This window comes from Pantoea sp. AS-PWVM4 (assembly GCF_000468095.1).
In the GTDB taxonomy this organism is placed as follows: Bacteria; Pseudomonadota; Gammaproteobacteria; order Enterobacterales; family Enterobacteriaceae; genus Pantoea; species Pantoea phytobeneficialis.
Map to the genome: position 1 here is coordinate 1 of NZ_ASZC01000013.1, position 57,671 is coordinate 57,671.

Here is a 57,671-nt window from a genome sequence, read left to right on the forward strand (position 1 = left end):
CAGACAGTACGGGGACCGTTGGCCGACTGATAAAGACCACCATTTTCACCTCGTCCGGAACATTCACCCCACAGGCGACTACGAAGAAAATACGCGTGCGTGGCGTCGGTACAGGTGGCAACGGTGCCGGGAGTCCGGCAACCAGCGCTAACACCTGTGCAGCCTGCGGCGGCGGTGCGGGTGCCGGTTATGCGGAAGCCTGGTTCAGCACCTTCCCGGCCAGCATTCCGGTAACAATCGGCGCTCCCGGTGCCCTGACTTATGGCACCGGCAACCAGGGCGGAACGTGCTCATTTGGAAGCCTGGTCACCATCCCCGGCGGGCTTGGCGGAGCAGTGGCAACCAACAGCACTACAGCGGCTTTTTCCGAGGCATCAGGCGGTGGCCGTACCTCGCCCACGCTTTTGGGGCAGGACTCAGGCATTGTCACTCCGGGACAGATTGGCGAATTCGGTAAAGTCTATTCCGGCTACTCATCCAGCGGGCGCGGCGGGCATTCTCTGCTCGGTTCTGGCGGTCCTATTGCCGTGGCCGGGTCAGGCTCTGCCGCATCGGGTAACGGCGGAAGCGGTAGCGGCGCTGGCGGCGGTGGCGCGGCATTATCCTACAGCGCGGCGGCTGTCCTTGGCGGCCTGGCATCGACAGGGGTATTTATTATTGAGGAGTTTGCATAATGGATGAACAAACCTACACCTATGCAGTCATTGATGATGCAACAAAATCAGTGGTTAACCGGGTCAGCTGGGACGGTGTCAGCGAATGGTCGCCGGGGACGGGTCTCACCGCTGTTCGTGTCGATGATCCGGCAGAAGCCGGGATTGGCGATATTTACCGGGACGGTATTTTCATCCCGGCAGACGCAGTAACATCAGCAGAATAGAAAACCCGAAACCGGGGGCGCATACCGCCCCGCCATTCCCGTGATACGTCTCTGGCCGCTGTCGGTTGTGCCATCCCCCACACAACACCAGGTAAGTGCGTCAGACCCGCGAAGCGCCGACCATAACGGAACCCCTTAACCGGAGATTCGTTTTATGGCTCAGGATTACCACCACGGCGTGCGCGTTGAGGAAATCAACGAAGGCACCCGAACCATTACCACCGTCAGCACGGCGATTGTGGGACTGGTCTGCACCGGCGATGACGCCGACGCGGCCACGTTCCCCCTTAACCGTCCGGTGCTGTTAACTGATGTGCTGACCGCCAGCGGCAAAGCCGGGGAATCTGGCACGCTGGCCCGTTCGCTGGATGCGATCGGCGACCAGTCAAAACCCGTCACCGTTGTTGTGCGCGTTCCCCAGGGTGAAACCGAAGCGGAAACCACCTCCAACATCATCGGCGGCGTGGTCAACGGCCAGCGCACCGGCATGAAAGCGCTGCTGGCCGCACAATCTGTCTGTGGCGTCAAACCGCGCATTCTCGGCGTGCCGGGACATGATACGCAGGCTGTTGCCACAGAACTGCTGAGCGTGGCGCAGAGCCTGCGCGCCTTTTCCTACCTGTCGGCCTACGGCTGCGAAACCGTGGAAGAGGCCATCGCCTACCGTGCCAATTTCAGCCAGCGCGAAGGGATGCTTATCTGGCCGGACTTTATCAGCTTTGACACCGTACTGAACGCAGACGCGGCAGCTTACGCCACCGCCCGCGCGCTCGGCCTGCGCGCCAAAATCGACGAACAGACAGGCTGGCATAAGTCGCTCTCTAACGTCGGCGTGAACGGCGTCTCCGGCATTTCAAAAGATGTGTTCTGGGATTTACAGGACCCGGCCACCGATTCGGGGCTGCTGAACCAGAACGACATCACCACGCTTATCCGCAAGGACGGCTACCGCTTCTGGGGTTCGCGCTGCCTGAGTGATGATCCGCTGTTTGCGTTTGAGAACTACACCCGCACCGCGCAGGTGCTGATGGACACGATGGCCGAAGCGCAGATGTGGTCAGTGGATGGCACGCTGAACCCGTCGCTGGCCCGCGACATCATCGAAAGCATCCGCGCGAAGCTGCGCAGCCTGGTGACTCAGGGCTATCTCATCGGCGCGGACTGCTGGCTGGATGAGAGCGTGAACGACAAGGACACGCTGAAGGCCGGGAAGCTGCTGATCGATTACGACTACACGCCGGTGCCGCCGCTGGAAAACCTGCTGCTACGCCAGCGCATCACTGACCAGTACCTGGTGAATTTCGCCAGCCGCGTCAGCGCATAAGGAGACAGAGCAATGGCATTACCCCGCAAACTCAAACACCTGAACCTGTTCAATGCCGGTAACAACTGGCAGGGGCTGGTCGAATCCCTGACGCTGCCGAAAGTCACCCGCAAGTTTGAAAAGTATCGCGGTGGCGGCATGGCCGGTGCGGTGGATATCGATATGGGGCTGGATGACGGCGCGCTGGATACGGAATTCACCATCGGCGGCACCGAGTCCCTGCTGTTCAAACAGCTGGGCACGGCCACCGTGGACGGCATTCAGCTGCGCTTTACCGGCTCTATCCAGCGAGATGACACCGCCGAAATTCAGGCGGTGGAACTGGTGGTGCGTGGACGTCACAAGGAGCTGGATTCCGGCGAGTGGAAGACCGGCGAATCCAGCACCACCAAGGTGTCCGGCACCAACAGTTACGCGAAGCTGACCATCAACGGCGAAGTGCTCTATGAGATTGATCTCGTGAACATGATCCACATCGTGGACGGCACCGACCTGATGGAAGAACACCGTAACGCGCTTGGCCTCTGATAACCCCGGCAGGGGAACCCCTGCCGCTCTTAACCTTTTTAGCGGACAAAATCATGACTGACAAAATCACCGAAAAAACCGTCGAGCTGGATACGCCGATTCAGCGCGGCAAGGAAATCATCACTCAGGTGCTGCTGCGCAAGCCGCAGTCCGGTTCCCTGCGCGGCACCCGCCTTCAGGCGCTGATGGACATGGATGTGAACGCCATGATGGTGGTGCTGCCGCGCATCAGCGTACCGGCACTGCAACCGCATGAAATTGTGGAAATGGACCCGGCGGACCTGCTTTCCCTGTCGGTGGAGGTGGTCACTTTTTTGTTGCCGAAGTCGGCGCTGTCGGCTTTCCCGACGGCCTGACGGTAGACGATTTAGTGGCGGACATCGCCACGGTGTTTCACTGGCCGCCTTCCGTTACGGACGATATGCCACTGCCCGAAGTGCTGGAGTGGCGGCACAGGGCAATTCTTCGCAGCGGAGCCGGTGACGATGAGTGACAAAAACCTGCGTATGCAGGTGGTATTAAGCGCGGTGGATAAAATCACCCGCCCCTTTCGTAACGCGCGCGACGGCTCCAAAGAGCTGTCCGCCGCCCTGAAGGCCAGCAAAGACAGCCTTAAATCCCTCAACGAGCAGGCAGGCCGCATTGACGGCTTTCGTAAAACCCGCTCCCAGCTTGCCATCACGGAAAAGAATCTGGCAACGGCCCGGCAGGAAGCTGCCGAGCTGGCAACACAGTTTGCCGCAACGAACCGGCCCACGGCACAACAGGCCAGAGTGCTGGAGCAGGCAAAGAACCGCGCCAGTGAGTTACAGCAGACCTTTAACGGGCTGCGCCTGTCCGTACAGCGTCAGCGCGAGGCGCTGAACGCCGCCGGGATCGATACAAAGCAGCTGAGTGCCGCACAACGTCGTCTCAAGACGGATGCACAGGCAACCAGCGGAGCCATTGAACGCCAGCAGGGAGAGCTGCGTAAGCTGGGCGAACGCCAGCAGAAGCTGGCCGCCATCCGGGCACGCCATGAAAAAACTACCGCGATGCGTAACAGCCTGGCCGGTAACGGTGCGGGCATGGTGGCAACCGGCGTCACCACCGGCATGACCATGCTGGCCCCGGTGCGGGCTTATGCCGAGTCGGAAGACGCCGCCACGCAGCTGGCCGCCTCACTGATGGGACCGGGGGCAAAGGTCGCGCCGGAGTTTGAGAAAATCAACCGGCTGGCCGTCAGCCTGGGCGACAAGCTGCCCGGCACCACGGCGGACTTTCAGAACATGATGACCATGCTGCGCCGACAGGGCATGAGCGCGCAGGTGATTTTAGGCGGGCTGGGTGAGGCAACCGCGTATCTCGGCGTGCAGCTGAAAATGGCCCCCACGGATGCGGCAGAGTTTGCGGCGAAGTTGCAGGATGCGACGCAGACCAGTGAAAAGGACATGATGGCGCTGACTGACATCATTCAGAAGGGATTTTATGCGGGCGTTGATTCGGAAAACATGCTCCAGGGTTACGCCAAAATCGGCAGCGCGATGGACATCATCAAGATGAAGGGACTGGAGGCGGCGAAGACCTTCGCGCCGTTACTAGTGATGGCGGACCAGTCGAGCATGGCCGGTGAGGCGACAGGCAACGCCTACCGCAAAGTTTTTCAGGGCATGATGGACGCGAATAAAGTCGCGAAGACCAATGCGGCCCTGAAAGGGACGGGGGTGAAATTCGATTTCACCAACGGCAAGGGGGAGTTTGGCGGCATCGATAAGATGTACGGACAGCTGGCGCAACTGCAAAAACTCAGCACGCAGCAGCGTCTCACCACGCTGAAAACGATGTTTGGCGACGATGCGGAGACGTTGCAGGTGCTGAACATCATGATAACCAAAGGCGTGGATGGCTATCGGGAAACCGCCGCAAAGCTGGAGAATCAGGCATCACTGCGCGAGCGCGTGGACGCCTCGCTTAATACCCTGGGTAACAAGTGGGAAGCCGCCACCGGTTCGTTTACCAACTCAATGGCCGCCATCGGGGAAACCGTTGCACCTGCGCTGAAACAACTGGCGGACTGGCTGGGTAATCTTGCCGGTGCATTGGGCGAGTTCGTTAAACAACACCCGCAGCTGACGGCGGGGCTGTTCAAGCTGGCTGCCGGGTTTGCCATTGCCGCTACGGCGGTGGGGGCGCTGTCGCTGGCTGCGGCGGCAATCCTCGGCCCGATGGCGATGCTGCGTCTCAGCTGCGGCGTGCTGGGTATCAAAGCTGTCAGCGCGTTCAGTCTTATCCGGGGCGCAATGGGTATTGTCGGGAATGGCGTGCTGTGGCTGGGGCGGCTGATGATGGCAAACCCGATTCTGGCCGTTATCGGGCTGATTGCCGCCGGTGCGCTGTATATCTGGCAGCACTGGGACACGCTGGGGCCAAAATTCCTCGCACTGTGGGAAGGCATTAAAAACTTTACTGCGGCGGCGTGGGAAGGAATTAAAGGGGCAGTTTCGGGGGCGTGGGAGTTTATAAAGTCAGTCTTTATGAACTACACCCTGCCGGGCCTGATTTATAAAAACTGGGATGCTATTCGCGCAGGCATCGCCGGGGCGTGGGACAGCATCAAAGCGGCAATCGCCGGTAAATGGGAAGAGATTGTCGATACTGCTAAGGCGTTGCCGGAACGCTTTCAGGAGGCCGGTTCACAGATGATAGATGGCCTGCTGGCAGGTATCAGTCAGAAGTGGGAGGCGCTGAAAAGTAAGCTGTCTTCCCTCACCGACTACCTGCCGGACTTTCTGAAGCCGGGCGGGGATAAAACCGCCGTGCCGGTTGTGCCAGGCCGCAGCGAGAAATCTGCCACCGGCTTTGCCGGGCTGTATGACAGCGGCGGATTTATCCCGTCCGGGCAGTTCGGCATCGTGGGCGAGAACGGGCCGGAAATTGTGAACGGTCCGGCCAGCATCACCAGCCGCCGCCGCACCGCTTCGCTGGCCGCCTCTGCCGCGCTGGCAATGGGCGTTGCCGCCACGCCAGCCGCCGCACGCCCGGTGCACCCGATGGCCCTGCCCGCGAAAGCGCAGACCGCAGCGGCAGGCGCGGTCGGTGCCGGGCAGTCCGGGCCGCCGATCATCATGCAGGGTAAATACGATATTCACGTTGTGCAGCAGCCGGGGCAGAGCACGGGCGACCTGCTGGATGAGCTGATGCGCAGGCTGGAAGAAAAAGAGCGCCACGCACAGGCACGGGCGCGCAGTTCCTACAGTGACCGGGGAGGGTTTGATTCATGATGATGACGCTGGGTTTATTCGTTTTTATGCTGAAGACGGTCCCTTACCAGCAGCTGCAACTCCAGCGCAGCTGGCGGTTTCCGACCAACAACCGGGTTGGCTTTCGCCCCTCGGTGCAGTTCCTCGGACCGGATAACGACACCGTGACGCTGTCCGGCGTGCTGCTGCCGGAAATCACCGGCGGGCGGCTGTCACTGTTTGCGCTGGAGCAGATAGCCGAGCTGGGGCGTGCGTGGCCGCTGATTGAGGGCAGCGGAACGATTTACGGCATGTTCGTGATTGAGAGTCTGAGCCAGACCAAAGCGGAGTTTTTCAGTAACGGCGTCTGCCGCCGTATTGAGTTCACGCTCACGCTGAAGCGCACCGATGAATCGCTGGGCGAGATGTTCGGCAGCCTCAGCGACCAGCTGACGGCAATCAAAAGCGCGGCCACCAGTGCCGCCGGGAAATTAACCTCTGCCGTGGGTGGGCTGCTGTCATGACCGGTGCTGAATGGGTAACAGGGGCAGCGAACGCGCCCGCGTTCCGGCTGACGCTGGAAGGAGCTGACATCACGCAGAAGATTGAGAAGCGGCTTATGAGCCTCACGCTCACGGATAACCGGGGCTTTGAAGCGGACCAGCTCGATATTGAGCTGGACGACGCCGACGGCCAGTTACAGCTGCCGCGCCGGGGCGTGGTGCTCACGCTTGCGCTGGGCTGGCAGGGGCAGCTGCTGACACCAAAGGGAAGTTACACAGTTGACGAAATCGAGCACACCGGCAGCCCTGACCGGCTTGTACTCCGTGCCCGCAGCGCGGATTTTCGTGAAACCCTGAACACCCGGCGGGAAAAGTCATGGCATGACACCACCGTGGGCGACATGGTGAAAGAGATTGCGGGCAGATACAAGCTGGAGATGGCGCTGGGTGATGATGTGGCAAAGATGGCAATTGAACATTTGGACCAGACCAACGAATCTGACGCCAGCTTTCTGATGCGGCTGGCCCGGCAGTGTGGCGCGATTGCCTGCATCAAAAACGGCAACCTGCTGTTTATCCGTCAGGGCCAGGGCAAAACGGCCAGCGGTAAAGTGCTGCCGGTGATGACGTTGCAGCGCAAAGACGGCGACAGCCACCGCTTTACCCTGGCTGACCGTGACGCCTACACCGGCGTGATTGCCAGCTGGCTGCATACCCGCGAACCGGAAAAGAAAGAAGTCACAAAGGTGAAGCGTCGCCGCAAAATCAGCACGGCAACGAAGAAGGAGTCGGAAGCTAAACAGGGCGACTACCTGATCGGGACGGATGAAAACGTGCTGGTACTGAGCCGGACCTATGCCACCAGGGCAAATGCCGAACGTGCCGCCACAATGCAGTGGGAGCGTCTGCAACGTGGTGTGGCGACGTTTTCCATTCAGCTGGCGCGAGGGCGGGCCGATCTCTATACGGAAATGCCGGTAAAGGTAAGCGGGTTTAAACAGCAGATTGATGGCGGGGAATGGATTATCACCACGCTGACGCACAGCCTGAGTGACAGCGGATTTACGACCAGTCTGGAACTGGAAGTGAAAATCGACAACGAAAGCATGCAATAGTAAAATAAACTACCCAATTGAATGGTTAGTGGTTAGAATTTGATAAAAATTTCAACAGGACGATCCCGAAATGATGAACTGCCCTAAGTGTAAGCACGCTGCACATACACGCAGCAGCGTTCAACTTTCAGAGAACACAAAGGAACGTTACAACCAGTGCCAGAACATCAATTGCGGCTGTACGTTCAAATCACTGGAAACAGTGACCGACATAATCATGTGTCCTGGAAAGGTAACTCCTGTTCCCCCTCACCCGTCCCGGACCGGAGACAGGGCCTTGCAAGGGCAATTATGGTTATGACCCGCTTCGGCGGGTTTTTTATTGCCTACAAATGACCACAAATAACATCTGCGTAGGCAATCCGTGGACACGGCTAATAAAAAAGGGGTTAGCGTCACGCTAACCCCTTGTTTGCTATTAACTATTTTGGACGGCGCGAGCCGTGTATTAGTTAAGACGCTCTTTGATACGAGCAGACTTACCAGTACGCTCACGCAGGTAGTACAGTTTGGCTTGACGCACAGCACCACGACGTTTAACAGCGATGCTGTCAATTACCGGAGAGTGAGTCTGGAAGACACGCTCAACGCCTTCGCCGTTAGAAATCTTGCGAACAGTGAATGCAGAGTGCAGACCGCGGTTACGAATAGCGATAACCACGCCCTCGAATGCCTGCAGACGTTTCTTAGAACCTTCAACGACCCATACTTTCACTTCCACGGTATCACCCGGACGGAAGGAAGGTACGTCCTGTTTCATCTGCTCTTGTTCAAGTTGCTTGATAATGTTGCTCATAATTAAATCTCTTATCCTGGGTAAACTGATAGTCAGGGAAGATTACTCTTCCGCCTCATCGTTTTGTTGCTGCTGATGTTCACGCTTGAACTCAGTAAGCAACCTTGCTTGCTCTTCAGTCAGAGCCAGGTTTTCCAGAAGTTCAGGTCTTCTCAGCCAGGTACGGCCTAGCGACTGTTTCAGGCGCCAACGGCGAATATCGGCATGGTTCCCCGACAGTAAAACTGCCGGTACATCCATTCCTTCTAACACTTCAGGTCGGGTATAGTGCGGGCAATCCAGCAAACCATCCGAGAACGAATCCTCATCGGCTGACGCCTGTTTTCCCAGCACGCCAGGAATAAACCGGGCGACCGAGTCAATTAACGTCATGGCTGGCAGCTCACCGCCACTGAGTACGTAATCACCGATTGACCATTCTTCATCAATTTCGGTTTGAATAACGCGCTCATCTATTCCTTCATAGCGACCGCAGACCAGAATCAACTTCTGATGTGTCGCCAGTTCGCAAACGCCCTGTTGGTCGAGTTTGCGTCCCTGAGGTGAAAGATAAATCACCTTAGCACCTTCCCCCGCCGCTGCTTTCGCTGCGTGGATGGCGTCCCGCAAGGGTTGCACCATCATCAACATCCCCGGTCCGCCGCCGTAAGGACGATCGTCTACGGTACGGTGCCGGTCGTGCGCGAAGTCACGAGGACTCCAGCTCTCAATGTTGAGCAGGCCATTTTTTACTGCCCGGCCAGTTACCCCGTAATCGGTAATAGCGCGAAACATCTCTGGAAACAGGCTAATAACACCAATCCACATCGCGTTCGCCGTTGCGTTACCGGTTTGTCCGGAGATCAAAAACCAGGATCCCAATCTACTTCAATAGTGCCAGTAGCGAGATCGACTTTCTTGATAACCTGTTCATCAAGAAACGGTATTAACCGTTCCTGTGCACCGAATGCATCTTTCAGGTTTGCCTTAACGACGAGAACGTCGTTCGAGCCGGTCTCCATCAAATCAATGACTTTGCCCATTTCGTAGCCTTCGAGGTTTACTACTTTGCAACCCATCAGGTCTTTCCAGTAGTAATCACCCTCTTCCAGCGGTGGCAGCTGCGCGGAATCAACCGTAATTTCGCAATTGGTTAATTGAGCCGCGGCATCCCGATCGTCAACGCCTTTGACTTTGATGATCAGGTCCTGATTGTGGTGCTTCCAGCCTTCCAGTTCGACCAGCTGCCATTGACCGGCGTGCTGAATAAACCAGGGCTGATAGTCGAAGATACTTTCGGCTTCTTCGGTGGAAGAAAACACTTTGAGCCAGCCCCGAATGCCGTAAGCGGCACCCATCTTCCCCAGTACAACCGGGTTAGCGGGAGGCTGTGCGGCAGGTTTTCTGCTCATGCTCACCACCGTGACAGATTAAGCTGCTTTTTTTGCTTCTTTGATCAGCGCGTTAACGCGATCAGAAAGCGTTGCGCCCTGGCCAACCCAGTGCTCAATACGGTCCAGATCCAGACGCAGACCTTCAGCCTGACCAGCAGCGATCGGGTTGAAGAAACCTACGCGCTCGATGAAGCGACCGTTACGAGCATTGCGGCTGTCAGTAACGACGACCTGATAGAACGGACGCTTTTTAGCGCCGTGACGTGCCAAACGAATGGTTACCATAACATCCTCATTAGTTAATAAAACAACCGGGCCCCATCGAGGAACGGGGCCCGGGTGCAATATAAAAAGCCCGAAAATTTTACTCATTTTGGCGCAAAAAGCAACCTGAGCATCTCACTTTTCCGGCATTTAGCCGGTCACCTTAGCGACCGGGGAATCCTGGCGGCATCATGCCCTTCATACTGCGCATCATTTTCGCCATGCCGCCCTTCTTCATTTTCTTCATCATGCGCTGCATATCATCGAACTGCTTCAGCAGTCGGTTAACATCCTGCACCTGCATGCCTGAACCCAGAGCGATACGGCGTTTGCGGGAACCTTTGATGATTTCCGGCTTCTCGCGCTCTTTGCGCGTCATCGAGTTGATGATCGCCTCCATACGCACCAGCAGCTTATCGTCCATCTGCGATTTCACGTTATCCGGCAACTGTCCCATGCCCGGCAGCTTGCTCATCAAACTTGTCATGCCGCCCATGTTGCGCATCTGCTTCAGCTGATCAAGGAAGTCATTGAGGTCAAAGCCATCGCCGGTTTTCAGTTTCTTCGCCAGCTTCTCCGCCTGATCGCGGTCAACCTTGCTTTCGATATCTTCAATCAGCGACAGCACATCGCCCATGCCGAGGATACGTGAGGCGATACGATCCGGATAGAACGGCTCAAGCGCTTCAGTTTTTTCACCGACACCCATGAATTTGATGGGCTTCCCGGTAATGTGGCGAATCGACAGCGCCGCACCACCGCGCGCATCACCATCGACTTTGGTCAGGATCACACCGGTTAACGGCAGCGCTTCGTTGAACGCTTTCGCGGTGTTGGCAGCATCCTGGCCGGTCATCGCATCCACAACAAACAGGGTTTCTACCGGATTGATCGCGGCATGAACCTGCTTGATTTCGTCCATCATCGCTTCGTCAACGTGCAGACGACCGGCGGTATCCACTAACAGGACGTCGTAGAATTGCAGGCGCGCTTCTTTCAACGCGTTGTTGACGATATCAACAGGCTTCTGGCTCAGGTCCGACGGACAAAAATCCACGCCAACCTGCTGCGCCAATGTTTCCAGCTGACGGATCGCCGCCGGGCGATAGACGTCAGCGGAGACAACCAGCACTTTTTTCTTATGCTTCTCACGCAGGAATTTACCCAGCTTGGCGACACTGGTAGTTTTACCCGCACCTTGCAGGCCAGCCATCAGCACCACAGCCGGCGGCTGCGCGGCCAGGTTGAGTGCATTATTTTCTGCACCCATCGCCTCGACCAGTTCATTGCGAACAATTTTGATGAACTCCTGACCTGGCGTCAGGCTTTTGTTCACATCATGGCCGACCGCGCGCTCTTTAACGCGGTTGATAAATTCACGGACTACCGGCAGCGCAACATCCGCCTCCAGCAACGCCATACGTACTTCACGCAGCGTGTCCTTGATGTTGTCTTCGGTCAGCCTTCCGCGGCCGCTGATATTGCGCAGGGTTTGCGACAAACGATCGGTTAAATTATCAAACATGCTCTCTCACTTAGAAACATAGCGAGGCCGCCTGGGCGACACAATGCGGCGGATTATAACACGAAGCCAGGCCGATCTCTGCAATTGACCTTCAGATCGTTTGGAGCCTGCTGCGGCTGACGTTATACTGCTTTTTTCCTTATCTGACTGACACCTGAAAGGATCTATGTTCGTTTTCGCGATCGTGGCGTTGTTCGCCTACTCTCTCAGCCTTGCTTTGATCATCCCCAGCCTGCTGAAACGCAATGGTGGCTGGCGGCGTTTTGCTGTGCTTTCCGCCTGTGTGGCGTTAATAGCCCACGCCGTGGCGTTACAACAACGCATTTTTGCCGTCGATAACGGGCAAAATCTCAGCCTGTTAAATATTGGCTCGCTGGTCAGCCTGCTGATTTGCGCCATTATGACTATCGTCGCCTCGCGCAATCGCGGTTGGCTGCTGCTGCCGGTTGTCTATAGCTTTGCATTGATCAATCTGGCGTTTGCCACTTTCGTGCCTAACGCTTTTATTACCCATCTGGAAACCACGCCAGGCATGATGATCCACATCGGTCTGTCGCTATTTGCCTACGCGACCCTGATTATTGCCGCGCTGTATGCGCTGCAACTGGCGTGGATCGATTATCAGCTGAAAAATAAAAAGCTGGCCTTCACTCAGGATATGCCGCCGCTGCTCAGCATTGAGCGCAAAATGTTTCACATCACCCAGATTGGCGTCGTGCTGCTGACACTGGTGCTGGTGACCGGCCTGTTCTATATGCACAATCTGTTCAGCGCCGAGAATGTAGATAAAGCGGTGCTGTCGATCATTGCCTGGTTTGTTTATATCGTTTTGCTCTGGGGACACTACCACGAGGGCTGGCGCGGTCGCCGCGTCGTCTGGTTCAATTGCAGCGGTGCAATTTTGCTGACAATGGCCTACTTTGGCAGCCGCGTACTGCAACACCTGCTCACCCAATCTTCTCACTAAAGGAATTTTTGCGTTGGAACATGTTTCAACCACCACGCTGATCATCACGCTGGTCATCATGGTGCTGGTCTCGGCCTATTTCTCCGGTTCAGAGACCGGCATGATGACGCTCAATCGCTACAAACTGCGCCATCAGGCGAAAAACGGTCAGCGCAGCGCGCGCCGCGTCGAGAAGCTGCTGCGTCGCCCTGATCGTTTGATCAGTCTGGTGTTGATCGGCAACAACCTGGTCAACATCCTGGCATCAGCGTTAGGCACCATCGTGGGTATGCGTTTATACGGCGACGCCGGAGTAGCGATTGCCACCGGTATCCTGACTTTTGTGGTGTTGGTTTTCGCCGAGGTTCTGCCTAAAACTATTGCTGCGCTCTACCCGGAGAAGGTCGCTTATCCCAGCAGTTTCCTCCTCGCCCCCCTGCAATACGTCATGCTACCGCTGGTCTGGCTGTTGAATACCATTACGCGAGTTCTGATGCGGATGGTCGGCATTAAAACCGATGGTTCAATTAGCTCGGCGTTGAGTAAAGAAGAACTACGTACCATTGTGTATGAATCGCGTAGCCTTATGTCGCGTCGCAATCAGGATATGCTGCTGTCCGTGCTGGATCTGGAAAAGGTTGGCGTTGAAGACATCATGGTGCCGCGCAACGAGATTGTCGGCATTAACGTTAACGACGACTGGAAATCGGTGGTGCGTCAGCTCAGCCATTCGCCGCATGGCCGTATTGTTTTGTTTCGCGACTCACTGGACGACTGTGTTGGCATGCTGCGTGTGCGCGAAGCCTGGCGCATGATGACCGAGAAAAAAGAGTTTAACAAAGAGACGCTGCTGCGTGCTGCCGATGAAATCTACTATGTGCCTGAAGGGACCCCGCTGAACGTTCAACTGGTGAAGTTTCAGCGCAACAAGAAGAAGGTTGGCCTGGTCGTTGATGAGTACGGCGATATCAAAGGTCTGGTAACCATCGAAGATATCCTTGAAGAAATCGTCGGTGATTTCACCACCTCAATGTCTCCCACGCTGGCAGAAGAAGTGATGCCGCAGAATGACGGTTCGGTGCTGATTGAGGGGGGTGCTAACGTGCGCGAAATTAACAAAGCGTTCAACTGGTCACTGCCGGAAGAGGAAGCCCGCACCATCAACGGTATGCTGCTGGAAGTGCTGGAAGAGATTCCGCAGGTGAATACTCAGGTTCAGGTCGGCAAGTATGATATCGATATTCTCGATGTGCAGGACAATATGGTGAAGCAGGTGCGCATTACACCGCACACGCCGCTCAAATCATCAATTGGTTCCTGACATAAAAATGCCGCGATTAACGCGGCATTTTTCTTTCTGCATCAGTAGCAACTAGATGTGCAGTTCGTGCAATTTTTCTTCCGGCAGTTTCAGCTCGTCGTTATAGTTAACGCCAATCTCATGTGCCAGCACGTTGCGCGCAATCTGCTGCGCTTCGTCCAGTGAGTGCAGCTTGTAGCTACCACATTGATACTCGTTCAATTCCGGGATCTGGTTCTGCTCTTTAACTTTCAGAACGTCTTCCATCGCACCTTTCCACGCTTTTGCCACACGCTGCTCGTCCGGCGCGCCAATCAGGCTCATGTAAAAACCCGTGCGGCAACCCATCGGTGAAATATCGACGATTTCCACGCCTTCACCATTCAGGTGGTTACGCATAAATCCGGCGAAAAGATGCTCCAGCGTATGAATACCGCGCTCGGTCAGAATCTCTTTGTTTGGTCGGCAGAAGCGCAGGTCAAAAACGGTGATGGTATCGCCATGAGGAGTTTTCATGGTTTTCGCAACACGCACTGCGGGCGCCGCCATGATGGTGTGATCTACAGTAAAACTATCCAGCAGTGGCATATTGTCACCTCCTGTTTTGAGAATTTTTTTTAAAACGATGAAACTTTTCTGTTCGCCCAACGTCTGAATATATGAAAGACGCGCATTTGTTATCATCATCCCTGACAACAGAGATGTTAATTCGGCCACAGTGATGTGGCCTTTTCTTTTTTACCCTTCCCGGCTGGCGAGATAGCTGGCGAAATCCAGCGTATCACTCTGTTCCAGCGTCTCCTGCGCGAGCACGGAAGCCTGTGCCTGGCGCGTAAAATCATCCTCGCTCAGAACATCAAGCGGCTCCTCACACAGCAGATGACGATACTGTTCAGCCAGCGCCACACCGGTTCCGGTCAAACCATTTTCCTTCATCGCATGAAGGATACGCGCCGAATAGGTTAGCTCAGGATCATCAAACGATGCCACCAGTTGATCGCAAACCTGTTGATATTGCGTGCTGCCCTCGTTGCTGTCGAGCACTTCTGCCACCCGACGCAGATCCGCAAACAACGCCTTGCCCACTTCAACCAGGGTATGCTGCGTCGCGCTGCATCCCACGGCAATCATCTGGCCCGGCTTACGACCTTCCAGCACCACACGATTCCAGTTTTTGCGGCTACAGAGCAACTCATCCGCGCTCATTTCCGGCGCATCCGCCAGCGTACACCAAATCAGGAACAAGTCGAGGAAACGCACCTGATTGGCATCGACACCAATCGCGGAGAACGGATTGATGTCCAGCGAGCGAACTTCAATATATTCAATGCCGCCGCGTTGTAGCGCATCTGAAGGTGCTTCACCGCTACGTGTCACGCGTTTCGGACGAATCGGCGCATACAACTCGTTCTCAATTTGCAGCACATTCGTGTTCAGCTGCAACCAGTTACCATCGGCATCTTTGGTGCCAATGGCAGCGTATTCTTCAGAAGGTGTTTTGATCGCCGCTTTTAATGCCGCCACATAGCCTTCCAACGAGTTAAAGGTGATACCCAGTCCACTTTGCGATTTGTTGGTATAGCCAAGATCGCTCAAACGCAATGAGGTGGCATACGGCAGCCACAACGTACCTTTATCGTTCGTTTCAAACGGCAGATTGCTTTCCCGACCTTGCAGGAAGCTGGAGCAAATGGCTGGTGATGCGCCAAACAAATACGGGATCACCCAGCCGAAACGGTAGTAGTTACGAATAAGGCGCAGATACCCGGCGGAGATGGTCTCCTTACCGCTTTCCGCGTCTTTGACATCCGCCCACTCACGCCAGAATGACAGCGGCAGTGAGAAATTGTAATGGATGCCTGAAATGGTCTGCATCAGCGCGCCATAACGGTTTTTCAAACCCTGACGATACAACGTCTTCATTTTGCCGATATTGGAGCTGCCATATTGCGCCAGCTCGATTTTATCCGCATCGTCGATGATACAGGGCATGCTAAACGGCCACATGCGCTCCTGACCCAGCTCACGCGCCACATGGCGGTGAATATCGCGCAGGAAACTGAGCATGTGATCAATGTTCTGATCAACAGGCGTGATGAACTCGAGCAGCGTTTCAGCGAAATCGGTGGTAATCCAATCATGCTTCAGCGCTGACCCCAGGGACTCAGGGTGCCCGGTGGTTGCCAGGTGACCATCCGGCTCGACACGCAACGTTTCGCGTTCAATGCCACGGCCGATACCCTTTAACGCGTCGGGATGCGCTTCCAGCCAGGAAAGCGCTTTTGATACGTCCGGGATCACATTAACCTCCCGCTGTGCGAATAATTTATTTTTGTTCAGCATAATGTTAACCGTAGCCTCGAATCTGTGCGAATCAATGCCACCATTGCAAACCTTGCAAAGTGACCGTCGCGATAACGATGTAACGCAGTGTTTTACCGATGGCGAGAAACAACAACGCCGGAAGCCAGCCAACGCGCAACCAGCCTGCGAAGACGCAGAGCAGATCGCCCACCACGGGTAGCCAGCTAAACAACAGGGCTGCAGGTCCGAATCGGTGTAACCACGTCATTGCTGTGTTATGCCATCTCCCCTGCCCTTTTGGTGGCATCAGGCGACCAAGAAAAATGTTCGTCAAGCCGCCCAGCGTGTTTCCCACTGATGCAGCCAATAGCAACCCATAGACCGACCCTTTTTGGGCGATCAGTAGGGCAACCAGCATCGCTTCTGAGCTTCCCGGAAGGAGAGTCGCACTCAGAAAGCTACTGCCAAATAACGAGCCATAAGTCAGAAAGTCATTCACAGTAAACGGACATCAACCACATCCATACCTGCCGCTTTAGCTGCCTGCACGCCAAAATCAGCATCTTCAAATACCACACATCGTGCGGGAGCAACGCCCATCAGCTCGGCACAGCGCAAAAAGGTATCAGGTTGCGGTTTATGGCGCAGGACATCATCGGCGCCGACGACTGCGGTAAAAAGATGATAAACCCCTAACTGCTTCAGCAACGCTTCCGCCAGGCTGTGTTCACTGCCGGTCCCCACCGCCATCGGGCGACGGCCATGATAAGCCTTGACCACTTCCATCAACGGCAACGGACGAATGCTATCCAGCAACATCGCTTTGAAGGCCACGGTCTTTTCCGCCGCCAGCTGATGTGGATCATGCGTAGCGTTATTTTGCTCGATGATAAATTGCGCCAGCTGCCAGGTAGGCGCACCGTTAAAGCTCACCATTTTTTCGTCATCAATGGTGAAACCATAGCGGCTGAGAACCTGATGCCAGGCTTTTCGATGTGTCGGCTCGGAATCGAGAATCGTGCCGTCCATATCGAAAATCAAGGCGTCATATTGGTCGTACATTGTCACTCCGGACATCCTGCAAAGGTGCCCTTACTTTAACGTAATGCGCTCAGGTTGTCGCCAGGTGTGCTTAACAGCAAATGCTTTGAAAGCATTAGCAATTTTGGATTTAAGAAAAAGGTGAGAAAACGGTACCGCGCATAAATGACGGTTAATTCAGTGTTTTTATTTGAACGGCGAGTAAAGACGAGAGAATGGTGCATCCAGGAGGATTCGAACCTCCGACCGCTCGGTTCGTAGCCGAGTACTCTATCCAGCTGAGCTATGGATGCATTGAGAGTTTTTCTTGCGACGGACTGACTGAAGTTGATGATGAGACAAAGAATGGTGCATCCAGGAGGATTCGAACCTCCGACCGCTCGGTTCGTAGCCGAGTACTCTATCCAGCTGAGCTATGGATGCATTGCGAGATTTTCTTGCGATGGACTTACTGAAATCAACCTGGGAATGATACGAAGAATGGTGCATCCAGGAGGATTCGAACCTCCGACCGCTCGGTTCGTAGCCGAGTACTCTATCCAGCTGAGCTATGGATGCATTTCTGAAAATTCTTGTACAACGCAGGGTGCTAACAACTCACCACGAAAGGAACTGCTCGTTCACTCTTTACGACATCTTTTTCGATGGTGCATCCAGGAGGATTCGAACCTCCGACCGCTCGGTTCGTAGCCGAGTACTCTATCCAGCTGAGCTATGGATGCATCGAAAAATGGCGGTGAGGCGGGGATTCGAACCCCGGATGCAGCTTTTGACCGCATACTCCCTTAGCAGGGGAGCGCCTTCAGCCTCTCGGCCACCTCACCTTACGCGTTCTTACGAACTGTGCTGCTGAACTTTGTTTCCGCTCATCGGCACTGCGTGGCGCACATATTACTTTCCCGCACTTATAAGTCAAACAATTTTTCCCACTACAAGTTTGTTTGCACAAATGACAAACAATCCGCGCAATTTGCCGACAAAAAGAGTGATTAATCAACAGTAAAAGGTCGATACGGATAACAAAATGAGAAAGAAGAAAATAACAGGAGAAGCAGAAAAGCAGGGGAAAAGCGGTAGCGCCTCGCCGCAAAGCGAGGCGCTGAATCCGTTAGTAACTCGTAGGCTGAGCTTTTTCTGCCTGGATGCGCTGATAGATCTCTTCGCGATGCACTGAAACCTCTTTAGGTGCATTGACGCCAATACGGACCTGGTTACCTTTAACTCCCAGCACCGTTACAGTCACCTCATCGCCAATCATGAGGGTTTCACCAACTCGACGAGTTAGAATAAGCATTCTTTGCTCCTTGAAAGATTAAAAGAGTCGGGCCTGTTCGGGTTCCCGGCCATATCCATCATATACTGCCGAACAATGTCTATGACAAATACACCATTGTGGTTTGTCACGCCAATACATTCTGCTGATAGTTAGTTTAGCCGAAATACACTGCCTCAACCTGACTTTGTCATTACCTGGTGCACATCGCGTTAAAAAGCGCCGGAACATCTGTTCCTGGCGCTCCTCACGATGCTTAGTTTTATTTCGTTACAGTCGATTGCTAACCCAGTCCTGCACACCTGCAAGCGCACCGGCCAGCGCCTGCGGATTAGTACCACCCGCCTGTGCCATATCCGGACGGCCACCGCCTTTACCACCGACCTGTGCGGCCAGCTCACCGACCAGTTCACCCGCTTTGACACGGTCAGTCAGGTCTTTGGTTACCCCGGCAATCAGTGACACTTTGCCTTCAGCAACGGTTGCCAGCACGATAATCGCGGAACCAAGCTGGTTTTTCAGATCATCCATCATAGTACGCAACATCTTAGGCTCAACGTTGCTCAGTTCGCTCACCAGCAGCTTGGTGCCTTTCACATCCACGGCTTTACTACTGAGGGATGCGCTCTCTTGCGCAGCCTGCTGGTCACGCAGTTGCTGCAACTCTTTTTCCAGAGCACGTACGTGATCCACCAGACCACGCACTTTTTCGTTCAGATTGCTGCTGTTGGCTTTCACCAGATGCGCGATATCCTGCAACTGATGGCTTTGCGCATTGACTTGCGCCAGAGCGCCTTCACCGGTAACGGCTTCAATACGACGCACGCCGGCTGCGGTACCTGACTCAGACTGAATGCGGAACAGGCCAATATCACCGGTACGTGCTGCGTGCGTACCACCACAAAGCTCGGTGGAGAAATCACCCATGCTCAGCACGCGTACGCGCTGGTCGTATTTCTCGCCAAACAACGCCATTGCGCCCTTCGCTTTGGCTGCTTCCAGGTCCATGATATTGGTTTCAACTGCCAGGTTACGACGAATCTGGGCGTTGACGATATCTTCAACCTGACGGATTTCCTGCGGTTTCATCGCTTCAAAATGGGAGAAGTCGAAACGCAGGTATTTGTCGTTTACCAGCGAACCTTTCTGCGCTACATGGTCACCGAGAACCTGACGCAACGCGGCATGCAGCAGGTGTGTCGCCGAGTGGTTCAGGCGAATACGTGCGCGACGCTCTTCATCAACCTGTGCATTCAGGCGATCGCCGACACGCAGTTGACCTTGGGTAAGCTTACCGATATGACCAATCGCCTGACCATACTTCTGTGTATCCTGGACGCTAAATTCAGCATTATTCCCAGCCAGTACACCGGTATCACCCACCTGCCCGCCTGACTCACCGTAAAACGGCGTTTCATCCAGTACTACTACCGCGTCCTGGCCTGCGCTGACCTGCTCAACCGCTTGGCCGTCAACAAACAGCGCCTGCACCGTGGAAGCCAATGCCAACTGGTCGTAGCCTTTAAACGCTGAGGCCGAGTCAATACGAATTACGCTGTTATAATCGGCACCAAAACCACTGGCTTCGCGTGCGCGCTGGCGTTGCTGCTCCATCGCCACTTCGAAACCAGCTTCATCGATCTTCAGATTACGCTCACGGCAGACGTCTGCTGTCAGGTCTACCGGGAAGCCGAAGGTGTCATAGAGACGGAAGACGGTTTCACCATCAAGGGTATCACCTTGCAGTTTTGCCAGCTCTTCATCCAGCAATGCCAGACCACGCTCCAGCGTTTTCGCGAACTGCTCTTCTTCTGCTTTCAGGACATTCTCTACCTGAGCCTGCTGGCGTTGCAGATCTTCACCCGCTGAACCCATCACTTCAATCAGCGGTGCAACCAGTTTGTAGAAGAAGGCATCTTTTGCGCCAAGCATATTACCGTGACGTACTGCACGACGAATGATGCGACGCAGCACATAACCACGGTTTTCATTCGAAGGGATCACACCATCAGCAATCAGGAAAGCACAGGAACGGATATGGTCAGCAATAACGCGCAGTGATTTGTTGCTGAGGTCAGTCGCACCCGTCACTTCAGCCACTGATTTAATCAGTTTGGCGAACAGGTCGATTTCGTAGTTGGAGTTTACGTGCTGCAATACCGCGGCAATACGCTCCAGGCCCATGCCGGTATCCACCGAAGGTTTTGGCAGCGGCAGCATGGTACCGTCGGCCTGACGGTTGAACTGCATGAACACGATATTCCAGATTTCAATGTAACGGTCGCCATCTTCTTCCGGGCTTCCCGGCGGGCCACCCCAAATATGATCGCCATGATCGAAGAAGATTTCACTGCACGGGCCGCACGGGCCGGTATCACCCATCTGCCAGAAGTTATCAGAAGCGTAAGCGCTACCTTTGTTATCACCGATGCGAATAATACGTTCGCGCGGAATACCAATGTCATTCGCCCAGATGTCATAGGCTTCATCGTCCGTTTCATAGACGGTGACCCAAAGACGTTCTTTCGGCAGCTTAAACCACTGCTCACCCGTCAGCAGTTCCCAGGCGTATGCAATCGCGTCTTTTTTGAAATAGTCGCCAAAGCTGAAGTTGCCCAACATTTCAAAGAAGGTGTGATGGCGTGCAGTGTAGCCCACGTTTTCGAGATCGTTGTGCTTACCACCGGCACGCACACAACGCTGCGCCGTGGTCGCACGCGAGTAATCGCGCTTATCCTGACCGAGGAAAACGTCTTTAAACTGGTTCATCCCGGCGTTGGTAAACAGCAGCGTCGGGTCGTTGTTCGGTACGAGGGAGCTGCTGGCTACAACCTGATGTCCCTTGCTATGAAAAAAGTCGAGAAACGCTTGACGGATCTCAGCAGTGCTCTTGCTCATAAATTTCCTGGAATCACGCTAACGAACGTTCCCTTTCGTCTGGCAAGCCGCATGCGCCCGACCCACCGCTGACTGAGGAACAAAAAGTGGGAATAAGATAAATTTTCTTCAGTGGGAAGTAAAATCCCATCGCCTTTCAGTCATCAAAATTTCTGAAAATGGCCTGAATATCTTCCATCAAAAAGCCTTTTGTCATCAAAAAACGCTGGACCTTGCTCTTCCCTGCCCAGTCTTTTGGTAACGGATCGCCAAACTTGCGCGTTGCCAGGTTAGCGGCGCACGCCACCCAGTTGACCTCAGTATCAAACAGCGCTTGGTCAATTTCATCGCGCGCGATGCCCTTTTGTTGCAGCTCCATACGGATACGTTGTGGGCCATAACCTTTGCGACTGCGGCTCAGGATAAAACGCTCCGTGAAACGTTGATCGTTTAACCAACCGTTTTGCTGACACCAATCAACCACCTGATCCAGCAGTTCATCCGGGATCGGTTCGACCGCTTCCTGCTTCATCCAGGCTGAGCGCTGATTGGAAAGTTGTAGTTTTCCCTTCAGCTCTTCACGGCTGTGATCACGCTGAGACAGGATACGCATCGCACGATCCAGTAAGCGGGAAAACGTTGGCGCGGGTGTCGGTGATGATGACATATGATCTACCTTGTTCAGACAGTGGCGCAGGGTAAAGCAAGAATTCAAAGAGGGAAAGTGCTGGCGGGGAAAAACAAAACGGGAGCAGAACGCTCCCGTTGAGGTATCAAAAATCTTCGTTGGTTTCGCTGGCTTCTTCGTAGTCGTCAGCGGAAACATCCGCAGCAGCACCAGTGGCGGTTGCACCGGTCAGCAGCATATCGCGCAGCTTCTGATCGATTTCATTGGCAATCGCCGGGTTCTCTTTCAGGAAGTTGGTCGCGTTGGCTTTACCCTGACCAATCTTGTCGCCGTTATAGCTATACCAGGCACCCGCTTTTTCAACCAGCTTGTGCTTCACGCCCAGATCGACCAGTTCACCGAAGGTATTGATGCCTTCACCGTACATAATCTGGAACTCAGCCTGTTTGAACGGTGCCGCAACTTTGTTTTTCACCACTTTCACGCGCGTTTCGCTACCCACGACCTCGTCACCTTCTTTAATGGCACCGATGCGGCGAATATCGAGACGTACGGAAGCATAGAATTTCAGTGCGTTACCACCGGTGGTGGTTTCCGGGTTACCGAACATCACACCAATTTTCATACGAATCTGGTTAATGAAAATCAGCAGCGTGTTGGACTGCTTCAGGTTACCGGCCAGCTTACGCATCGCCTGGCTCATCATTCGTGCAGCCAGACCCATATGGGAGTCACCAATCTCGCCTTCAATTTCGGCTTTCGGCGTCAGCGCAGCAACGGAGTCAACAATGATGACATCGACCGCACCGGAACGCGCCAGCGCGTCACAAATTTCCAGCGCCTGCTCACCGGTATCCGGCTGAGAACACAGCAGGTTATCGATATCAACACCCAGTTTTTTCGCGTAAACCGGATCCAGCGCATGTTCAGCGTCGATAAAGGCACAGGTTTTACCCTTGCGCTGTGCTGCGGCAATCACCTGCAAGGTCAGCGTGGTTTTACCTGAAGATTCCGGGCCATAAATCTCAACGATACGGCCCATTGGCAAGCCACCTGCACCCAGTGCGATATCCAGTGACAGAGAACCGGTGGAGATGGTTTCAACGTCCATCGAGCGGTCTTCACCCAGGCGCATGATGGAGCCTTTACCAAATTGTTTCTCAATCTGGCCCAGCGCGGCAGCTAAAGCCTTCTGTTTGTTTTCGTCAATCGCCATTTCCACTCCTAATCATGCCGGGTAAGCAGGCATTTCTGTATGCCAGCTCGCGTTCTGTTGCCGGTAATTATACTGTACAGTCATACAGTATCAAGTTTAATTTGTCAGAAATTCATCATGCAGCGTTTGCAACGCCCAGGCGACGGATTGACGCCGCACTTCATCACGGTCGCCATCAAAGCGTTGGCACTGCGCCACTACGCGCCCTTCCGGTCCGGCAAAGCCAAACCAGACGGTGCCAACCGGCTTATCCGGCGTGCCGCCATCCGGCCCCGCAATACCGCTGACGGCAATGGCATACTCCGCCACTGCTTCTTTCGCGGCCCCTGCGGCCATCTCGCGCACCGTTTGCTCACTCACCGCACCAAACTGCGCCAGCGTGCTGGCCTGCACGCCAACCATCTGCTGTTTAGCCTCGTTGCTGTAGGTAACGAAACTGCGTTCAAACCAGGCAGAACTGCCGCTGATATCGGTAAATACTTTCGCAATCCAGCCGCCAGTACAGGACTCCGCCGCAGTAATGGTTGCCTTGCGCATTTTCAGCTGTTCGCCAATGTGACGACTCAACTGTTGTAACTGTGCATCGTTCATCGCCTTCTCCTTATCTGGCGCTCACGTTAACAGGAAATGGTGCAGCGAAGGACCCTTTTCAACCCTGATGTTGCGTTTTGCGCGCGGGCTTCCACAAGTTTCAGCGGGTTTTCATCGCCACCATAAAAAGACGCGGGAAAGCCAGCAAAACCTTGCCATTGCTACGGCTCGGATAAGCAGGAATTAATCGCTGATGATATTCCGCTAAAAAGGCCTTTTGCTGGCTTTCATCCAAACCAGCGAGGAAAGGACGCAATCCCGTTGCACGCAACCAGGTAATGATGGCCTGCGCATCGGACATAACGTGGTAATAAGTGGTGCGCCAGATATCAACCTCACAGCCAGCATCGTTCAGCAAATCATAATACTGTTCGGTGGTAAGTAAGCGTTTACGATCGGCAGCCTGAGGCGAAATATGAGTTCGCCAACGCTCAGTCGCCGCCACTTCACGCATCAGGCGATGTGAGGGTTCCTCAAGGTTATCAGGCATCTGAATCGCCAGAGATCCACCGATATCGAGCTGACTGACCAGGTGCGGCAGCAACGTCTGGTGATCGCCCAACCATTGCAATGAGGCGTTGGCGTAAATCACCTGCTGCGGTTGCTCCGCCAGCCAATGACGAATATCAGCCTGCGCAAAACGGCAATCCGGAAGGCGCTCGCGTGCCTGCTCCAACATGGCCTCTGAACTGTCGATGCCGGTGACGATCGCTTCCGGCCAGGCCTGTGCCAACAATTCAGTACTGTTACCCGGCCCACACCCCAAATCCGTAGCATAGCGCACATCAGGGGTTGCAATCCGTGTCAGCAATTCGCGGGCTGGCCGAGTCCTTTCTGATTCAAACTGCCGATACAGCTGTGGATTCCAGTCTTGCATTTGAACGCTCCTGTTTTACCCGAAGAACCAAACACTACCCGCTTTTTCCACTTTGCAGGGAGGAAAAGTGCGGTATCTCACCTTTTTTAACATCAGGGTCTGGTCAGTCATGACAATGGGCATTAAGTTAAAACGACGTTTCATTTTTTCATAACAAGGAGTTTGCTATGGCTACACAACCTGCACTGGCTGGTGTCTGGTGTCCGTCGGTAACCCCTTTTGATAGCCACGGTAACGTGGATGTTGATGCCCTGGGTCGCCACTTTTCCCGGCTCAATGATTCAGGAATTGATACAATTTTGTTAATGGGCAGCATTGGCGAATTTGCTTCGCTCACCCAACCGGAAAGGCTGCGTTTGCTGCGCGAAGCCCGCCAGCTCTCGCCATTAACGATGGTCGCGAACGTGTCCAGTACCTGCGTGCCAGATATGCTGCAACTGGCTGAAAGCGCATGGCAAAACGGTTTTGATGCGGTGATGGTGCTACCGCCTTATTACTATGGTCAGACGCAAAAACAATTGCTGAGCTACTTTAAAGCTCTCGACCGACAATTGGGTGGCAAATGGTTCGCCTATAATTTCCCGGCGCGCACTGGTTGCGATCTGACACCGACCCTGGTGGCTGAGCTGGCGGCAGAATTGCCCAATTTTATCGGGATTAAAGATACCGTCGATTGCCTGTCACACAATCGTGCGCTGATTGAAGAAACACGAAAAGTCCGTAGCGATTTTGCCGTGCTGTCGGGGTATGACGAATACTTGCTGCCTAATCTGCTGGCAGGGGGAGCTGGCGTGATTTCAGGTCTGAATAATATCGTGCCGGAATTGTTTGCGCAGGCAATGCAGGCGTGGCGCGCAGGTGATTTGCGCCAGTTAACCACCATTCAACAACGCATCGGTCAATTAATGGCGATCTATACCATTGGTGATGATTTTGTCACTACTATCAAAACTGCCGTCGCCCGCCGTTTTGAGTCAATGGCCAGCCATTCGCGCAACTACGGCGGTGAATTGAGTGCAGCGCAGTGCGCGGAAATCGATCGCCTGCTGGCATAAAAAGGAATACGGGCGGCGCTAAGCCGTCCGATCATCAGTTCTTTTTCACGAACTCAGATTTGAGCTTCATCGGCCCAAAACCATCGATTTTACAATCGATATTGTGATCGCCTTCAACCAGACGAATGCTTTTAACTTTCGTGCCGATTTTCAGGGTCGAAGAGCTACCTTTGACTTTCAGATCTTTGATAACGGTGACGCTATCACCATCCACCAGCAGGTTGCCATTCGCATCGCGCACCACCAGACCATCAGTTGCTGCATCTTCAGCACCCAGAGACCAGATATGGCCGCAAGATGGACAGTTCAGCTTCTCGCCATCCTGCCAGGTATAGTCAGCGTGACATTCAGGACAGGCCGGTAAGGTATTCATAAGCGCTCCTCAGAGAAAAAGTCGCGGCAAAGATGGCGCCGCAAAAGGGGCGCCATCTTATCTCCTTACTAACTGTAAGGACAGCATTAAAATATCGCACCCTGCCGCGCTTTGCTGACAGCTTCACCCAGTTGCCACACCGCCATAGCATAATGCGTGCTGTGATTGTAGCGAGTTATGACATAGAAATTGGGCAGCCCGTACCAGTATTGATAACTGGTGCCGAGATCGAGGCGCAACAAACTGGCCTGCTGGTTACCGTCAAGTGAACCTTGAGGCGTCAAACCACTCGCTGCCAGCATGCTGACCGGGTACATGGTTTTAAAACCATTTTCCAGTGCAGGTGCCTGGCCACTGGCGGGGACGGCAACCGTCTCGCCAGCCCGCCAGCCATGCGCTTTGAAGTAATTAGCGACGCTGCCGATGGCATCAACCGGATCCCACAAATTGATATGTCCGTCGCCGTTGAAGTCGACCGCATACTGCTTATACGAAGAAGGCATAAACTGGCCGTACCCCATCGCCCCGGCAAAAGAACCACGGAGATCCAGCGGGTCATCCTGTTCGGTACGCGCCATCAGCAGGAAGGTTTCCAGCTCACTGCTAAAGTAGGCTGCACGGCGTGGATAGCTGAACGAAAGGGTTGCCAGCGCATCCAGCAAACGGGTTTTACCCATTACCCGGCCCCAGCGCGTCTCTACGCCAATAATGCCGACAATAATTTCCGGCGGCACGCCATATACCTGCTGGGCACGTTGCAGCGCATCCTGGTATTGATTCCAGAAGGCAACGCCGTTTTGCACATTATCAGGGGTGATAAATTTATTGCGATAACGAATCCAGGCACCGTTAGGCCCAGTGGGTGGTGTGTAGCTCGGTGCCTGTTGGTCCATCAAACGCAGCACGTAATCCAACCGCTTTGCCTGACCAATTACCGCATGCAATTGTTGGCGGTCAAAACCATGCTTCGCCACCATCTCGTCAATAAATTTTTCAGCAGCGGGATTACCGGCAAAATCGCCAAACATGGGCTGATTTGCATGGGATGCATCCAGTAAAAAGCCCCCCTGCGGGGCAGAAACAACAGCGGGCTGCTGAGAGGTATGAGGCTTACTGCTACAGGCAGCAAGCAGAGCAATAAGCGGGAGAAAAGCAACCTTAAAACGCATCGGATATCCATAAACCAGACGAAACTAAAGCACACATATTAATCGTTCAGATACCCGACTTACAGGGCAATATCTTAAATTTACGTCAGTTATCTCTGCCATCGTGCTGACAGACAAAATTTGCGACCCATCTCCATACTTTACTCTTTTCCCGTTTTTTTATTTTTTCCTGACACAGCAATTTGTTATGGTCGGCAACCGAAAAACCCGTGGGCGGATGAAGGAGATGCCGTAAAAATGGTAACATCCCCTCTTTCGTTGTTGCCCCATCGTGATGACGACATCTTCCCCTGTGGCAACCATGCGCCGCAGGTCATCAAAGAGTAAATATAAAGTGAGAAAGAGATGAAAGGAGCAGAGCAAATGGACTTCAGCGCCCATACGCCCATGATGCAGCAATACCTGCGTCTGAAGGCCGATCATCCTAACATTCTGTTGTTCTATCGCATGGGCGATTTTTATGAGCTTTTTTACGATGACGCAAAACGCGCCTCGCAGCTGCTGGAAATCTCTCTCACCAAACGTGGTGCGTCAGCAGGCGAACCCATTCCGATGGCAGGTGTCCCCTATCACGCCGTTGAAGGTTATCTGGCGAAACTGGTCCAGTTAGGAGAATCGGTCGCAATTTGCGAGCAAATTGGCGATCCCGCGTTGAGCAAAGGTCCGGTCGAACGCAAAGTCGTACGTATTGTCACCCCAGGAACCATCAGCGATGAAGCTCTGCTACAGGAGCGTCAGGACAACCTGCTGGCCGCCATTTTCCAGAGCCAGCGTGGTTTTGGCTACGCCACGCTGGATATCAGTTCAGGACGTTTTCGCCTGAGCGAACCCGGTGATCAGGAAACGATGGCTGCCGAGTTGCAGCGTACTAACCCGGCCGAATTACTCTATCCCGAAGATTTTCAGGCGATGTCGCTTATCGACCAACGACGCGGCCTGCGTCGTCGCCCACTTTGGGAATATGAAATCGATACTGCACGCCAGCAGTTAAACCTGCAATTTGGCACGCGCGACCTCAACGGTTTTGGCGTTGAACAGGCGCATCTGGCGCTGCGCGCGGCGGGATGTCTGCTGCAATATGTCAAAGATACCCAACGCACCTCACTGCCGCATATCCGCTCGCTCAGTATGGAACGCCAGCAGGATAGCGTGATCATGGATGCTGCCACGCGTCGCAATCTGGAAATCACGCAAAATCTCGCCGGTGGCACCGACAATACCCTGGCCGCCGTGCTGGATAAAACCGTCACGCCGATGGGCAGTCGTATGCTGAAACGCTGGTTACATATGCCATTGCGTGATGTCGACACCATCGCACGCCGTCAGGAAGCGATTGCGGAATTACAGGCGCACAGCGAAGAGCTACAACCGGTTTTACGTCAGATTGGTGATCTGGAACGTATCCTTGCCCGTCTGGCGTTGCGCACCGCACGCCCGCGCGACCTGGCGCGTATGCGCCATGCCTTCCAGCAGTTGCCGGAGCTGAATACCCTACTGCAAACGGTGAACGCGCCACAACTCACGCAGTTGCGTAGCCAGATGGGCGAGTTCAGCGAACTGCGCGAATTGCTGGAAAATGCCATTATTGAATCACCGCCAGTTCTGGTGCGTGATGGCGGGGTGATTGCGCCAGGTTATAACGCCGAACTGGATGAGTGGCGCGCGCTGGCCGACGGTGCCAGCGATTACCTTGACCGCCTGGAAATTCGTGAGCGGGAAAAACTGGGGTTGGATACGCTTAAAGTTGGCTTTAACGCAATTCATGGTTACTACATTCAGGTTAGCCGTGGTCAAAGCCATCTGGTGCCCATCCATTATGTGCGCCGCCAGACGCTTAAGAATGCCGAGCGCTATATCATTCCTGAGCTGAAAGAGTACGAAGACAAGGTGCTGACCTCAAAAGGGAAAGCGCTGGCTCTGGAAAAAGGCCTGTACGACGAGCTGTTTGACCGCCTGCTGCCACATCTTGAAGCCCTGCAATTAAGCGCGGCGGCGCTGGCCGAACTCGATGTACTGAGTAACCTGGCGGAGCGCGCCTGGACCCTCAACTATTGCCGTCCGGTGCTTCAGGAGAAAGCGGGGATCCGCATCACGGGAGGTCGACACCCGGTGGTGGAGCAGGTTCTGAAAGAACCCTTTATCGCCAACCCGCTTTCGCTCTCGACACAGCGACGTATGCTGATTATTACCGGCCCCAACATGGGCGGTAAAAGTACTTACATGCGTCAGGCGGCATTGATTGCGCTGATGGCCTGGATCGGCAGCTTCGTGCCTGCTGAAGAGACGGTGATCGGCCCAATCGATCGCATCTTTACCCGCGTAGGGGCGGCTGACGATTTGGCGTCCGGGCGTTCTACCTTTATGGTGGAAATGACCGAAACGGCCAATATTCTGCATAACGCCACCGAGCATAGCCTGGTGTTGATGGATGAAATCGGTCGCGGCACTTCAACCTATGATGGTCTGTCGCTGGCGTGGGCCTGCGCCGAAAGCCTGGCTAACCGTATCAAAGCCATGACGCTATTCGCCACCCACTATTTCGAGCTGACAACGCTACCGGAAAAAATGGAAGGCGTGGTCAACGTACACCTGGATGCCGTGGAACACGGTGACACCATCGCGTTTATGCACAGCGTGCAGGATGGCGCGGCCAGCAAAAGTTATGGCCTTGCCGTAGCGGCGCTGGCGGGTGTACCGAAAGAGGTGATCAAACGAGCCCGTCACAAGTTGAAGGAGCTGGAAGCGCTGTCGGGGAGCACTGCCGCCTCGACGGTGGAAGGTTCTCAGTTACCATTACTGGTAGCGGACACCTCACCGGCAGTGGAAGCGCTGGAAGCATTGGATCCCGACACCCTGACGCCACGTCAGGCGCTGGAGTGGATCTATCGCCTAAAAACACTTGTATAACAATGAGTTATCAGTAGCAGTGCGATTTATCGCGCAATTCTGTGCAGAGTGCAAGAAAAAGGCGCGCGATAAATCGCGCCGCTACGGAATGTATGTCAGCACCAGGGTCTACAACCCTGCTTAAGGGATCCCGTGTCAATCACCATCCTGAATCGCAGGCATAAAAAAACGGTGACCAGATGGTCACCGTTTTTATGTAGCGATTACGGTTTATTCACGAAACAGCGCTTCTATATTCAGGCCCTGAGTCTGCAGAATTTCACGCAGACGACGCAGCCCTTCCACCTGAATCTGACGAACACGCTCACGGGTCAAACCGATTTCGCGGCCCACATCTTCAAGCGTTGCCGCTTCATAGCCCAACAGGCCGAAACGACGCGCCAGCACTTCACGCTGCTTGGCATTCAGTTCAAACAACCACTTAACGATGCTTTGTTTCATATCATCGTCCTGCGTGGTGTCTTCCGGGCCGTTATCTTTTTCATCGGCCAGGATATCCAGCAGCGCTTTTTCGGAATCACCACCCAACGGTGTGTCAACCGAGGTAATACGCTCGTTGAGACGTAGCATACGGCTTACATCATCAACCGGTTTGTCCAGCTGTTCGGCAATCTCTTCGGCACTCGGCTCATGATCGAGTTTGTGCGAAAGTTCACGCGCGGTACGCAGATAGACATTTAACTCTTTAACAATGTGGATAGGCAGACGAATAGTACGGGTTTGGTTCATGATTGCCCGTTCAATGGTCTGACGAATCCACCATGTGGCGTAAGTCGAGAAGCGGAATCCACGTTCCGGATCAAACTTCTCTACAGCACGAATGAGGCCGAGATTACCCTCTTCAATCAGATCCAGCAGCGCCAGACCACGATTGCTGTAACGACGGGCAATTTTCACCACCAGACGTAAGTTACTTTCAATCATGCGGCGACGAGAAGGAATGTCGCCTCGTAATGCGCGGCGGGCAAAGAACACCTCTTCTTCCGCCGTTAACAATGGAGAATAACCAATCTCTCCGAGGTAGAGCTGCGTCGCATCCAAAACGCGTTGCGTCGCACCCTGTGACAACAACTCTTCTTCCGCTACATCGTTATCACCAGGTTCGTTCTCAACGAGAGCCTTCTCATCAAAAACCTCAGCTCCGTTCTCCTCGAATTCCGCATCTTCGTGTAACTCGTTAACTTTCAGCGTATTCTGGCTCATAAGCGGCTCCTACCCGTGATCCAAGGGCAGAACACCTGGGTTCTGCCGGATTATCGTTGCGGTAAGTAACGCAACGGATTTACGGATTTCCCCTTGTAACGAATTTCAAAATGCAATCGTACTGAACTGGTTCCGGTGCTACCCATCGTAGCTATTTTTTGCCCAGCTTTAACTTCCTGTTGTTCCCGGACCAGCATTGTGTCGTTATGGGCGTAGGCACTCAGGTAGTCATCATTGTGTTTGATGATGATTAAATTACCGTACCCACGGAGCGCGTTGCCTGCGTATACCACCCTACCCGAAGCAGTGGCGACAACAGGTTGTCCACGCGAACCGGCGATATCGATCCCTTTGTTTCCGCCTTCCGCAGCGGAGAAGTTATCGATAATCTTCCCATCAGTCGGCCAACGCCAGCTTCCCACCGGGGTTGTGCTATCCGTCGTGCTGCTGACTGTGGGTGGTGCGATAACCGGAGCTGTGGTCGTTGCCACATTATTTGCCCCTTTCGACGGCAACAATTTGCTGCCTGAAGAATTACCCGAATCATCAGAATACGTAATAACAGGTTGCTGTGCAACCGGGGCAGATTTAATTTGCGAAGAACCCGGTGTGACAGGTACGCCACCCTGAGTTGCATCAGCGGCAGTGATAGCGTTACCACCGGTAATTGACTGTCCGGCACCGTTCCCAACCTGCAACGTTTGCCCGGCGTTCAGGCTATACGGGGCGGGGATGTTGTTACGTTGCGCCAGGTCGCGATAATCATTGCCGGTAATCCACGCAATATAGAACAAGGTGTCGCCACGTTTAACGGTGTAAGTTTCGCCACCATAGCTACCTTTCGGAATATTCCCATAATTGCGGTTGTACACAATGCGACCATTTTGCGTCGTCACATTATTATTACCACTAATCATTCCGCCCGATGGCGGTGCAGAAGGTACGCCACCGCTTAACATTCCGCCGTGCGGCATCGTAGGTACGCCGCCACCCGAGGTATCGTTCATACCACCGTTGCCACCGATCTGGCTGATGGGTGCTTGTGTATTATCGCTGGAGCTACAGCCTGCCAGCCAAAATCCGACCAGTGTCAGTGCCGCCAGACGGCGTAATTGAAATGTTGTGCTTCCCGTGCTCATTGATCCCCCGTGATGGCAATCCTGGATATGACTGTGTCTGCGCAACCGCATTTTACACTGCATAATGCAGGTGAAACGGCCTTTAGCATTGATTAACAAGGATAGTAACAAGATCAACTGCGCCGTGCCATGTAACAGTTGTGAACAAGTACGAAGAGCTTCAGGCCAGGTCGCCCTGTACTAAAGGCACAAAGCGGACGGGTTCGATAATCTCTTCGATCATCTCATCTCCCTGACGGCGCAGACGTTTTAACACTTGTTGATCTTCCCCAACCGGCAGCACCATTCTGCCGCCGTCACGCAATTGTGCTATCAGCGCAGTCGGAATTTCAGGAGGTGCCGCCGTAACGATAATGGCATCGAACGGACCGCGTGCGGCCCAGCCCTGCCAGCCGTCACCGTGGCGAGTTGAAACATTATGCAGGTCGAGTTGCTTCAGGCGGCGTTTCGCCTGCCACTGCAACCCTTTGATGCGTTCTACGGAATAAACGTGATTGACCAGATGGGCCAGAATCGCCGTCTGATAGCCTGAACCAGTGCCAATTTCCAGCACGCGCGCGTCAGCATTGAGTTCCAGCAATGCCGTCATGCGCGCCACCATATAGGGCTGTGAAATGGTCTGCCCACTACCGATCGGCAACGCGACATTGTCCCAGGCTTTGTGTTCGAAGGCTTCGTCGATAAAACGCTCACGCGGCACATCGGCGATGGCTTTCAGCAGATGTTCATCATGGATACCCTGGGCGCGCAGTTGCGCCAGCAAGGTTTCAACGCGCCGGTTCACCATGCCAAATCCACCTCCGCCTGGGTCAACCAATCGCTTAACACCACCTGCGCCGCCGGGGCGGTCAGGTCAACATGCAACGCGGTGATCGAGACATAACCCGCATCCACCGCGGCAAAATCGGTATCCGGGCCAGCATCCAGTTTCTCTCCCGGCGGCCCAATCCAGTACAGGGTGTTGCCACGCGGATCTTGCTGGCAGATGACCTGGTCGGCAGGATGACGGCTGCCACAACGCGTCACGCGGAAGCCTTTCACTTCCTCCAGCGGGAGATCAGGCACATTGATATTGAGAATACGACCGGTGCGCAGCGGTTCACGCGTTAACGCCCGCAACAACGCGCAGGTAACAGCGGCAGCCGTGGCATAATGTTGATGCCCATTCAGCGATACCGCCAGCGCCGGTAAGCCAAGATGGCGACCTTCCATCGCGGCGGCCACGGTGCCGGAATAAATCACATCATCACCGAGATTGGGACCGGCATTGATACCGGAGACCACAATATCCGGACGCGGTTGCATTAGGGCATTCACCCCCAGAAACACGCAGTCGGTCGGGGTGCCCATCTGCACGGCGATATCACCATTTTCATGGGTAAAGGTACGAAGCGGTGTCTCCAGCGTCAGCGAGTTTGACGCGCCGCTGCGATTGCGATCGGGTGCGACCACCTGGACTTCAGCAAACTGGCGCAGTGCGCGCGCCAGGGTCTGAATGCCCGGAGCATGAATGCCGTCATCATTACTCAGCAATATCCGCATCGTTACCTTCTTGTTGGAGAAGCTCACGCACGACGCTGGTAGCAAAGCTGCCCGCAGGCAGCCAGAACGCCATCTCCAGCGTCACATCATCCCACCAGTTCCAGTGCAAGTCCTTTGGCACCACACGCATCGCGCGGCGTGCCGCATCAACACGTTCACGCTCAAGCAGTGTAATCAATTCTGCCGCACCTGCCAGGCTGTGCTGTTCAAATTCAAGCGCTTCCACCTGGGTGCCCCAGTCGCCACGACCAGGCAACGGTGCGGTGATCCGCAGTTCATCCTGATTCACGCGCTGTTGCAGTTCAGTCAATTCTTCTGTCTGCGCGACGAACCAGCTACCACGCCCGGTCAGTTGCAAGGCATCGCCGCTCATCACTGCGTCGAGATTGCCGTCTCGCTGCAAACGCGCGCTGGTGACCTGATTAAACAGATGACTGCGGGTGGCCGAGAGCAACAAGCCTTTTTTGTTGCGATCGCGTGGGCGGAAGCGATCCTGCGCCCACTGCTGTGCCTGGGTCAGATTATTACCCTCACGGCCAAAACGCTGCTCACCAAAATAGTTCGGCACACCGCTTTTCTGAATTTTCTGTAAACGCTGTTCCACCACGGTCTGATCCGAGATTTGACGGATCACCAGACGAAACGCATTCCCCGCCAGCGCACCGGTACGTAGTTTACGCTTGTGGCGCACCACCTGCAGGATTTCTACGCCTTCCAGCTTAAATTCAGACAGATCAGGCATCGCGTTGCCCGGTAAACGGAAACACAGCGTCTGCTCGGTCACCGCATGGCGGTCTTTCATCCCGGCATAGCTGAGATCACGCACATGCACGCCGAGAAACTTCGCCAGCGCTTCGGCGACAAAGCGGGTGTTGCAACCGATTTTACGGATGCGTACCAACAACTGTTCACCTTCGCCGTCATAGGGATAACCAAGATCCTCAATGACGACAAAATCTTCTGGATTGGCTTTAATCACGCCGGTGGCGCGCGGCTTACCGTGCAGGTACAGCAGTTCACTCATGCGCCAGCCACCTTCACCAGCAGTGCCACAGCTTCACAGGCAATACCTTCGCCACGCCCGGTAAAACCCAGTTTTTCCGTGGTGGTCGCTTTAACATTCACCTGATCCATATGACAGCCAAGAACTTCAGCGATATTCACACGCATCTGCGGTACATGCGGCAGCATTTTCGGTGCCTGGGCGATGATGGTGACGTCAACGTTACCGATCTGGTAACCCTTCTGCTGAATACGACGCCAGGCTTCGCCCAGCAAACCACGGCTATCCGCCCCTTCATAAGCCGGATCGGTATCAGGGAACAGTTTACCGATATCTCCCATCGCCACTGCGCCCAGCAGCGCATCGGTCAACGCGTGCAGTGCCACGTCGCCATCAGAATGGGCAATAAAACCGTGTTCGAAGGGAATACGCACCCCACCAATCACCAGAGGACCCTCGCCTCCAAAGGCGTGGACGTCGAAGCCGTGACCGATACGCATCATGCGCTCTCCTTTAACTGAATCTGGGTAAGATAAAAGGCCGCCAGCGCCAGGTCTTCTGGCCGCGTCACCTTAATGTTATCACTGCGGCCGCTCACCAGTTCGGGATGGTAACCGCAGTATTCCAGCGCCGAGGCCTCATCAGTGATGGTCGCGCCCTCATTCAGGGCGCGCGTCAGGCAGGCCATCAGCAGCGCATGGGGGAAAAATTGTGGCGTCAGCGCGTGCCATAAATCTTCACGCTCAACGGTGTGCGCAATGGCGGCTTTACCCGGTTCGGCGCGCTTCATGGTATCGCGCACCGGTGCCGCCAGAATCGCGCCCACTTTGCTGTGCTGACGCACCGCCAGCAGACGCGCTAAATCATCAGGATGCAGACACGGCCGCGCCGCATCATGCACCAACACCCACTCCCCGTGCGTCACCGCTTGCAAACCGGCCAGTACCGACTCGGCGCGCGTCTCACCGCCGGTGACGCGTAGCACGCGTGTGTCCTGCGCCAATGGCAGCGAATCAAACCAGCCATCATCGGGACTGATAGCAACAATCACCTGTTTGACCGCAGGATGTGCCAGCAAACGAGCAACGCTATGTTCAAGAAGGGTGAGTTGACCGATGGTCAGATACTGTTTCGGGCAGGCAGCCTGCATGCGGCTGCCAATACCGGCAGCGGGCACTACGGCGATCACATCCGCAGAGGAAGAGTGGTTGTTCATGGTTTATCGTTGTTGATTTTGCGCAGCTTGTTGCGCGTTACGTTTGCTCTGGTCTGGCACCAGACGATAGAAGGTTTCACCAGGCTTGATCATGCCCAGCTCATTACGTGCGCGCTCCTCAATAGCCTCAGAACCGCCGTTGAGATCGTCAATTTCGGCGAACAGCTGATCGTTACGCGCTTTCAGTTTGGCGTTATTCGCCTGTTGTGACGCAACATCATCATTGACGCGCGTATAGTCATGGATCCCGTTTTTGCCCAGCCACAACGAATACTGAAGCCAGCCGAGCAAAACGAGTAGTAATAGCGTCAGTTTTCCCATCCCAGCCCCCTGAAAAACGGCTCAATCATCCCATAACTTCGCGCCGGACTCCACTCCAGCAGCGAAAATGCCGTTTACGGACGATTGTCCGTACAAATATTGATTCACTGGTGCGGCAATTGGCAGGTAAAGTTTTGTAACCTGCCGACGCGTTTGCACATCAGGCACGGCCTACCAGCCGGAGAGAAATGAGAAGAGTAGCCAGAACAGGCATACCACCACGATCGCCGTCACCACCCCACTCCAGAACAGATGACCACGCATCATCAGGCTGAGGACAATACCAATCAGCACCGATACTGGCAGCAGGGCAAGGAAGAACGGCCAGGTATAGAGGAAGAAAAACAACGTATTGGAACCGTAGAGCAGGAACGGAATTGCCAGCGCACACCAATACGAGAGAAAACCAATCACACCACCCGGTAGCGACGAGCGAGGCTCATCCTGGGTGCGTTCATCTTTGCGTGCCAGCATAGGGGTAACGTTCTGCATAGAGTTCCTGTTGACGCTAATCGCGGCGCGGCAAATCGTGGTGATTTGCCGCTGTCTATTCAGGATCTGATGATATCGCGGTGACGCAGCAGGTCTAACAATTGGGCGGTGAGTTTTGTAACCAATTGTTCACCATCGAGGTGGATTTCCGGCGCCTCTGGCGCCTCATAAACACTGTCGATACCGGTGAAATTGCGCAGTTCTCCGGCTCGCGCTTTTTTATACAATCCTTTCGGATCGCGCGCTTCACACACCGATAGCGGCGTGTCGACAAAAACTTCCACAAACTGCCCATCCGCCAGCAGGTCACGCACCATCTGACGTTCAGCGCGATGCGGCGAAATAAAGGCGGTCAGCACCACCAGCCCGGCATCCACCATCAGTTTGGCCACTTCACCGACGCGACGAATGTTCTCTTTACGATCGTCATCACTGAAGCCGAGGTCACGGCACAGGCCGTGACGCACGTTGTCACCATCCAGCAGATAGGTACTGACGCCAAGCCGATGCAGCGCCTGCTCCAGCGCCCCGGCCACCGTGGATTTGCCCGAGCCAGACAGCCCGGTAAACCACAGCACCACACCCTGATGGCCGTGCTGCTGCTCACGCTCAGCACGGGTCACCGGATGATCGTGCCACACCACGTTTTCATCGTGTTGCGCCATTACTGACCACCCAGCAGATCGCGAGCATTCCAGTGCGGGAAGTGACGACGAATCAACGCATTCAGCTCCAGCTCGAACTCGCTGAACTGGCTTGCCTGGGCGCGGTTAGCGCTTTGCGGTTCTTCAATCAATCCGGCACCCACGGTAACGTTGCTCAGACGATCGATAAAAATCATGCCGCCCGTCACCGGATTGTCGCGATATTTGTCCAGCACCATCGGCTCATCAAAAGTGACTTCCACCAGACCAATACCGTTGAGCGGCAGACTGTCGGCGCTGCGTTTTTCCAGCGTGTTAATGTCGAACTGATGGATCACTTTTTCCACCCGGCCACGCGCTTTCTTACCGGCGATCTTCACGTCATAGCTCTGGCCCGGCTGTAGCGGCTGCTCGGCCATCCACACCACGTTAACGGTGGCGGATTGCACCGATTTCAGCTCGGCTCCCGCATCAACCAGCAGGTCACCACGGCTGATGTCGATCTCGTCTTCCAGCACCAGGGTAATGGCTTCTCCGGCAGCAGCTTCCTGCAAATCGCCATCAAAGGTCACGATGCGCGCAATCGTCGATTCCACGCCCGATGGCAGCACCTTGACGCGCTGGCCGACCTTGACCACACCTGACGCCAGCGTACCGGCATAGCCACGGAAATCGAGGTTTGGACGGTTCACGTACTGCACCGGGAAACGCATCGGCTGATGATCCACCACGCGCTTCAGTTCCACCGTTTCAAGCACGTCGAGCAGGGTCGGGCCGCTGTACCACGGCATGGTTTCGCTCGGCGATGCTACGTTATCCCCTTCCAGCGCCGACATCGGTACAAAGCGAATATCGAGGTCTTCTGGCAACTGCGCGGCGAAATCGAGGTAGTCCTGTTTGATCTGTTCAAACACGTCCTGTTTGTACGCCACCAGATCCATTTTGTTGATCGCCACCACCAGATGCTTGATGCCGAGCAGTGTGGAGATAAAGCTGTGACGGCGGGTCTGATCCAGCACGCCTTTACGCGCATCGATCAACAGGATCGCCAGATCACAGGTGGACGCACCGGTCGCCATATTCCGGGTGTACTGCTCATGTCCCGGCGTGTCGGCGATGATAAATTTGCGCTTCTCGGTCGAGAAATAACGATAGGCCACATCAATGGTGATGCCCTGCTCGCGCTCGGCCTGCAAACCATCCACCAGCAGCGCCAGATCGAGTTTCTCGCCCTGGGTGCCATGACGTTTGCTGTCGTTGTGCAGCGAAGAGAGCTGATCTTCATAAATCTGGCGGGTATCGTGCAGCAGACGGCCAATCAGCGTACTTTTGCCATCGTCAACGCTACCGCAAGTCAGGAAACGCAGCAGGCTTTTATGTTGTTGCGCGGTCAGCCAGGCTTCCACGCCGCCCTGATCGGCAATCTGTTGTGCAATAACGGTATTCATCTGCGTCTCCTTAGAAATAACCCTGACGTTTCTTCAGTTCCATCGAACCGGCCTGGTCGCGGTCAATCACACGACCCTGGCGTTCGCTGGTAGTGGAGACCAGCATCTCTTCAATAATTTCCGGCAACGTTTGTGCTTCGGACTCCACCGCACCGGTCAGCGGCCAGCAGCCGAGGGTACGGAAACGCACCATACGCTGTTTGATCACTTCGCCCGGTTGCAGGTCGATGCGGTCATCATCCACCATCATCAACATGCCATCGCGCTCCAGTACCGGACGTGGTGCCGCGAGATACAGTGGCACAATCTCGATGTTTTCGAGGAAGATGTACTGCCAGATATCCAGTTCGGTCCAGTTGGAGAGCGGGAATACGCGAATGCTCTCACCTTTGTTAATCTGGCCGTTGTAGTTGTGCCACAGCTCCGGGCGCTGGTTTTTCGGATCCCAACGGTGGAAGCGGTCGCGAAACGAATAGATACGCTCTTTGGCGCGGGATTTCTCCTCATCGCGACGCGCGCCACCAAAGGCCGCATCGAAGCCATATTTGTTCAGCGCCTGTTTCAGGCCTTCGGTTTTCATGATGTCGGTGTGCTTAGCGCTGCCATGCACAAACGGGTTGATGCCCATAGCGACCCCTTCCGGGTTACGGTGCACCAGCAGTTCTGCACCCATCGCCTTGACGGTGCGATCGCGAAACTCGTACATTTCGCGAAATTTCCAGCCGGTATCAACATGCAGCAGCGGAAATGGCAGCGTACCCGGATAGAAGGCTTTACGCGCCAGATGCAGCATCACCGAGGAGTCTTTGCCGATGGAGTACATCATCACCGGATTACTGAACTCGGCCGCCACCTCGCGGATGATATGGATACTCTCTGCCTCCAGTTGGCGCAGATGAGTGAGTCGGTTTTGGTCCATAATTTTTCCTCAAGCCAAATTGACAACGGCGGACTCGCGAGTCCCCTGCTGTGCTGAATGTTGAAACCAGGCGAGTTGCCCGTGCAAATTCACAACTTCACCAATCACCAGCAAGGCTGGTGTCGGCGCGACGGCGGCCAGCGCCTCCAACTGGTCTAAGGTGCCGGTCAGCACCTGTTGATCCTGACGCGTACCGCGACCAATCACCGCGACAGGTGTCGCCGGATCGCGCCCATGTTCTATCAGTCCGGTGGCTATTTCCGCCGCCTTCACCGTGCCCATATAGATCGCCAGCGTCTGACGTGCGCGTGCCAGTGACGGCCAGTCGATGCCGTTGCTGTCTGCGCGGCACTGACCGGTAATAAACATCACGCTCTGCGCATGGTCACGGTGAGTTAAAGGGATACCGGCATAGGCGGTTGCGCCTGCGGCTGCGGTAATACCCGGCACCACCTGAAACGGGATACCGGCAGCTTTGGCGGCCTGTAACTCTTCGCCGCCACGGCCAAAAATAAAGGGATCGCCACCTTTCAGGCGCACCACGCGTTTACCTTGCTGCGCCAGTTGCACCAGCAGGCGATTCGTCTCTTCCTGCGGGACGGAATGAGCACCGGCGCGTTTGCCAACACAAATCCGGTCAGCATCACGACGCACCAGTTCCAGCACCTCATCACTGACCAGATGGTCATACAGCACCACATCGGCCAGTTGCATGACCTGCAAGCCACGCAGGGTCAGCAAACCACTGTCGCCAGGGCCTGCGCCCACCAGGGTAATTTCGCCCTGATTGTCACTGTCGTCTTCCAGCTCGCGATCCAGGGTGCGACGCGCTTCATTGACGTTACCCGCCGCCATCTGGCTGGCAAACAGGCCGTTAAAGGCACGTTCCCAGAAACGGCGGCGTTCTGACATCTGGCGGTAACGCTGTTTCACTTTGTCACGCCATTGCCCGGCAACCTCGGCCATTTGCCCAAGGTTGGCCGGCAGCAGCGCTTCAATTTTTTCCCGCAGCAGGCGAGCCAACACCGGCGCGGTGCCACTGGAGGAGATCGCCACCACCAGCGGCGAACGATCGACAATCGAGGGAAAGATAAAGCTGCATTTCGGCTGGTCGTCCACCACGTTCACCAGCTTGTGACGCGCGTTGGCTGCTTCATATACCTGGCTGTTGAGGGCGTTGTCATCGGTGGCGGCAATCACCAGAAACACGCCATCCAACTGCGCCGCATCAAAGGTCTGTGCAATCCACTCAATCGCCGCAATCTCATGCAGCGCCTGCAACTCATGACCCAGCTCACGCGCAGCGACCAGCACGCGTGCCCCGGCACGTTGCAGCAGCTCGATTTTGCGCGCAGCAATGTCGCCACCGCCGACAACCAGCACCGGACGGTTTTTGAGATCGGCAAAAAGAGGCAGATAATCCACGTTAACCTTGTCAGTTTTACAATAAGTTAACGCGACTATACGTCCCTGCCTTCTGGCAGATGAAATTACGAATTGGAATGAGTAGTTACCGAATGGAATAACGGGCCGGGATTGTTGAGAACATTTTGTGCTTAGCAAATGATATTGCTGGCGTTTCGGAGCAATTCAAATTGTGTAATACCGGTCACAGTTTCATACTAAAGCAGATTTTTTTTAGCATGACGGGATGTCAGAAAAGGACACACTATGTTTGCCACCCTCCGCCGCGCCCTGCTGGCAGCAGTGATAGCGGGCGGTTTTCCTCTCCTTGCTCAGGCCACAGACAGCGTACCGGGGCAGTTTGCCGAACAACAATTGCGCCATATCGCAACCTATTTTCCAGGCCGGATGAGTGGTAGCCCGGCAGAGCTGATGACGGCGGATTACCTGCGTCAGCAGTTCACTCAGCTAGGTTATCAGAGCAATACCCGTCAGTTTAATACCGGTTATAACTGGCGCGAAAAACAGGGTCAGATGCGCTGGCACAAAGTCACTGCCACTTCGGTGATCGCCGCGCGTGCCGGTAGCGCGCCACAGGAGATCCTGATCGTGGCGCATCTTGATACCTGGACGCCACTCAGCAGCCGTGAAACCGACAACAACCTTGGCGGTCTGCGTTTACAGGGCGTGGATGACAACGCCTCCGGCCTTGGCGTAATGCTGGAGCTGGCGCAACAGTTAAGCAAAACGCCGTTGCATTATGGCGTGCGCTTTGTGGCGCTGAGTGCCGGTGAAACCGGGCTGCACGGGATGGATGATTATCTGTCGCGTATGGATGCCAAAGAGAAGAAAAACACCCTGTTGGTGATTGATCTGAACAGTTTGATCGTGGGTGATCATCTTTACTTTAACAGCGGGATCAATACCCCCTCCGCCGTGCGTAAGCAAACCAGCGGCCGTGCCGTGCAACTGGCGCACCGTCTGGGGATATCTGCTGTGACCCATACCTTAACCGCACGGGATTATCCGGGTGTGAATCCCTTCGATAAAGCCGGGTTGCCGCTGCTGGACGTGACGGCCAGCAACTGGGCGCTGGGTAATAAAGATGGCCAACAGCAGCGCGCACGCAGCCGCCACTTCCCGGATGGCAGCGTACGCCACCAAACCGAGCGTGATAGTTTGAACTATCTCGACCACTGGCTACCAGGGCGTATCACGCAACGCACGCGTGATAGCGTGAAAATTCTGTTGCCACTGCTCACCGAGCTGGCGAATCCAACAACCTGAGGATCTGATATGTACGTGGTTTATCTGAACTATTTCCGCCCGGTGGCCGAAGTGGAAACGCTGCTCGCGCCACATATTGCGTGGCTGGATCGCTATTTCGCCAGCGGCGCGTTTATTGCGGCTGGACGTAAAGATCCGCGTACCGGCGGCATGGTGCTGGTGAAGGATATGGAACGTGCTGAGTTGGATGCGATCCTGGCGGAAGACCCCTTTGTCGCGGTGGCGAATTACGACGTAACCAGGGTGAATGTGACGCGTGCCAGTGAGGCATTTGCGGCATTAACTGGAATTTAATCACCGAACCGTAGCGGCGCGATTTATCGCGCGTCTTTTAAACACCGCGCGATAAATCGCGCCGCTACGGTGAGAAGATTAACCTTCGTGAAGGCCGCACTCGCGCTTCAGCCCAAAGAAACGTGTTTCCTCTTCCGCCATCCCCGGCTCCCACTTCTTGGTGGTATGCGTATCTCCGACAGACAGATAGCCTTCGTCCCACAATGGATGGTATTTCAGACCATGCTGTTTCAGGTACTGATGTACCTGGCGGTTATCCCAGTCGATAATCGGCAGCACTTTAAATACGCCACGCTGAATCGCCAGCACCGGCAAATGCGCGCGGCTGCCGGACTGATCGCGCCGCAGACCCGCAAACCAGGTTTGCGCTCCTAACGTTTCCAGCGCGCGGTTCATCGGTTCCACTTTGTTGATTTGGTTGTATTTCTCGATCCCTTCGACGCCCTGCTCCCACAACTTGCCGTAGCGTGCTTCCTGCCAGGCCGGTGAGGTTTCCGCACGGAACACCTGGAGATTCAGGTTGAGCTTATCGGTCAGCTCATCGATAAAGCGATAGGTTTCCGGGAACAGATAACCGGTATCCGTGAGGATCACCGGAATATCCGGCTGTTGTTGCGTCACCATATGCAGCAACACCGCCGCCTGAATACCAAAGCTGGACGACAGCACAAACGCGCCAGGCAACTGCTTCAGTGCCCAGCCCAGACGCTCTTCTGCCGATTGTTTTTCCAGCTGCGCGTTGGTTTCCGCCAGCGCCATCACACGATCAATTTTGGGTAAATCATTCAGTGCTGCGAGATCGAGTACCGTCATACTGCCTCCGGGTCCCAAAAATCACGGGCGGGGTCAACCACTGGCTTCACGATGCCCGCGCGAATCACGAAGTCGCCAAAACCTTCTTCACCGTTACGCTCTTTTGCCCAGCGTCCAACCAGCTCATCAATGCTGGCGAGGATCTCCCCTTCGTTGATGTTCTCACGATACATGCGCGGAATACGGGTGCCGATGCGGTTGCCGCCAATATGCAGGTTATAACGACCTGGTGCTTTACCCACCAGACCGATTTCGGCCAGCATGGCACGGCCACAGCCGTTAGGACAACCGGTAACGCGTAACACTATGTGCTCATCACCCACGCCGTGGCCGTGCATGATCTCTTCGACCCTGGTCACAAATGAAGGCAGGAAACGTTCGGCTTCAGCCATCGCCAGCGGGCAAGTAGGGAAAGATACACAGGCCATCGAGTTTTCACGTTGCGGCGTCACCTGCTCCATCAAACCGTGTTCACGAGCAATGGCTTCAATCTGCGCTTTCTGTTTCTCCGGCACGCCCGCCACAATCAGGTTTTGGTTAGCGGTGAGGCGGAAATCGCCCTGATGTACTTTGGCGATTTCGGCAATGCCGCGCTTCAGTGGACGGCCCGGATAATCCAGCAGACGGCCGTTTTCAATAAACAGCGTCAGGTGCCACTTCTTATCGACGCCTTTGATCCAGCCAATACGATCGCCACGGCTAGTGAATTCGTACGGACGCGTCGGACCGAAAGTGATACCGGCACGTTTTTCCACTTCAGCTTTAAAGGTTTCCACGCCCACGCGCTCCAGCGTGTATTTGGTTTTGGCGTTTTTACGATCGGTACGGTTGCCCCAGTCACGCTGGGTGGTCACCACCGCCGCCGCGACATCAAGGATCTTCTCCACCGGCAGGAAACCAAACTCGCTGGCGGTGCGCGCATAGGTGGCTTTGTTACCGTGATCGATCGACAGGCCACCGCCCACCAGCAGGTTAAAGCCCACCAGCTTGCCCTTCTCGGCGATGGCGATGAAGTTGAGATCGTTAGCGTGCAGATCCACGTCGTTATGCGGCGGGATCACCACCGTGGTTTTGAACTTACGTGGCAGGTAAGTTTCACCTAGGATCGGCTCCTCATCGGTGGTGGCAACCTTCTCCTGATCCCACCAGATCTCAGCATAGGCGCGCGTTTTCGGCAGCAGATGCTCCGACAGTTTTTTCGCCCACTCGTAAGCTTCCTGATGCAGCGCCGACTCCACCGGGTTCGAGGTACAGAGCACGTTACGGTTTACGTCGTTGGCAGTTGCTAACGCATCGAGGCCCACTTCATGCAGCATCTGATGTGTCGGTTTCACGTTCTTCTTCAGAATGCCGTGAAACTGGAACGTCTGGCGGTTGGTCAGGCGGATGCTGCCATAAATGGTTTTTTCGGTGGCAAACTTATCAATCGCCAGCCACTGGGTTGGCGTGATGATGCCGCCCGGCAGACGGCAGCGCAGCATCATGGCATGACGCGGTTCGAGTTTCTGCGCCGCACGTTCCGCACGGATATCACGATCATCCTGCTGGTACATGCCGTGGAAACGGATCAGCAGGAAGTTATCGCCATTAAAGCCACCGGTCAGGCCATCGTCGAGATCTTCGAGAATGGTGCCGCGCAGATAGTTGCTTTGTTTTTTCAGGCGCTCGGCGTCAACAAGCTTGCCTTCAACGACCAGCGGTCCAGGGTGTTTTTCACTCATTAGTAAACGTCTCGCTGATAACGGCGCTCAATGCGCAGCTCACTTAAAAACTCGTCAGCCGTTTCACGATCCATTGCACCGTGCTCGACCACCACATCCAGTAATGCCTGCTCAACGTCTTTCGCCATGCGATTGGCGTCGCCGCAGACGTAAAGGTGTGCGCCCTCTTCGATCCAGCGCCACACTTCCGCACCTTTAGCGCGGATCTTATCTTGTACGTAAATCTTCTCCGCCTGATCGCGCGACCAGGCAAGGTCGATATTGGTCAGCAAGCCGTCTTTGACATACTTCTGCCATTCAACCTGATACAGGAAATCGTCGGTGAAGTGCGGGTTGCCGAAGAACAACCAGTTTTTACCGCCTGCCCCCTCATTATCGCGCTGCTGCATAAAAGCGCGGAACGGCGCAATACCGGTGCCCGGACCGATCATAATCACCGGGGTTTCCGGGTTGGCAGGCAGACGGAAGTTATCGTTATGTTCGATAAATACCCGGATGTCACTGTCTTCTTCCAGACGATCCGCCAGCCAGGTGGAAGCACCGCCACCACGCTGACGTCCCTCAATCTCGTAGCGCACCGCACCCACCGTGATATGCACTTCAGTCTCGTTCTCAGCCTGTGAAGAGGCGATGGAGTAGAGTCGTGGCGTCAAAGGACGCAGCAGGCTGGTCAACTGTTCTGCATTCAATTCAGTCGGAGCCTGACGCACCATATCGACAATCGGCAGGCTCTGCGCGTAGTGCTGGAGTTTCGGCTTATCACCGACCAGCGCCAGCAGCGCATCGTTACGTGACAACGCGGCGTAGTGTTCAACGATCTGCGGTGTATTAACCGTCAGCTCAAAATGACGTTGCAGTGCCTCCGCCAGCGGCAAGGTCTCACCGTGGATCGTCACCGGCTCATCGCCTTTCAGCCACAACAATTCCAGCAACTCTTTAACCAGCGCCGGATCGTTTTCAAACCAGACACCGAGGGCATCGCCCGGCTGGTAACGCAGACCGGAATCACCGAGATCGATTTCGATATGACGCACATCTTTATCGGAATCACGGCCAGTAATTTTCTGGTTTACGGCAAAGCTGGCAGTCAGCGGAGCTTCTTTGCTGTAGGGGCTGCTGTGGATTTCATTAATGCTACCCGCAGCGGTTACTGCTGCCACGGCTGGCGCTTCGCTCGGCACTCGCGCTTTGAGGATGTCGGTGATCTGCTTACGCCAGGCGCTTGCCTGCTCCGCATATTCCACATCGGCATCGACGCGATCCAGCAAACGTTCTGCGCCCAGTTCAGCCAGGCGGCTGTCGAAATCCTTACCGGCTTTGCTGAAGAATTCGTAGGAGGTGTCGCCCAGGCCGAATACGGCAAAGGCGGCGCCGTTCAGGGTTGGCGCTTTTTTCGACATCAGGAATTTATGTAACGCCACTGCTTCTTCTGGTGGCTCGCCTTCGCCCTGGGTGGAGGTCACCACCACCAGCAGTTTTTCCTGGCCGATTTGTTTAAATTTGTAGTCACCAGCATTGACCAGATTGACGCTCAGTTTTGCCGCCAGCAGGTCATCGCGCAGTTGTTCCGCCAGGCGACGGGCATTGCCGGTTTGCGATGCGGAGATCAACAGGATGGTCGGCGTCTCAGCCTGCACCGGTGCCGGTGTGGCAACGGCACCAGGCGTCTGGTTGACCATGCCCCAGAAATAACCCGAAAGCCATGCCATTTGGGTGGTAGAGAAATCGGTAGTCGCTGCCTGTAAGCGCGCGAGTTGCTCCGGGGTTAGCGGCAGCAGTGAACCTGGGGGTGCCTGAGTCGTCATCGCGTTAAAAATTCCAGTATCAGAAGTCCGGACCGTAAAGTGGCGGAAGAGTGAATAGGTTACCGGCCCGTATATTAACGATTAAATAAAGCTTCGACATAATAAATAACCAAAATGACTAAGTGGTTTTTCGGGTAATGCTAACCAGCAAAAGTGGTAAATAAAGCAATTTATATTCAACGAGTTAATTTATCGCTTCTTCAGGCTGAGTGCGTAAAATGCCCTGTTCAGCGGTAACGGGTGCTAAAAATCTGTATTTCAGGTAGACTTCAGCGGATTTTATGTTGAGGCCATTATGTCTACCACGTTGTTTAAAGAGTTCCAGTTTGAAGCGGCGCACCGCTTACCTCATGTACCTGAGGGGCATAAATGCGGTCGTTTGCACGGCCACTCCTTTCTGGTGCGGCTGGAAATTACCGGGGAAGTGGATGCTTATACCGGTTGGGTTATGGATTTTGCAGAATTGAAAGCGGCCTTTGCACCGCTCTATGATCGCCTCGATCATCACTATCTGAATGACATTCCCGGTCTGGAGAATCCCACCAGTGAAGTGCTGGCAAAATGGATTTGGGATGAGATGAAGCCGATTCTGCCGGAATTGAGCGCTGTGATGATCAAAGAAACCTGCACCGCAGGTTGTGTCTATCGCGGCTAAAAATCGTAGTGGCGCGATTTATCGCGCTTTTGCATTGGCGCTGCGGCCCAAAGATGCGCGATAAATCGCGCCGCTACGGGTGTCATCAGGCGATATTGAGATATTTGTGGGTCTGCATCGACAAACGCCAGTTACGGGCGATGCAGGTTTCAATGCACAGTTTGGTCGCCGCATCACCCCGACTGATCGGCTGTAACGCGATAATACGCGGTTTCTCGTCATGCAATCCCGCCAGCAGCGCATCCAGCGCTTCAATATCCCGCACGCGCGCCACCGGATGTTTAATTTCATCAGCCCGCTGCAACGCCTGCGGCAGCACATCATAGCCACCGCGCATATTCACCTTAGGTGAAACCGTCACCCAGGTAGCGTCGGAACAACGAATTTCATGGGTACCACTGGTTTCAATCTGGCAGGCAAAGCCCGCTGCTTCCAGTGCGCTGGTCAGTGGGCGTAAATCGTAGATGGCCGGTTCACCACCGGTGATCACAATGTGGCGTGCCGTCCAACCCTGGCGCTGAATCGTCTCCAGCAGCATCGCCGGGTCCGCGTTGCCCCAGGCGTCGCTTTCCACTGTTTTGACCAGAATGTCACCAAGCGAGGTCTCCCGATCTGCCAGCTTATCCCAGGTATGTTTGGTATCACACCAGCTACAGCCGACCGGACATCCCTGCAAACGGATGAACAGCGCCGGAACGCCCGTGTAAAAACCTTCGCCCTGTAGTGTCTGGAACATTTCGTTAATCGGGTAGTACATTTTTTACTCACTTCACTCATTCAAGGCGCAGATTATGGCAGATCTGTCACCGGTAACAACAGCGGCTTTACGTCAAAAATGCAAAAGCCCCGCCGGAGCGGGGCTTAGCAACAGGCGACACTGCCTTACGGCAGCATCAGCAGGCGATTACGCCTGGCCTTTAACTTCTTTCAGACCGTTGAAAGGTGCTTTAGCACCCAGCGCTTCTTCGATACGAATCAGCTGGTTGTATTTAGCAACGCGGTCAGAACGGCTCATTGAACCGGTTTTGATCTGGCCAGCCGCAGTACCTACCGCCAGGTCAGCGATGGTTGCATCTTCGGTTTCACCTGAACGGTGAGAGATCACCGCGGTGTAGCCTGCGTCTTTTGCCATCTTGATAGCAGCCAGAGTTTCGGTCAGAGAACCGATCTGGTTGAATTTGATCAGGATGGAGTTAGCGATGCCTTTCTCGATACCTTCTTTCAGGATCTTGGTGTTGGTTACGAACAGGTCGTCACCAACCAGCTGGATTTTGTCGCCCAATACTTTGGTCTGGTAAGCAAAGCCCGCCCAGTCAGACTCGTCCAGACCGTCTTCGATAGAGACGATCGGGTACTGTTTGGTCAGATCTTCCAGGAAGTGAGTGAACTCTTCAGAGGTGAATGCTTTACCGCCTTCACCGGCCAGTACGTATTTGCCGTCTTTGTAGAATTCAGATGCCGCGCAGTCCATCGCCAGGGTGATGTCTTTGCCCAGCTCGTAGCCTGCTGCTTTTACCGCTTCCGCGATAACAGCCAGGGCTTCGGCGTTAGAACCCAGGTTCGGCGCGTAGCCACCTTCGTCACCCACTGCGGTGTTCATGCCTTTGCTTTTCAGCACTTTCGCCAGGTGATGGAAAACTTCAGAACCCATACGGATGGCTTCTTTTACAGTCTTCGCGCCAACCGGCTGAATCATGAATTCCTGGATGTCGACGTTGTTGTCAGCGTGCTCACCACCGTTGATGATGTTCATCATTGGCAGCGGCATAGAGTATTTGCCCGGGGTGCCGTTCAGTTCAGCGATGTGCTCATACAGCGGCTGACCTTTAGAAGCCGCAGCCGCTTTTGCCGCAGCCAGAGAAACGGCCAGAATGGCGTTTGCACCGAAGTTGGATTTGTTCTCAGTACCGTCCAGCTCGATCATGATCTTATCGATGTTCGCCTGGTCTTTGGCATCTTTGCCTTTTACCGCGTCAGCGATCGGACCGTTAACCGCCGCAACCGCTTTGGTCACGCCTTTGCCCAGGAAACGAGATTTGTCACCGTCACGCAGCTCCAGCGCTTCGCGAGAACCGGTTGATGCACCTGACGGGGCAGCAGCCAGACCAACGAAACCACCTTCCAGATGCACTTCTGCTTCTACAGTCGGGTTGCCACGGGAGTCGATAATTTCGCGACCGATGACTTTTACGATTTTGGACATTCGATTTTCCTCAGTACAAGTTAGTCAATCCTAAGACAAACAACGCGCGAAGACTTCGCGCGCTGCTCGTGAAACTTACTTCGCTAACCGCTTCTGGTATTCCTGCGCCGCTTTAACAAAGCCAGCAAACAGTGGATGACCATCGCGCGGGGTCGACGTGAATTCCGGGTGGAACTGACAGGCCACAAACCACGGGTGGTTTGGAATCTCAATGATTTCGACCAGTTGATCGTCACCGGAACGGCCCGCAATGCGCAGACCCGCCGCTTCAATCTGCTTCAACAGCATATTGTTTACTTCATAACGGTGGCGGTGACGTTCAGTGATCACGTCTGAGCCGTACAGCTGGCGTACTTTGCTTTCCGGCGTAAGCTGGCACTGCTGGCTACCCAGACGCATGGTGCCGCCCAGATCGCTCTGCTCGCTACGCACTTCGACGTTGCCTTCTTCGTCACGCCATTCGGTGATCAGCGCAACCACCGGGTACTTACAGTCTGGCACAAATTCAGTTGAGTTGGCGCCAGCCATACCCGCCACATTGCGGGCAAATTCCATCAGTGCAACCTGCATTCCCAGGCAGATACCGAGGTAAGGCACGTTGTTTTCACGCGCGTATTGCGCGGTCATCAGTTTGCCTTCCACCCCACGGTAGCCAAAGCCACCCGGAATCAGGATAGCATCCAGATCTTTCAGTAATTCGACACCACGCGTTTCAACATCCTGCGAATCGATCAGCTTGATGTTAACGGTGACGCGGTTTTTCAGGCCGCCATGTTTCAGCGCTTCAATCACGGATTTGTAGGCATCCGGCAGTTCGACATATTTGCCGACCATACCGATGGTCACTTCGCCGCCCGGATTGGCTTCTTCGTAAATAACCTGCTCCCATTCGGCCAGGTTGGCTTCCGGGGCATTCAGGTTGAAGCGTTTGCAGATGTAGTCATCCAGACCCTGTGATTTCAACAAACCCGGGATCTTGTAGATGGAGTCGACATCTTTCAGTGAAATAACCGCTTTTTCCGGAACGTTACAGAACAGCGCGATTTTGGCGCGTTCGTTAGCCGGTACGGCGCGGTCAGAACGGCAGATCAACACATCCGGCTGAATCCCGATGGAGAGCAGTTCTTTTACCGAATGCTGCGTTGGCTTGGTTTTCACTTCGCCTGCGGCAGCCATGTACGGCACCAGCGTCAGGTGCATATACATGGTGTGTTCACGGCCCACATCGACCGCCATCTGGCGAATCGCTTCGAGGAACGGCAGTGACTCGATATCCCCCACGGTGCCGCCGATTTCCACCAGAACGACGTCGTGACCTTCGCCACCTTCAATGATGCGTTCTTTGATGGCGTTGGTGATGTGTGGGATAACCTGAATGGTCGCGCCCAGATAGTCGCCACGACGCTCTTTGCGCAGCACTTCTGAGTAGATACGACCGGTAGTAAAGTTGTTGCGACGCGTCATTTTGGTACGAATGAAGCGCTCATAGTGACCCAAATCCAGATCGGTTTCGGCCCCGTCATCGGTGACAAAAACTTCACCGTGCTGAGTTGGGCTCATGGTACCCGGATCGACGTTGATGTACGGATCGAGTTTCATGATGGTCACATTCAGACCACGCGCTTCAAGGATGGCTGCGAGGGAGGCTGCGGCAATGCCTTTCCCCAGAGAGGAAACGACCCCGCCGGTCACAAAAATATAGTTCGTTGTCATGCTGAACCTGAGAGTTTAGGTTTAAAGACGGTGGAATAACCAGGACGGGAAAACAGTATACCTGAAGTCGTCACCTGCCACAATTGATCAATCACCACCCTCTCCTCCTACGCAGTGCTGCGGGTAACATAGCGGATAGCCAGGGTTGAAATGTTGACGCACGTCACAAAGTCACCGCATGGCTGAATCGAGTAAGCTCAAGCGGCGATTTTATGCACAGCGCTGGAATAATCAACAAATCGCAGCGGATCACGTTACTCCTTGTTCTCACTGAGTTTCACCTGTTGCCAGGCTTCTTCCATCTGCTCCAGCGTGGCGTCACTCATCGCCATCCCCTGCGCGCCAATCAACGCTTCCACCTGGCGAAAACGGCGTTCAAATTTGTCGTTGGCCTTCTGAAGCGCCACCTCCGCTTTGCTGCCAAGATGGCGAGAAAGATTTACCGTAGCGAATAATAAATCGCCGATTTCTTCCTCAAGTTTGTCACTGTCGACCACCGCCTGCTGCGCTTCGTGCATCACTTCGTCAATCTCTTCATGCACTTTATCCAGCACCGGCCCCAGGCTATTCCAGTCGAAACCGACGTTGCTGCAACGTTTCTGGATTTTGTGCGCACGCATCAACGCGGGCAGCGCTTTAGGGATATCATCCAGCGCCGAATGCTGCGCTTTTTCCGCGCGCTCGCTATGTTTGATGGCTTCCCAGTTTTTCAGCACCTCCTGCGCGTCCTCCGCTTTGACATCGCCAAAGATGTGCGGATGACGGCGTTCGAGTTTATCGCTGATAGCGTTGCAGATATCGTCAAAATCAAAGCGCTGCTGCTCGTTGGCCATTTGCGCGTAAAACACCACCTGAAACAGCAGGTCGCCTAATTCTCCACGTAGATCATCAAAATCTTCACGCTGGATGGCATCGAGTACTTCGTAGGTTTCTTCCAGCGTATAAGGCGCGATTGAGGCGAACGTTTGCTGACGATCCCACGGGCAGCCTTGCTGCGGATCGCGCAGGGTTTGCATGATGGTGAGCAGGCGTTGGAGGGCATTCATGGGCGGATCCTTTAAGAATAAGTTGGGTGCGGTCGGTTACCCTCACCCCGACCCTCTCCCATAAGGGAGAGGGAGATGGGGATGTGCGGCTCGATCAGTTCCCTCTCCCGCTTGCGGGAGAGGGTTAGGGTGAGGGCTAAGGTGAGGGGAAAAATTAGTGTAACCGCCGTGCGTCGATAATATCCGGCACCTGGTTCAGTCGAGCCAGTACGCGGCCCAGCACCTGCTGGTTATAGATCTCGATATCCATATCAATGGTTGCCAGTTGCTTGCGGGTATCGCTGCGGCTGGAGACGCCCAGCACGTTCACCTTCTCATTCGCCAGAATCGTGGTGATATCACGCAGCAGACCGCTACGGTCGTTCGCGGTGACGCGCACCACCAGCGAATAACCACTGGAATAACTTTCGCCCCACACCGCATCGACAATGCGCTCCGGCGCATGGGAGATCAGCTCAGCCAACTGGTCACAATCGGCACGGTGGATCGAGATGCCACGTCCCTGGGTAATAAAACCGACGATATCGTCGCCCGGAATGGGCTGACAGCAACGAGCGATGTGGTGCAGCAGGTTGCCGACCCCTTCCACCACCACGCGGCCACTCTCTTTACGCGCTGACGGCGTATACGATTTCTGCGTCAGTTGGCGCAGTGCTTCGCGATCTTCCTCTTCCGCGCTCGGCTTATTCAGCTTGCCTTGCAGGAAGTTAACCATCTGATTAAGGCGAATATCGCCACCGCCAATCGCCGCCAGCAACTCATCCAACGAGGTGACGTTATAGCGCGGCAGCAGCAGTTTCTCCGCCTCACGCAGGCTGATATCCAGCTGCGTCAACTCCGTATCCAGAATCTGGCGACCAGCAATAATATTCTTGTCGCGATCCTGCTTACGGAACCAGTTGTGAATCTTCGAACGACCACGGCTGGTCGTGATATAGCCGAGGTTCGGGTTAAGCCAGTCGCGGCTCGGGTTGGGCTGCTTCTGGGTGATCACCTCAACCTGGTCACCCATCTGCAACTGATAGGTGAACGGCACGATGCGCCCACCAATTTTCGCGCCGATGCAGCGGTGGCCGATATCGCTGTGGATATGGTAGGCGAAATCGAGCGGGGTTGAACCGGCAGGCAAGTCCACCACATCCCCTTTCGGGGTAAAGACATAAACGCGATCGTCAAACACCTGACTGCGCACTTCTTCCAGCATCTCGCCAGAGTCCGCCATCTCTTCCTGCCAGGTGATTAACTTACGCAGCCAGGCAATACGTTCTTCATGGCCCGCCGCACCGCGTGTATTGCTGCTGGTCGGCCCTTCTTTGTATTTCCAGTGCGCCGCTACACCCAGCTCGGCATCTTCATGCATCTGACGGGTACGGATCTGGATTTCTACCGTTTTGCCCTGCGGCCCCAGCACCACGGTGTGGATGGACTGATAACCATTAGGCTTCGGGTTGGCGACGTAGTCGTCAAACTCGCTGGGCAGGTGACGATACAGGGTATGCACCGTACCCAGCGCACCGTAGCAGTCCTGCAAACGTTCCGCGACGATACGCACCGCGCGCACGTCGAACAACTCATCAAACGCCAGCGATTTTTTCTGCATCTTGCGCCAGATGCTATAGATGTGTTTCGGACGGCCATACACCTCAGCACGCACGCCCTCTTTCTGCATCTCTTTACGCAGGTTATCGACAAAGTTTTCGATGTACTGTTCACGATCGATACGCCGCTCATGCAGCAGCTTAGCAATACGTTTGTATTCATCGGGATGGAGATAGCGGAAGCAGTAATCTTCCAGCTCCCATTTGAGCTGGCCGATACCGAGGCGGTTAGCCAGCGGCGCATAGATATTGGTGCTTTCTTTCGCGGCAAGGACGCGCTCATCTTCCGGCGCGTCTTTCATTTCACGCAGGTGAGCGATACGTTCCGCCAGCTTGATGACGACGCAGCGGAAATCTTCCACCATCGCCAGCAGCATACGGCGCACGTTATCGACCTGTTCAGAGGCCATCGAGTCGTTATGGATCGCTTTCAGCTGACGGATTGCATCCATATCGCGCACGCCATGCACCAGCGAAACAATGCCTTTGCCGACGGTTTGCTCCAGCTCTTCTTCGCTGACCACGTCGGCATTCGCCAGCGGGAAAATCAGCGCGGCACGCAGGCTGTCGATATCCATACTCAGCATCGAGAGAATTTCCACCATCTCGATACCGCGCCACAACAGCAGAGCTTGATCAGGATGGTCGTGCGTTTCGGCTTCACAGTAGCGCCAGGTGTCAGCCAGACGCTGACAGGATTGCGGGTTAGCAATGCCCAAACTGGCAATCCACTGGTCGAGGGCAAACTCCCCCGCCGTATTTAAATGCGCACTTCTAACCGCAACCATATCCTCTCCTGCCACAGCGACTTAGGTGTCGCTTATGTTTTGCTGAACAGCACCATGGATTCGAGATGGCTGGTATGAGGGAACATATCCAGCATCGCGACCCTTTCCAAATGGTAACCCGCTGACAGTAATGTCTGACTGTCGCGGGCAAGTGTTGTCGGGTTACAAGAAACATAGACCACGCGTTCCGGCGCAAGTTTAACAATGTGCGACATCACACCCGCCGCCCCGGCACGCGCCGGGTCCAGTAACACCTTATTAAATCCCTGCGCAGCCCATGCCTGGCGCGCAACGTCTTCCTCCAGGTTATGCTGGAAAAAACGGACATTTTTCAGATTATTCAGGTCTGCATTATACGCTGCCTGCCGTACTAATGCTGCAACGCCCTCCACACCAACGGCATTTTCTACGAACTTTCCTATAGGCAATGTGAAGTTGCCCATGCCGCAAAACAGATCCAGCACCCGGTCCTGTGGCTTCAGGTCGAGCCAGTCGATAGCTTTCGCTACCATTTGCTGATTCACCCCATCATTCACCTGAATGAAATCCTGTGGGCTGAAGGTCAGTTGCAGGTTGAATGAGCGATAAAACGGCGTATCAGGCTTCAGGGCTGTCAGATCATCGCTACCATCAGCGAGATACAGCATCACATCATGTTCATGCGAAAAGCGTTCCAGTTTTGCACGATCGTCTGAGGACAATGCATCAAGATGGCGCAGCACCATCAGCGGGCCATTATCCGCCAGCACCAGTTCAACATGGCCCAGACGTTTCACCGCATTTAAGCCACTGAGGCAGTGGTGCAGAGGCCGTAATAACGCTTCAAGTTCGGGCGCCAGAATGGGGCATTGCGTCAACTCCACCAAATCATTACTGGCCGCCTGGCGAAACCCCATCTGCAAACGCTGCTGTTTTGGTTGCCACTGCAACCCCAAGCGCGCGCGACGACGATAACCCCAGGCGTGGCCGCTGATGATTTCATCGACGCGCACCGGCAAAGGGGCGTCACGACTCAGCATCCTTGCCAGTGCCCTGGCTTTGCTTTGTTCCTGCAACGCCACCGAGACATGCTGTTGCTGGCAACCGCCACACACGCCAAAGTGCGGGCAGCGCGGTGCCACTCGCTCTGCACTGGGATTGGTGATACGCGTAGCTTTTGCGCGCGCGTACTGGCGTTTATCTTCCAACAGCGTCACTTCAGCCTGCTCGCCGGGTAGCGCACCGCTGACAAACATCGCTTTGCCATTATGGCGCGCAACACCTTGTCCAAAGGGATCAAGGTCTTCGATAGTGACGGTAATACGTTGCCTGGTCGTCACCCGCTGTTTTGCGGAGTAAAATTGCGCCATAGTGTTGTAAATTCTCTATTCTGATTGGGTTGTGCAGTTTGCACAGGGATAAACTTGCCAGGAGTCGCCAGGCCTTAATTATGACCAAATACAGCCTGCGGGCGCGAATGATGATCCTGATACTGGCGCCAACGCTGATGATTGGCCTGTTGCTCAGTACTTTTTTCGTGGTTCACCGCTATAACGAATTGCAGCATCAGGTCCAGGATGCGGGTGCGAACATTATCGAGCCGCTGGCGGTTTCCGCCGAATATGGCATGACATGGCACAACCGCGATGCGATACGCGAACTGGTCAGCCTGCTGCATCGCCGACATTCCGATATTGTCCGTGCGATTACCGTTTTCGACAACAACAATCACATCTACGTCACCTCAAATAACAATCAGAACCTCAGTCTGGTGCAGAAAGAGGATATCTCCACGCTGGAAGATGGCGTCTCGGTTGAACGTCGTGGCAACCTGATGGTGCTCCGCACGCCGATCGTGTCGGAGCGCTATTCCGTCGATGAACTGCCGCGCGAAGATGCAAAGCCCACCGGCAATCCGCTGGGTTATGTGGCGATCGAGCTGGATCTGCAATCGGTACGTCTTGAGCAGTACAAAGAGGTGTTTGTCGCCACCCTGCTGCTGCTGTTTTGCCTGTGTATCGCCATGCTGTTCGCCTACCGCCTGATGCGCGACGTCACTGGTCCGATTCGTAATATGGTCACCACCGTGGACCGCATTCGCCGGGGACAGCTCGACAGCCGTGTCGAAGGCTACATGCTGGGCGAGCTGAGCATTCTGAAGAACGGTATCAACGCGATGGCGATGTCGCTGACCGCCTACCATGAAGAGATGCAGCAGAATATTGACCAGGCAACGTACGACCTGCGGGAGACGCTGGAGCAGTTGGAGATCCAAAACGTCGAGCTGGATCTGGCGAAAAAACGCGCCCAGGAAGCGGCGCGCATCAAATCCGAATTCCTGGCTAATATGTCGCA

56 protein-coding genes, 5 tRNA genes and 1 pseudogene (1 of these 62 running past the window's edge) are annotated in these 57,671 nt (G+C 54.8%); 18 read left to right on the plus strand and 44 right to left on the minus strand.

The annotated features are described in order from the left end of the window. The 10 genes and pseudogenes from L579_RS23960 to L579_RS23340 form a co-directional block, all read left to right on the plus strand. Positions 1–674: pseudogene (locus tag L579_RS23960) on the plus strand (phage tail protein); the annotation flags it as partial. Beyond that, positions 674–880, plus strand: a complete 207-nt coding sequence (locus L579_RS11910) for a hypothetical protein (protein ID WP_021184490.1) — start codon at positions 674–676, stop codon at positions 878–880. The pseudogene L579_RS23960 and the gene L579_RS11910, both read left to right, overlap by 1 nt. Positions 881–1,034: 154 nt before the next feature. Next, entirely contained in the window at positions 1,035–2,204 is a 1,170-nt protein-coding gene (locus L579_RS11915; RefSeq protein WP_021184491.1) for a phage tail sheath protein, read from the plus strand. A gap of 12 nt (positions 2,205–2,216) precedes the next feature. Next, a complete protein-coding gene (locus L579_RS11920) occupies positions 2,217–2,732 on the plus strand; it encodes a phage major tail tube protein (protein ID WP_021184492.1) in 516 nt (171 codons plus the stop codon). A gap of 53 nt (positions 2,733–2,785) precedes the next feature. Continuing rightward, positions 2,786–3,088 carry a phage tail assembly protein gene (locus tag L579_RS11925; RefSeq protein ID WP_021184493.1) on the plus strand — a complete coding sequence of 101 codons (303 nt, stop codon included), beginning with the start codon at positions 2,786–2,788 and terminating at the stop codon, positions 3,086–3,088. A gap of 14 nt (positions 3,089–3,102) precedes the next feature. Beyond that, positions 3,103–3,225, plus strand: a complete 123-nt coding sequence (locus tag L579_RS23335; RefSeq protein WP_013510557.1) for a GpE family phage tail protein — start codon at positions 3,103–3,105, stop codon at positions 3,223–3,225. Beyond that, complete coding sequence (locus L579_RS11930) at positions 3,218–5,992, plus strand: phage tail tape measure protein (protein ID WP_021184494.1); 2,775 nt, start codon at positions 3,218–3,220, stop codon at positions 5,990–5,992. The genes L579_RS23335 and L579_RS11930 overlap by 8 nt, the downstream gene beginning before the upstream one ends. Then, on the plus strand, positions 5,989–6,474 hold the full coding sequence (locus L579_RS11935; protein WP_021184495.1) for a phage tail protein: 486 nt from the start codon (positions 5,989–5,991) through the stop codon (positions 6,472–6,474). The genes L579_RS11930 and L579_RS11935 overlap by 4 nt, the downstream gene beginning before the upstream one ends. Beyond that, entirely contained in the window at positions 6,471–7,568 is a 1,098-nt protein-coding gene (locus L579_RS11940; RefSeq protein ID WP_021184496.1) for a phage late control D family protein, read from the plus strand. Before L579_RS11935 ends, L579_RS11940 begins: the two co-directional genes overlap by 4 nt. Before the next feature lie 70 nt (positions 7,569–7,638). Then, positions 7,639–7,869, plus strand: coding sequence for an ogr/Delta-like zinc finger family protein (locus L579_RS23340; RefSeq protein WP_071783587.1), 231 nt, complete (start codon positions 7,639–7,641; stop codon positions 7,867–7,869). A 147-nt stretch (positions 7,870–8,016) separates the two neighbouring features. Here L579_RS23340 and rplS read toward each other — a convergent pair whose 3' ends face one another. From rplS to ffh, 5 genes are all read right to left on the minus strand, one after another. After that, entirely contained in the window at positions 8,017–8,364 is a 348-nt protein-coding gene (gene rplS / locus L579_RS11945; RefSeq protein ID WP_013510201.1) for a 50S ribosomal protein L19, read from the minus strand. 42 nt (positions 8,365–8,406) lie between these two features. Then, complete coding sequence (gene trmD, locus L579_RS11950; RefSeq protein ID WP_021184497.1) at positions 8,407–9,171, minus strand: tRNA (guanosine(37)-N1)-methyltransferase TrmD; 765 nt, start codon at positions 9,169–9,171, stop codon at positions 8,407–8,409. A gap of 35 nt (positions 9,172–9,206) precedes the next feature. Next, positions 9,207–9,755, minus strand: coding sequence for a ribosome maturation factor RimM (rimM, locus tag L579_RS11955; RefSeq protein WP_021184498.1), 549 nt, complete (start codon positions 9,753–9,755; stop codon positions 9,207–9,209). Positions 9,756–9,773: 18 nt separating this feature from the next. After that, a complete protein-coding gene (gene rpsP / locus L579_RS11960) occupies positions 9,774–10,022 on the minus strand; it encodes a 30S ribosomal protein S16 (RefSeq protein WP_013510204.1) in 249 nt (82 codons plus the stop codon). Between the two features lie 142 nt (positions 10,023–10,164). Continuing rightward, complete coding sequence (ffh, locus tag L579_RS11965; protein WP_036626542.1) at positions 10,165–11,526, minus strand: signal recognition particle protein; 1,362 nt, start codon at positions 11,524–11,526, stop codon at positions 10,165–10,167. Positions 11,527–11,692: 166 nt separating this feature from the next. Between ffh and L579_RS11970 the strand changes: the two genes are divergently transcribed. Together L579_RS11970 and L579_RS11975 are read left to right on the plus strand one after the other, a co-directional pair. Then, positions 11,693–12,493 (plus strand): cytochrome C assembly family protein, encoded by an 801-nt coding sequence (locus L579_RS11970; protein ID WP_013510206.1) that lies wholly within the window; start codon positions 11,693–11,695, stop codon positions 12,491–12,493. A 13-nt stretch (positions 12,494–12,506) separates the two neighbouring features. Next, positions 12,507–13,793 carry an HlyC/CorC family transporter gene (locus tag L579_RS11975; protein WP_021184499.1) on the plus strand — a complete coding sequence of 429 codons (1,287 nt, stop codon included), beginning with the start codon at positions 12,507–12,509 and terminating at the stop codon, positions 13,791–13,793. Between the two features lie 51 nt (positions 13,794–13,844). On the opposite strand, the gene luxS is transcribed toward L579_RS11975, so the two are convergent. The 15 genes from luxS to tam all read right to left on the minus strand — a co-directional run bounded on the left by luxS (position 13,845) and on the right by tam (position 24,579). Next, complete coding sequence (gene luxS / locus L579_RS11980; RefSeq protein ID WP_036626543.1) at positions 13,845–14,360, minus strand: S-ribosylhomocysteine lyase; 516 nt, start codon at positions 14,358–14,360, stop codon at positions 13,845–13,847. A gap of 150 nt (positions 14,361–14,510) precedes the next feature. Then, positions 14,511–16,115, minus strand: coding sequence for a glutamate--cysteine ligase (gene gshA, locus L579_RS11985; protein ID WP_021184501.1), 1,605 nt, complete (start codon positions 16,113–16,115; stop codon positions 14,511–14,513). A 31-nt stretch (positions 16,116–16,146) separates the two neighbouring features. After that, positions 16,147–16,575, minus strand: coding sequence for a YqaA family protein (locus L579_RS11990; protein WP_013510210.1), 429 nt, complete (start codon positions 16,573–16,575; stop codon positions 16,147–16,149). Beyond that, positions 16,572–17,138 carry a fructose-1-phosphate/6-phosphogluconate phosphatase gene (gene yqaB, locus L579_RS11995; RefSeq protein ID WP_021184503.1) on the minus strand — a complete coding sequence of 189 codons (567 nt, stop codon included), beginning with the start codon at positions 17,136–17,138 and terminating at the stop codon, positions 16,572–16,574. The genes L579_RS11990 and yqaB overlap by 4 nt, the downstream gene beginning before the upstream one ends. 195 nt (positions 17,139–17,333) lie before the next feature. Further along, a tRNA-Arg gene (locus L579_RS12000) sits at positions 17,334–17,410 on the minus strand. 53 nt (positions 17,411–17,463) lie between these two features. Further along, positions 17,464–17,540, minus strand: a tRNA-Arg gene (locus L579_RS12005). 58 nt (positions 17,541–17,598) lie between these two features. After that, positions 17,599–17,675: transfer RNA gene (locus L579_RS12010), tRNA-Arg, on the minus strand. A gap of 87 nt (positions 17,676–17,762) precedes the next feature. Further along, positions 17,763–17,839 (minus strand) — tRNA-Arg (locus tag L579_RS12015). Between the two features lie 9 nt (positions 17,840–17,848). After that, a tRNA-Ser gene (locus L579_RS12020) sits at positions 17,849–17,941 on the minus strand. Positions 17,942–18,225: 284 nt separating this feature from the next. Continuing rightward, positions 18,226–18,411 carry a carbon storage regulator CsrA gene (csrA, locus tag L579_RS12025; protein WP_013510212.1) on the minus strand — a complete coding sequence of 62 codons (186 nt, stop codon included), beginning with the start codon at positions 18,409–18,411 and terminating at the stop codon, positions 18,226–18,228. Positions 18,412–18,660: 249 nt separating this feature from the next. After that, on the minus strand, positions 18,661–21,288 hold the full coding sequence (gene alaS / locus L579_RS12030) for an alanine--tRNA ligase (protein ID WP_021184505.1): 2,628 nt from the start codon (positions 21,286–21,288) through the stop codon (positions 18,661–18,663). A gap of 136 nt (positions 21,289–21,424) precedes the next feature. Beyond that, positions 21,425–21,934 carry a regulatory protein RecX gene (locus L579_RS12035; RefSeq protein WP_021184506.1) on the minus strand — a complete coding sequence of 170 codons (510 nt, stop codon included), beginning with the start codon at positions 21,932–21,934 and terminating at the stop codon, positions 21,425–21,427. A gap of 106 nt (positions 21,935–22,040) precedes the next feature. Next, positions 22,041–23,111, minus strand: coding sequence for a recombinase RecA (gene recA, locus L579_RS12040; RefSeq protein ID WP_021184507.1), 1,071 nt, complete (start codon positions 23,109–23,111; stop codon positions 22,041–22,043). Between the two features lie 96 nt (positions 23,112–23,207). Next, the gene (gene pncC, locus L579_RS12045) at positions 23,208–23,702 is read right to left on the minus strand and encodes a nicotinamide-nucleotide amidase (RefSeq protein WP_021184508.1); all 495 of its coding nucleotides are present in this window, start codon (positions 23,700–23,702) and stop codon (positions 23,208–23,210) included. A 100-nt stretch (positions 23,703–23,802) separates the two neighbouring features. Then, on the minus strand, positions 23,803–24,579 hold the full coding sequence (tam, locus tag L579_RS12050) for a trans-aconitate 2-methyltransferase (protein ID WP_021184509.1): 777 nt from the start codon (positions 24,577–24,579) through the stop codon (positions 23,803–23,805). Positions 24,580–24,746: 167 nt separating this feature from the next. Here tam and L579_RS12055 point away from each other — a divergent pair, with 167 nt between their 5' ends. Continuing rightward, positions 24,747–25,634, plus strand: coding sequence for a dihydrodipicolinate synthase family protein (locus tag L579_RS12055; RefSeq protein WP_021184511.1), 888 nt, complete (start codon positions 24,747–24,749; stop codon positions 25,632–25,634). A 34-nt stretch (positions 25,635–25,668) separates the two neighbouring features. On the opposite strand, the gene L579_RS12060 is transcribed toward L579_RS12055, so the two are convergent. Beyond that, complete coding sequence (locus tag L579_RS12060) at positions 25,669–26,007, minus strand: zinc ribbon domain-containing protein YjdM (RefSeq protein ID WP_021184512.1); 339 nt, start codon at positions 26,005–26,007, stop codon at positions 25,669–25,671. Positions 26,008–26,093: 86 nt separating this feature from the next. After that, positions 26,094–27,176 (minus strand): lytic murein transglycosylase B, encoded by a 1,083-nt coding sequence (mltB, locus tag L579_RS12065; protein ID WP_021184513.1) that lies wholly within the window; start codon positions 27,174–27,176, stop codon positions 26,094–26,096. Between the two features lie 363 nt (positions 27,177–27,539). On the opposite strand from mltB, the gene mutS reads away from it, so the two are divergent. Next, on the plus strand, positions 27,540–30,083 hold the full coding sequence (gene mutS, locus L579_RS12070; protein ID WP_021184514.1) for a DNA mismatch repair protein MutS: 2,544 nt from the start codon (positions 27,540–27,542) through the stop codon (positions 30,081–30,083). A 210-nt stretch (positions 30,084–30,293) separates the two neighbouring features. Here the strand turns inward: mutS and rpoS are convergent, their stop codons facing one another. The 13 genes from rpoS to cysG all read right to left on the minus strand — a co-directional run bounded on the left by rpoS (position 30,294) and on the right by cysG (position 41,435). Further along, complete coding sequence (gene rpoS / locus L579_RS12075) at positions 30,294–31,286, minus strand: RNA polymerase sigma factor RpoS (protein WP_013510222.1); 993 nt, start codon at positions 31,284–31,286, stop codon at positions 30,294–30,296. A 50-nt stretch (positions 31,287–31,336) separates the two neighbouring features. Next, positions 31,337–32,425 carry a murein hydrolase activator NlpD gene (gene nlpD, locus L579_RS12080; protein WP_021184515.1) on the minus strand — a complete coding sequence of 363 codons (1,089 nt, stop codon included), beginning with the start codon at positions 32,423–32,425 and terminating at the stop codon, positions 31,337–31,339. Positions 32,426–32,585: 160 nt separating this feature from the next. After that, the gene (locus L579_RS12085) at positions 32,586–33,212 is read right to left on the minus strand and encodes a protein-L-isoaspartate(D-aspartate) O-methyltransferase (protein WP_021184516.1); all 627 of its coding nucleotides are present in this window, start codon (positions 33,210–33,212) and stop codon (positions 32,586–32,588) included. After that, the gene (gene surE / locus L579_RS12090) at positions 33,206–33,967 is read right to left on the minus strand and encodes a 5'/3'-nucleotidase SurE (RefSeq protein WP_036626555.1); all 762 of its coding nucleotides are present in this window, start codon (positions 33,965–33,967) and stop codon (positions 33,206–33,208) included. Before surE ends, L579_RS12085 begins: the two co-directional genes overlap by 7 nt. Beyond that, positions 33,948–34,991, minus strand: coding sequence for a tRNA pseudouridine(13) synthase TruD (gene truD, locus L579_RS12095; protein ID WP_021184518.1), 1,044 nt, complete (start codon positions 34,989–34,991; stop codon positions 33,948–33,950). The genes surE and truD overlap by 20 nt, the downstream gene beginning before the upstream one ends. Then, positions 34,988–35,470, minus strand: a complete 483-nt coding sequence (gene ispF / locus L579_RS12100) for a 2-C-methyl-D-erythritol 2,4-cyclodiphosphate synthase (protein WP_036626582.1) — start codon at positions 35,468–35,470, stop codon at positions 34,988–34,990. Before ispF ends, truD begins: the two co-directional genes overlap by 4 nt. After that, positions 35,470–36,186 carry a 2-C-methyl-D-erythritol 4-phosphate cytidylyltransferase gene (gene ispD, locus L579_RS12105; RefSeq protein ID WP_021184520.1) on the minus strand — a complete coding sequence of 239 codons (717 nt, stop codon included), beginning with the start codon at positions 36,184–36,186 and terminating at the stop codon, positions 35,470–35,472. The genes ispF and ispD overlap by 1 nt, the downstream gene beginning before the upstream one ends. Positions 36,187–36,189: 3 nt before the next feature. Further along, positions 36,190–36,507, minus strand: coding sequence for a cell division protein FtsB (gene ftsB / locus L579_RS12110; RefSeq protein WP_036626556.1), 318 nt, complete (start codon positions 36,505–36,507; stop codon positions 36,190–36,192). A 171-nt stretch (positions 36,508–36,678) separates the two neighbouring features. Then, entirely contained in the window at positions 36,679–36,999 is a 321-nt protein-coding gene (locus L579_RS12115; protein WP_021184523.1) for a DUF3561 family protein, read from the minus strand. A gap of 59 nt (positions 37,000–37,058) precedes the next feature. After that, positions 37,059–37,664, minus strand: coding sequence for an adenylyl-sulfate kinase (gene cysC / locus L579_RS12120; RefSeq protein WP_021184524.1), 606 nt, complete (start codon positions 37,662–37,664; stop codon positions 37,059–37,061). Continuing rightward, on the minus strand, positions 37,664–39,091 hold the full coding sequence (cysN, locus tag L579_RS12125) for a sulfate adenylyltransferase subunit CysN (protein ID WP_021184525.1): 1,428 nt from the start codon (positions 39,089–39,091) through the stop codon (positions 37,664–37,666). The genes cysC and cysN overlap by 1 nt, the downstream gene beginning before the upstream one ends. A gap of 10 nt (positions 39,092–39,101) precedes the next feature. Beyond that, positions 39,102–40,010: a sulfate adenylyltransferase subunit CysD gene (cysD, locus tag L579_RS12130; RefSeq protein ID WP_021184526.1), complete on the minus strand. Its 909-nt coding sequence runs from the start codon at positions 40,008–40,010 to the stop codon at positions 39,102–39,104. 9 nt (positions 40,011–40,019) lie between these two features. Next, positions 40,020–41,435: a siroheme synthase CysG gene (gene cysG, locus L579_RS12135; protein ID WP_021184527.1), complete on the minus strand. Its 1,416-nt coding sequence runs from the start codon at positions 41,433–41,435 to the stop codon at positions 40,020–40,022. A 246-nt stretch (positions 41,436–41,681) separates the two neighbouring features. On the opposite strand from cysG, the gene L579_RS12140 reads away from it, so the two are divergent. Beyond that, positions 41,682–42,701, plus strand: a complete 1,020-nt coding sequence (locus tag L579_RS12140; protein WP_021184528.1) for an aminopeptidase — start codon at positions 41,682–41,684, stop codon at positions 42,699–42,701. A 9-nt stretch (positions 42,702–42,710) separates the two neighbouring features. After that, positions 42,711–42,995 (plus strand): YciI family protein, encoded by a 285-nt coding sequence (locus L579_RS12145; protein WP_021184529.1) that lies wholly within the window; start codon positions 42,711–42,713, stop codon positions 42,993–42,995. Between the two features lie 78 nt (positions 42,996–43,073). Here L579_RS12145 and L579_RS12150 read toward each other — a convergent pair whose 3' ends face one another. Genes L579_RS12150 through cysJ form a run of 3 tightly spaced genes read right to left on the minus strand, consistent with a single transcriptional unit; the run spans position 43,074 to position 47,334 of the window. Next, positions 43,074–43,808 (minus strand): phosphoadenylyl-sulfate reductase, encoded by a 735-nt coding sequence (locus L579_RS12150; protein WP_021184530.1) that lies wholly within the window; start codon positions 43,806–43,808, stop codon positions 43,074–43,076. Then, a complete protein-coding gene (cysI, locus tag L579_RS12155; protein WP_021184531.1) occupies positions 43,805–45,529 on the minus strand; it encodes an assimilatory sulfite reductase (NADPH) hemoprotein subunit in 1,725 nt (574 codons plus the stop codon). Before cysI ends, L579_RS12150 begins: the two co-directional genes overlap by 4 nt. Beyond that, the gene (gene cysJ, locus L579_RS12160) at positions 45,529–47,334 is read right to left on the minus strand and encodes an NADPH-dependent assimilatory sulfite reductase flavoprotein subunit (protein ID WP_021184532.1); all 1,806 of its coding nucleotides are present in this window, start codon (positions 47,332–47,334) and stop codon (positions 45,529–45,531) included. The genes cysI and cysJ overlap by 1 nt, the downstream gene beginning before the upstream one ends. 292 nt (positions 47,335–47,626) lie before the next feature. Here cysJ and queD point away from each other — a divergent pair, with 292 nt between their 5' ends. Then, positions 47,627–47,989 (plus strand): 6-carboxytetrahydropterin synthase QueD, encoded by a 363-nt coding sequence (gene queD / locus L579_RS12165; RefSeq protein WP_190274667.1) that lies wholly within the window; start codon positions 47,627–47,629, stop codon positions 47,987–47,989. 85 nt (positions 47,990–48,074) lie between these two features. On the opposite strand, the gene queE is transcribed toward queD, so the two are convergent. The 6 genes from queE to rlmD all read right to left on the minus strand — a co-directional run bounded on the left by queE (position 48,075) and on the right by rlmD (position 56,686). Continuing rightward, on the minus strand, positions 48,075–48,746 hold the full coding sequence (gene queE / locus L579_RS12170; protein WP_021184534.1) for a 7-carboxy-7-deazaguanine synthase QueE: 672 nt from the start codon (positions 48,744–48,746) through the stop codon (positions 48,075–48,077). Between the two features lie 147 nt (positions 48,747–48,893). Continuing rightward, on the minus strand, positions 48,894–50,192 hold the full coding sequence (gene eno, locus L579_RS12175; RefSeq protein WP_013510243.1) for a phosphopyruvate hydratase: 1,299 nt from the start codon (positions 50,190–50,192) through the stop codon (positions 48,894–48,896). Positions 50,193–50,267: 75 nt separating this feature from the next. Next, a complete protein-coding gene (pyrG, locus tag L579_RS12180; protein WP_036626558.1) occupies positions 50,268–51,905 on the minus strand; it encodes a glutamine hydrolyzing CTP synthase in 1,638 nt (545 codons plus the stop codon). A 254-nt stretch (positions 51,906–52,159) separates the two neighbouring features. Next, on the minus strand, positions 52,160–52,951 hold the full coding sequence (gene mazG / locus L579_RS12185) for a nucleoside triphosphate pyrophosphohydrolase (RefSeq protein WP_021184536.1): 792 nt from the start codon (positions 52,949–52,951) through the stop codon (positions 52,160–52,162). Between the two features lie 154 nt (positions 52,952–53,105). Continuing rightward, entirely contained in the window at positions 53,106–55,337 is a 2,232-nt protein-coding gene (gene relA / locus L579_RS12190; RefSeq protein ID WP_021184537.1) for a GTP diphosphokinase, read from the minus strand. 32 nt (positions 55,338–55,369) lie between these two features. Beyond that, positions 55,370–56,686: a 23S rRNA (uracil(1939)-C(5))-methyltransferase RlmD gene (rlmD, locus tag L579_RS12195; RefSeq protein WP_021184538.1), complete on the minus strand. Its 1,317-nt coding sequence runs from the start codon at positions 56,684–56,686 to the stop codon at positions 55,370–55,372. A gap of 80 nt (positions 56,687–56,766) precedes the next feature. On the opposite strand from rlmD, the gene barA reads away from it, so the two are divergent. Then, positions 56,767–57,671, plus strand: partial view of a two-component sensor histidine kinase BarA gene (gene barA / locus L579_RS12200; protein WP_021184539.1) — the 5' end (the start) only. It continues 1,822 nt past the right edge of the window; 905 of the gene's 2,727 nt are visible here — the first part of the coding sequence; it begins with the start codon at positions 56,767–56,769; the stop codon falls past the right edge of the window.

Bases quoted from the DNA above. Each gene is read 5' to 3' on its own strand.
- L579_RS11910 (WP_021184490.1), top strand. From the start codon at position 674: ATGGATGAACAAACCTACACCTATGCAGTCATTGATGATGCAACAAAA.
- L579_RS11915 (WP_021184491.1), top strand. From the start codon at position 1,035: ATGGCTCAGGATTACCACCACGGCGTGCGCGTTGAGGAAATCAACGAA.
- L579_RS11920 (WP_021184492.1), top strand. From the start codon at position 2,217: ATGGCATTACCCCGCAAACTCAAACACCTGAACCTGTTCAATGCCGGT.
- L579_RS11925 (WP_021184493.1), top strand. From the start codon at position 2,786: ATGACTGACAAAATCACCGAAAAAACCGTCGAGCTGGATACGCCGATT.
- L579_RS11930 (WP_021184494.1), top strand. From the start codon at position 3,218: ATGAGTGACAAAAACCTGCGTATGCAGGTGGTATTAAGCGCGGTGGAT.
- L579_RS11935 (WP_021184495.1), top strand. From the start codon at position 5,989: ATGATGATGACGCTGGGTTTATTCGTTTTTATGCTGAAGACGGTCCCT.
- L579_RS11940 (WP_021184496.1), top strand. From the start codon at position 6,471: ATGACCGGTGCTGAATGGGTAACAGGGGCAGCGAACGCGCCCGCGTTC.
- L579_RS23340 (WP_071783587.1), top strand. From the start codon at position 7,639: ATGATGAACTGCCCTAAGTGTAAGCACGCTGCACATACACGCAGCAGC.
- rplS (WP_013510201.1), bottom strand. From the start codon at position 8,364: ATGAGCAACATTATCAAGCAACTTGAACAAGAGCAGATGAAACAGGAC.
- trmD (WP_021184497.1), bottom strand. From the start codon at position 9,171: ATGTGGATTGGTGTTATTAGCCTGTTTCCAGAGATGTTTCGCGCTATT.
- rimM (WP_021184498.1), bottom strand. From the start codon at position 9,755: ATGAGCAGAAAACCTGCCGCACAGCCTCCCGCTAACCCGGTTGTACTG.
- rpsP (WP_013510204.1), bottom strand. From the start codon at position 10,022: ATGGTAACCATTCGTTTGGCACGTCACGGCGCTAAAAAGCGTCCGTTC.
- ffh (WP_036626542.1), bottom strand. From the start codon at position 11,526: ATGTTTGATAATTTAACCGATCGTTTGTCGCAAACCCTGCGCAATATC.
- L579_RS11970 (WP_013510206.1), top strand. From the start codon at position 11,693: ATGTTCGTTTTCGCGATCGTGGCGTTGTTCGCCTACTCTCTCAGCCTT.
- luxS (WP_036626543.1), bottom strand. From the start codon at position 14,360: ATGCCACTGCTGGATAGTTTTACTGTAGATCACACCATCATGGCGGCG.
- gshA (WP_021184501.1), bottom strand. From the start codon at position 16,115: ATGCTGAACAAAAATAAATTATTCGCACAGCGGGAGGTTAATGTGATC.
- yqaB (WP_021184503.1), bottom strand. From the start codon at position 17,138: ATGTACGACCAATATGACGCCTTGATTTTCGATATGGACGGCACGATT.
- csrA (WP_013510212.1), bottom strand. From the start codon at position 18,411: ATGCTTATTCTAACTCGTCGAGTTGGTGAAACCCTCATGATTGGCGAT.
- alaS (WP_021184505.1), bottom strand. From the start codon at position 21,288: ATGAGCAAGAGCACTGCTGAGATCCGTCAAGCGTTTCTCGACTTTTTT.
- L579_RS12035 (WP_021184506.1), bottom strand. From the start codon at position 21,934: ATGTCATCATCACCGACACCCGCGCCAACGTTTTCCCGCTTACTGGAT.
- recA (WP_021184507.1), bottom strand. From the start codon at position 23,111: ATGGCGATTGACGAAAACAAACAGAAGGCTTTAGCTGCCGCGCTGGGC.
- pncC (WP_021184508.1), bottom strand. From the start codon at position 23,702: ATGAACGATGCACAGTTACAACAGTTGAGTCGTCACATTGGCGAACAG.
- tam (WP_021184509.1), bottom strand. From the start codon at position 24,579: ATGCAAGACTGGAATCCACAGCTGTATCGGCAGTTTGAATCAGAAAGG.
- L579_RS12055 (WP_021184511.1), top strand. From the start codon at position 24,747: ATGGCTACACAACCTGCACTGGCTGGTGTCTGGTGTCCGTCGGTAACC.
- L579_RS12060 (WP_021184512.1), bottom strand. From the start codon at position 26,007: ATGAATACCTTACCGGCCTGTCCTGAATGTCACGCTGACTATACCTGG.
- mltB (WP_021184513.1), bottom strand. From the start codon at position 27,176: ATGCGTTTTAAGGTTGCTTTTCTCCCGCTTATTGCTCTGCTTGCTGCC.
- mutS (WP_021184514.1), top strand. From the start codon at position 27,540: ATGGACTTCAGCGCCCATACGCCCATGATGCAGCAATACCTGCGTCTG.
- rpoS (WP_013510222.1), bottom strand. From the start codon at position 31,286: ATGAGCCAGAATACGCTGAAAGTTAACGAGTTACACGAAGATGCGGAA.
- nlpD (WP_021184515.1), bottom strand. From the start codon at position 32,425: ATGAGCACGGGAAGCACAACATTTCAATTACGCCGTCTGGCGGCACTG.
- L579_RS12085 (WP_021184516.1), bottom strand. From the start codon at position 33,212: ATGGTGAACCGGCGCGTTGAAACCTTGCTGGCGCAACTGCGCGCCCAG.
- surE (WP_036626555.1), bottom strand. From the start codon at position 33,967: ATGCGGATATTGCTGAGTAATGATGACGGCATTCATGCTCCGGGCATT.
- truD (WP_021184518.1), bottom strand. From the start codon at position 34,991: ATGAGTGAACTGCTGTACCTGCACGGTAAGCCGCGCGCCACCGGCGTG.
- ispF (WP_036626582.1), bottom strand. From the start codon at position 35,470: ATGCGTATCGGTCACGGCTTCGACGTCCACGCCTTTGGAGGCGAGGGT.
- ispD (WP_021184520.1), bottom strand. From the start codon at position 36,186: ATGAACAACCACTCTTCCTCTGCGGATGTGATCGCCGTAGTGCCCGCT.
- ftsB (WP_036626556.1), bottom strand. From the start codon at position 36,507: ATGGGAAAACTGACGCTATTACTACTCGTTTTGCTCGGCTGGCTTCAG.
- L579_RS12115 (WP_021184523.1), bottom strand. From the start codon at position 36,999: ATGCAGAACGTTACCCCTATGCTGGCACGCAAAGATGAACGCACCCAG.
- cysC (WP_021184524.1), bottom strand. From the start codon at position 37,664: ATGGCGCAACACGATGAAAACGTGGTGTGGCACGATCATCCGGTGACC.
- cysN (WP_021184525.1), bottom strand. From the start codon at position 39,091: ATGAATACCGTTATTGCACAACAGATTGCCGATCAGGGCGGCGTGGAA.
- cysD (WP_021184526.1), bottom strand. From the start codon at position 40,010: ATGGACCAAAACCGACTCACTCATCTGCGCCAACTGGAGGCAGAGAGT.
- L579_RS12140 (WP_021184528.1), top strand. From the start codon at position 41,682: ATGTTTGCCACCCTCCGCCGCGCCCTGCTGGCAGCAGTGATAGCGGGC.
- L579_RS12145 (WP_021184529.1), top strand. From the start codon at position 42,711: ATGTACGTGGTTTATCTGAACTATTTCCGCCCGGTGGCCGAAGTGGAA.
- L579_RS12150 (WP_021184530.1), bottom strand. From the start codon at position 43,808: ATGACGGTACTCGATCTCGCAGCACTGAATGATTTACCCAAAATTGAT.
- cysI (WP_021184531.1), bottom strand. From the start codon at position 45,529: ATGAGTGAAAAACACCCTGGACCGCTGGTCGTTGAAGGCAAGCTTGTT.
- cysJ (WP_021184532.1), bottom strand. From the start codon at position 47,334: ATGACGACTCAGGCACCCCCAGGTTCACTGCTGCCGCTAACCCCGGAG.
- queE (WP_021184534.1), bottom strand. From the start codon at position 48,746: ATGTACTACCCGATTAACGAAATGTTCCAGACACTACAGGGCGAAGGT.
- eno (WP_013510243.1), bottom strand. From the start codon at position 50,192: ATGTCCAAAATCGTAAAAGTCATCGGTCGCGAAATTATCGACTCCCGT.
- pyrG (WP_036626558.1), bottom strand. From the start codon at position 51,905: ATGACAACGAACTATATTTTTGTGACCGGCGGGGTCGTTTCCTCTCTG.
- mazG (WP_021184536.1), bottom strand. From the start codon at position 52,951: ATGAATGCCCTCCAACGCCTGCTCACCATCATGCAAACCCTGCGCGAT.
- relA (WP_021184537.1), bottom strand. From the start codon at position 55,337: ATGGTTGCGGTTAGAAGTGCGCATTTAAATACGGCGGGGGAGTTTGCC.
- rlmD (WP_021184538.1), bottom strand. From the start codon at position 56,686: ATGGCGCAATTTTACTCCGCAAAACAGCGGGTGACGACCAGGCAACGT.